The organism is Thalassospira sp. HJ, assembly GCF_000948415.1.
Classification (GTDB): Bacteria; Pseudomonadota; Alphaproteobacteria; order Rhodospirillales; family Thalassospiraceae; genus Thalassospira.
The window spans coordinates 57,672-114,921 of sequence record NZ_JYII01000015.1 but is presented as its reverse complement, the minus strand read 5'-3'; the positions used below and the strand labels follow the sequence as shown (position 1 = coordinate 114,921).

57 protein-coding genes and 1 tRNA gene (1 of these 58 running past the window's edge) are annotated in these 57,250 nt (G+C 53.8%); 22 read left to right on the top strand and 36 right to left on the bottom strand.

Annotated elements, in window-relative coordinates:
- Together ectB and ectA are read right to left on the bottom strand one after the other, a co-directional pair.
- Positions 1–1,120: the 5' portion of a diaminobutyrate--2-oxoglutarate transaminase gene (gene ectB / locus UF64_RS13575; protein WP_044829211.1), read on the bottom strand. Its footprint begins 164 nt before the window's first position; the window shows 1,120 of its 1,284 coding nt (coding positions 1–1,120); it begins with the start codon at positions 1,118–1,120; its stop codon lies beyond the left edge, outside the window.
- A 126-nt stretch (positions 1,121–1,246) separates the two neighbouring features.
- Positions 1,247–1,795: a diaminobutyrate acetyltransferase gene (gene ectA / locus UF64_RS13570; RefSeq protein ID WP_044829148.1), complete on the bottom strand. Its 549-nt coding sequence runs from the start codon at positions 1,793–1,795 to the stop codon at positions 1,247–1,249.
- 323 nt (positions 1,796–2,118) lie between these two features.
- Between ectA and UF64_RS13565 the strand changes: the two genes are divergently transcribed.
- Both UF64_RS13565 and UF64_RS13560 read left to right on the top strand, forming a co-directional pair.
- Positions 2,119–2,607: a MarR family winged helix-turn-helix transcriptional regulator gene (locus UF64_RS13565; protein ID WP_044829147.1), complete on the top strand. Its 489-nt coding sequence runs from the start codon at positions 2,119–2,121 to the stop codon at positions 2,605–2,607.
- Between the two features lie 197 nt (positions 2,608–2,804).
- Positions 2,805–3,743, top strand: a complete 939-nt coding sequence (locus tag UF64_RS13560; RefSeq protein ID WP_044829210.1) for an MBL fold metallo-hydrolase — start codon at positions 2,805–2,807, stop codon at positions 3,741–3,743.
- 22 nt (positions 3,744–3,765) lie between these two features.
- On the opposite strand, the gene UF64_RS13555 is transcribed toward UF64_RS13560, so the two are convergent.
- From UF64_RS13555 to UF64_RS13545, 3 genes are all read right to left on the bottom strand, one after another.
- Positions 3,766–4,860 carry a YeeE/YedE family protein gene (locus UF64_RS13555; RefSeq protein ID WP_044829146.1) on the bottom strand — a complete coding sequence of 365 codons (1,095 nt, stop codon included), beginning with the start codon at positions 4,858–4,860 and terminating at the stop codon, positions 3,766–3,768.
- Between the two features lie 110 nt (positions 4,861–4,970).
- A complete protein-coding gene (locus UF64_RS13550; protein WP_044829145.1) occupies positions 4,971–5,333 on the bottom strand; it encodes a helix-turn-helix transcriptional regulator in 363 nt (120 codons plus the stop codon).
- Between the two features lie 112 nt (positions 5,334–5,445).
- Positions 5,446–5,721, bottom strand: coding sequence for a transcriptional regulator (locus UF64_RS13545; protein ID WP_235285065.1), 276 nt, complete (start codon positions 5,719–5,721; stop codon positions 5,446–5,448).
- Between the two features lie 219 nt (positions 5,722–5,940).
- Between UF64_RS13545 and UF64_RS13540 the strand changes: the two genes are divergently transcribed.
- From UF64_RS13540 to UF64_RS13490, 11 genes are all read left to right on the top strand, one after another.
- Positions 5,941–6,675, top strand: coding sequence for a cytochrome c biogenesis CcdA family protein (locus UF64_RS13540; protein ID WP_044829143.1), 735 nt, complete (start codon positions 5,941–5,943; stop codon positions 6,673–6,675).
- A 10-nt stretch (positions 6,676–6,685) separates the two neighbouring features.
- Positions 6,686–7,303, top strand: coding sequence for a thioredoxin family protein (locus tag UF64_RS13535; protein WP_082049768.1), 618 nt, complete (start codon positions 6,686–6,688; stop codon positions 7,301–7,303).
- A gap of 196 nt (positions 7,304–7,499) precedes the next feature.
- Positions 7,500–7,961: a sulfur oxidation c-type cytochrome SoxX gene (gene soxX, locus UF64_RS13530; protein WP_044829142.1), complete on the top strand. Its 462-nt coding sequence runs from the start codon at positions 7,500–7,502 to the stop codon at positions 7,959–7,961.
- 19 nt (positions 7,962–7,980) lie between these two features.
- Entirely contained in the window at positions 7,981–8,436 is a 456-nt protein-coding gene (gene soxY / locus UF64_RS13525) for a thiosulfate oxidation carrier protein SoxY (protein WP_044829141.1), read from the top strand.
- A 20-nt stretch (positions 8,437–8,456) separates the two neighbouring features.
- A complete protein-coding gene (gene soxZ / locus UF64_RS13520; RefSeq protein ID WP_044829140.1) occupies positions 8,457–8,783 on the top strand; it encodes a thiosulfate oxidation carrier complex protein SoxZ in 327 nt (108 codons plus the stop codon).
- A 61-nt stretch (positions 8,784–8,844) separates the two neighbouring features.
- Entirely contained in the window at positions 8,845–9,705 is an 861-nt protein-coding gene (gene soxA / locus UF64_RS13515; RefSeq protein ID WP_152630692.1) for a sulfur oxidation c-type cytochrome SoxA, read from the top strand.
- 119 nt (positions 9,706–9,824) lie between these two features.
- On the top strand, positions 9,825–11,519 hold the full coding sequence (gene soxB, locus UF64_RS13510) for a thiosulfohydrolase SoxB (RefSeq protein WP_044829138.1): 1,695 nt from the start codon (positions 9,825–9,827) through the stop codon (positions 11,517–11,519).
- A gap of 94 nt (positions 11,520–11,613) precedes the next feature.
- Entirely contained in the window at positions 11,614–12,909 is a 1,296-nt protein-coding gene (gene soxC / locus UF64_RS13505; RefSeq protein ID WP_044829137.1) for a sulfite dehydrogenase, read from the top strand.
- Positions 12,893–13,999 (top strand): c-type cytochrome, encoded by a 1,107-nt coding sequence (locus UF64_RS13500; RefSeq protein WP_044829136.1) that lies wholly within the window; start codon positions 12,893–12,895, stop codon positions 13,997–13,999. The genes soxC and UF64_RS13500 overlap by 17 nt, the downstream gene beginning before the upstream one ends.
- A 71-nt stretch (positions 14,000–14,070) precedes the next feature.
- Positions 14,071–14,445: a hypothetical protein gene (locus UF64_RS19750; protein WP_161794621.1), complete on the top strand. Its 375-nt coding sequence runs from the start codon at positions 14,071–14,073 to the stop codon at positions 14,443–14,445.
- A 49-nt stretch (positions 14,446–14,494) separates the two neighbouring features.
- Complete coding sequence (locus tag UF64_RS13490) at positions 14,495–15,769, top strand: NAD(P)/FAD-dependent oxidoreductase (protein ID WP_044829135.1); 1,275 nt, start codon at positions 14,495–14,497, stop codon at positions 15,767–15,769.
- Positions 15,770–15,791: 22 nt separating this feature from the next.
- Here UF64_RS13490 and UF64_RS13485 read toward each other — a convergent pair whose 3' ends face one another.
- The 6 genes from UF64_RS13485 to UF64_RS13460 all read right to left on the bottom strand — a co-directional run bounded on the left by UF64_RS13485 (position 15,792) and on the right by UF64_RS13460 (position 22,696).
- Complete coding sequence (locus UF64_RS13485) at positions 15,792–16,919, bottom strand: AbrB family transcriptional regulator (RefSeq protein ID WP_044829134.1); 1,128 nt, start codon at positions 16,917–16,919, stop codon at positions 15,792–15,794.
- Positions 16,919–18,601: a methyl-accepting chemotaxis protein gene (locus UF64_RS13480; RefSeq protein ID WP_044829133.1), complete on the bottom strand. Its 1,683-nt coding sequence runs from the start codon at positions 18,599–18,601 to the stop codon at positions 16,919–16,921. Before UF64_RS13480 ends, UF64_RS13485 begins: the two co-directional genes overlap by 1 nt.
- Before the next feature lie 33 nt (positions 18,602–18,634).
- A complete protein-coding gene (locus tag UF64_RS13475) occupies positions 18,635–20,173 on the bottom strand; it encodes a tripartite tricarboxylate transporter permease (RefSeq protein ID WP_044829132.1) in 1,539 nt (512 codons plus the stop codon).
- On the bottom strand, positions 20,166–20,654 hold the full coding sequence (locus UF64_RS13470; RefSeq protein WP_044829131.1) for a tripartite tricarboxylate transporter TctB family protein: 489 nt from the start codon (positions 20,652–20,654) through the stop codon (positions 20,166–20,168). Before UF64_RS13470 ends, UF64_RS13475 begins: the two co-directional genes overlap by 8 nt.
- Before the next feature lie 44 nt (positions 20,655–20,698).
- Positions 20,699–21,697, bottom strand: a complete 999-nt coding sequence (locus UF64_RS13465; protein WP_044829130.1) for a tripartite tricarboxylate transporter substrate binding protein — start codon at positions 21,695–21,697, stop codon at positions 20,699–20,701.
- A gap of 318 nt (positions 21,698–22,015) precedes the next feature.
- On the bottom strand, positions 22,016–22,696 hold the full coding sequence (locus UF64_RS13460; protein WP_044829129.1) for an IclR family transcriptional regulator: 681 nt from the start codon (positions 22,694–22,696) through the stop codon (positions 22,016–22,018).
- Positions 22,697–22,815: 119 nt separating this feature from the next.
- On the opposite strand from UF64_RS13460, the gene UF64_RS13455 reads away from it, so the two are divergent.
- Both UF64_RS13455 and UF64_RS13450 read left to right on the top strand, forming a co-directional pair.
- Positions 22,816–24,033, top strand: coding sequence for a CaiB/BaiF CoA-transferase family protein (locus UF64_RS13455; RefSeq protein WP_044829128.1), 1,218 nt, complete (start codon positions 22,816–22,818; stop codon positions 24,031–24,033).
- Positions 24,030–24,875 carry a citryl-CoA lyase gene (locus UF64_RS13450; RefSeq protein ID WP_044829127.1) on the top strand — a complete coding sequence of 282 codons (846 nt, stop codon included), beginning with the start codon at positions 24,030–24,032 and terminating at the stop codon, positions 24,873–24,875. The genes UF64_RS13455 and UF64_RS13450 overlap by 4 nt, the downstream gene beginning before the upstream one ends.
- A 30-nt stretch (positions 24,876–24,905) precedes the next feature.
- Here the strand turns inward: UF64_RS13450 and UF64_RS13445 are convergent, their stop codons facing one another.
- Positions 24,906–26,060: an ABC transporter substrate-binding protein gene (locus tag UF64_RS13445; protein WP_235285064.1), complete on the bottom strand. Its 1,155-nt coding sequence runs from the start codon at positions 26,058–26,060 to the stop codon at positions 24,906–24,908.
- 113 nt (positions 26,061–26,173) lie between these two features.
- Here UF64_RS13445 and UF64_RS13440 point away from each other — a divergent pair, with 113 nt between their 5' ends.
- Positions 26,174–26,839: a response regulator transcription factor gene (locus UF64_RS13440; RefSeq protein WP_044829126.1), complete on the top strand. Its 666-nt coding sequence runs from the start codon at positions 26,174–26,176 to the stop codon at positions 26,837–26,839.
- On the top strand, positions 26,836–28,239 hold the full coding sequence (locus UF64_RS13435) for a sensor histidine kinase (protein ID WP_044829125.1): 1,404 nt from the start codon (positions 26,836–26,838) through the stop codon (positions 28,237–28,239). The genes UF64_RS13440 and UF64_RS13435 overlap by 4 nt, the downstream gene beginning before the upstream one ends.
- Before the next feature lie 287 nt (positions 28,240–28,526).
- Here the strand turns inward: UF64_RS13435 and UF64_RS13430 are convergent, their stop codons facing one another.
- Positions 28,527–29,345, bottom strand: a complete 819-nt coding sequence (locus tag UF64_RS13430) for an IclR family transcriptional regulator (RefSeq protein WP_044829124.1) — start codon at positions 29,343–29,345, stop codon at positions 28,527–28,529.
- Between the two features lie 168 nt (positions 29,346–29,513).
- Between UF64_RS13430 and UF64_RS13425 the strand changes: the two genes are divergently transcribed.
- Both UF64_RS13425 and UF64_RS13420 read left to right on the top strand, forming a co-directional pair.
- The gene (locus UF64_RS13425) at positions 29,514–30,656 is read left to right on the top strand and encodes an extracellular solute-binding protein (RefSeq protein ID WP_044829123.1); all 1,143 of its coding nucleotides are present in this window, start codon (positions 29,514–29,516) and stop codon (positions 30,654–30,656) included.
- The gene (locus UF64_RS13420) at positions 30,649–31,782 is read left to right on the top strand and encodes a CaiB/BaiF CoA-transferase family protein (protein ID WP_044829122.1); all 1,134 of its coding nucleotides are present in this window, start codon (positions 30,649–30,651) and stop codon (positions 31,780–31,782) included. The genes UF64_RS13425 and UF64_RS13420 overlap by 8 nt, the downstream gene beginning before the upstream one ends.
- A gap of 67 nt (positions 31,783–31,849) precedes the next feature.
- Here the strand turns inward: UF64_RS13420 and UF64_RS13415 are convergent, their stop codons facing one another.
- The 12 genes from UF64_RS13415 to UF64_RS13360 all read right to left on the bottom strand — a co-directional run bounded on the left by UF64_RS13415 (position 31,850) and on the right by UF64_RS13360 (position 42,216).
- Positions 31,850–32,695 carry a fumarylacetoacetate hydrolase family protein gene (locus UF64_RS13415; protein WP_044829121.1) on the bottom strand — a complete coding sequence of 282 codons (846 nt, stop codon included), beginning with the start codon at positions 32,693–32,695 and terminating at the stop codon, positions 31,850–31,852.
- Between the two features lie 30 nt (positions 32,696–32,725).
- Positions 32,726–33,463, bottom strand: coding sequence for an SDR family oxidoreductase (locus UF64_RS13410; RefSeq protein ID WP_044829120.1), 738 nt, complete (start codon positions 33,461–33,463; stop codon positions 32,726–32,728).
- 9 nt (positions 33,464–33,472) lie between these two features.
- The gene (locus tag UF64_RS13405; protein ID WP_044829119.1) at positions 33,473–34,675 is read right to left on the bottom strand and encodes a UxaA family hydrolase; all 1,203 of its coding nucleotides are present in this window, start codon (positions 34,673–34,675) and stop codon (positions 33,473–33,475) included.
- On the bottom strand, positions 34,672–34,986 hold the full coding sequence (locus tag UF64_RS13400) for a UxaA family hydrolase (RefSeq protein ID WP_044829118.1): 315 nt from the start codon (positions 34,984–34,986) through the stop codon (positions 34,672–34,674). Before UF64_RS13400 ends, UF64_RS13405 begins: the two co-directional genes overlap by 4 nt.
- Positions 34,983–35,429 (bottom strand): MaoC/PaaZ C-terminal domain-containing protein, encoded by a 447-nt coding sequence (locus tag UF64_RS13395; RefSeq protein WP_044829117.1) that lies wholly within the window; start codon positions 35,427–35,429, stop codon positions 34,983–34,985. Before UF64_RS13395 ends, UF64_RS13400 begins: the two co-directional genes overlap by 4 nt.
- The gene (locus UF64_RS13390; protein ID WP_044829116.1) at positions 35,422–36,477 is read right to left on the bottom strand and encodes a Gfo/Idh/MocA family protein; all 1,056 of its coding nucleotides are present in this window, start codon (positions 36,475–36,477) and stop codon (positions 35,422–35,424) included. The genes UF64_RS13395 and UF64_RS13390 overlap by 8 nt, the downstream gene beginning before the upstream one ends.
- A complete protein-coding gene (locus UF64_RS13385; RefSeq protein ID WP_044829115.1) occupies positions 36,470–36,799 on the bottom strand; it encodes an L-rhamnose mutarotase in 330 nt (109 codons plus the stop codon). The genes UF64_RS13390 and UF64_RS13385 overlap by 8 nt, the downstream gene beginning before the upstream one ends.
- The gene (locus tag UF64_RS13380; RefSeq protein WP_044829114.1) at positions 36,796–37,914 is read right to left on the bottom strand and encodes a mandelate racemase/muconate lactonizing enzyme family protein; all 1,119 of its coding nucleotides are present in this window, start codon (positions 37,912–37,914) and stop codon (positions 36,796–36,798) included. The genes UF64_RS13385 and UF64_RS13380 overlap by 4 nt, the downstream gene beginning before the upstream one ends.
- 9 nt (positions 37,915–37,923) lie before the next feature.
- Positions 37,924–39,009, bottom strand: a complete 1,086-nt coding sequence (locus UF64_RS13375; RefSeq protein WP_044829113.1) for an ABC transporter ATP-binding protein — start codon at positions 39,007–39,009, stop codon at positions 37,924–37,926.
- Between the two features lie 4 nt (positions 39,010–39,013).
- Positions 39,014–39,880, bottom strand: a complete 867-nt coding sequence (locus UF64_RS13370) for a carbohydrate ABC transporter permease (RefSeq protein WP_044829112.1) — start codon at positions 39,878–39,880, stop codon at positions 39,014–39,016.
- A 3-nt stretch (positions 39,881–39,883) separates the two neighbouring features.
- Entirely contained in the window at positions 39,884–40,780 is an 897-nt protein-coding gene (locus UF64_RS13365; protein ID WP_044829206.1) for a carbohydrate ABC transporter permease, read from the bottom strand.
- Positions 40,781–40,890: 110 nt separating this feature from the next.
- Complete coding sequence (locus UF64_RS13360) at positions 40,891–42,216, bottom strand: sugar ABC transporter substrate-binding protein (protein ID WP_082049766.1); 1,326 nt, start codon at positions 42,214–42,216, stop codon at positions 40,891–40,893.
- 235 nt (positions 42,217–42,451) lie between these two features.
- Between UF64_RS13360 and UF64_RS13355 the strand changes: the two genes are divergently transcribed.
- On the top strand, positions 42,452–43,282 hold the full coding sequence (locus tag UF64_RS13355; RefSeq protein ID WP_044829111.1) for an amidohydrolase: 831 nt from the start codon (positions 42,452–42,454) through the stop codon (positions 43,280–43,282).
- Between the two features lie 396 nt (positions 43,283–43,678).
- Here the strand turns inward: UF64_RS13355 and UF64_RS13350 are convergent, their stop codons facing one another.
- The 9 genes from UF64_RS13350 to UF64_RS19745 form a co-directional block, all read right to left on the bottom strand.
- Positions 43,679–44,452, bottom strand: a complete 774-nt coding sequence (locus UF64_RS13350) for an MBL fold metallo-hydrolase (protein ID WP_044829110.1) — start codon at positions 44,450–44,452, stop codon at positions 43,679–43,681.
- 2 nt (positions 44,453–44,454) lie between these two features.
- A complete protein-coding gene (locus tag UF64_RS13345) occupies positions 44,455–45,267 on the bottom strand; it encodes a TatD family hydrolase (protein WP_044829109.1) in 813 nt (270 codons plus the stop codon).
- Positions 45,264–46,829 (bottom strand): methionine--tRNA ligase, encoded by a 1,566-nt coding sequence (metG, locus tag UF64_RS13340; RefSeq protein WP_044829204.1) that lies wholly within the window; start codon positions 46,827–46,829, stop codon positions 45,264–45,266. Before metG ends, UF64_RS13345 begins: the two co-directional genes overlap by 4 nt.
- 86 nt (positions 46,830–46,915) lie before the next feature.
- Entirely contained in the window at positions 46,916–48,022 is a 1,107-nt protein-coding gene (locus UF64_RS13335) for a DNA polymerase III subunit delta' (RefSeq protein ID WP_044829108.1), read from the bottom strand.
- A gap of 7 nt (positions 48,023–48,029) precedes the next feature.
- The gene (tmk, locus tag UF64_RS13330; protein ID WP_044829107.1) at positions 48,030–48,686 is read right to left on the bottom strand and encodes a dTMP kinase; all 657 of its coding nucleotides are present in this window, start codon (positions 48,684–48,686) and stop codon (positions 48,030–48,032) included.
- The gene (locus UF64_RS13325; RefSeq protein WP_044829106.1) at positions 48,683–49,861 is read right to left on the bottom strand and encodes a D-alanyl-D-alanine carboxypeptidase family protein; all 1,179 of its coding nucleotides are present in this window, start codon (positions 49,859–49,861) and stop codon (positions 48,683–48,685) included. The genes tmk and UF64_RS13325 overlap by 4 nt, the downstream gene beginning before the upstream one ends.
- Before the next feature lie 142 nt (positions 49,862–50,003).
- Positions 50,004–51,047 carry a septal ring lytic transglycosylase RlpA family protein gene (locus UF64_RS21085; RefSeq protein ID WP_052657643.1) on the bottom strand — a complete coding sequence of 348 codons (1,044 nt, stop codon included), beginning with the start codon at positions 51,045–51,047 and terminating at the stop codon, positions 50,004–50,006.
- Between the two features lie 73 nt (positions 51,048–51,120).
- Entirely contained in the window at positions 51,121–52,125 is a 1,005-nt protein-coding gene (locus UF64_RS13315) for a lytic transglycosylase domain-containing protein (protein ID WP_052657642.1), read from the bottom strand.
- A gap of 23 nt (positions 52,126–52,148) precedes the next feature.
- On the bottom strand, positions 52,149–53,042 hold the full coding sequence (locus UF64_RS19745; RefSeq protein ID WP_052657641.1) for a YdcF family protein: 894 nt from the start codon (positions 53,040–53,042) through the stop codon (positions 52,149–52,151).
- A 90-nt stretch (positions 53,043–53,132) separates the two neighbouring features.
- Between UF64_RS19745 and UF64_RS13305 the strand changes: the two genes are divergently transcribed.
- Positions 53,133–53,222: transfer RNA gene (locus UF64_RS13305), tRNA-Ser, on the top strand.
- Positions 53,223–53,330: 108 nt separating this feature from the next.
- The gene (locus UF64_RS13300; protein ID WP_044829105.1) at positions 53,331–53,669 is read left to right on the top strand and encodes a zinc ribbon domain-containing protein YjdM; all 339 of its coding nucleotides are present in this window, start codon (positions 53,331–53,333) and stop codon (positions 53,667–53,669) included.
- 85 nt (positions 53,670–53,754) lie between these two features.
- Here UF64_RS13300 and UF64_RS13295 read toward each other — a convergent pair whose 3' ends face one another.
- Both UF64_RS13295 and UF64_RS13290 read right to left on the bottom strand, forming a co-directional pair.
- The gene (locus UF64_RS13295) at positions 53,755–55,995 is read right to left on the bottom strand and encodes a TRAP transporter fused permease subunit (protein WP_044829104.1); all 2,241 of its coding nucleotides are present in this window, start codon (positions 55,993–55,995) and stop codon (positions 53,755–53,757) included.
- Between the two features lie 113 nt (positions 55,996–56,108).
- A complete protein-coding gene (locus tag UF64_RS13290) occupies positions 56,109–57,083 on the bottom strand; it encodes a TAXI family TRAP transporter solute-binding subunit (protein ID WP_044829103.1) in 975 nt (324 codons plus the stop codon).
- Between the last annotated feature and the right edge of the window lie 167 nt (positions 57,084–57,250).

Sequence of the window (57,250 nt, the reverse complement as noted above, 5' to 3'; positions counted from 1 at the left end):
TATGCTTGAAGCATTCCTTGGTGACCTTGGATGCCAGTTCGCCACTTTCAAAGCAGATACCCTGCATCAGGCCGCGGCCTTTGCGATAGAGTTTGCCATCGCCATAACGATCAACGATCTCCGTCAGGCGCGTTTCAAGGAACGCAGCCTTGTCGCGAACATCGGCGGCAAACTTGTCATCGGACCAGAAGTGCTCAAGGGCCGCTGCGGCAGTGACAAAGGCGTGGTTGTTACCACGGAAGGTGCCGTTATGTTCACCCGGATGCCAGACATCAAGTTCCGGCTTCATCAGCAGAACAGCAAGCGGAAGACCGTAAGCCGAAAGCGATTTCGACAGAGTGATCATGTCAGGCTTGATGCCTGCGGGCTCGAAGCTGAAGAACGTACCGGTACGACCACAACCTGCCTGAATGTCATCAACAATCAGAAGGATGTCGTGCTTGCGGCAGACCTTCTCGAGGTTCTTGAGCCAGCCGAAATCAGCTGCATTCAGGCCACCTTCACCCTGAAGGGTTTCAACGATGACCGCGGCCGGCAGGGCAATACCACTGGAGTTGTCCGAAAGGACACGGTCCAGATATTCGGTGGTATCGGCACCATCTCCCATGTAACCGTCAAACGGGACGGCAACAGCGTTATCAAGCGATACGCCAGCAGCGCCACGGTGGTGTTCGTTGCCGGTGATGGCAAGCGAACCCAGGGTGCAACCATGGAAACCGTTGGTGAATGAAATCACGGTTTCACGGCCTTTGACGCGGCGGGCCAGCTTAAGAGCGGCTTCGACGGCGTTGGTGCCGGTCGGGCCGGTAAACTGAACCTTGTATTCCATGTCGCGCGGCTTGAAGATTTTGCTTTCAAGCGCTTCAAGGAAGGCTGCCTTGGCCTTGGTGTGCATGTCCAGGCCGTGGGTCACGCCGTTTGATTTGATGTAATCAATCAGCTTTTTCTGCAGGACAGGATGGTTGTGGCCATAGTTCAGGCTGCCGGCACCGGCAAGGAAATCAAGATAACGGTTGCCGTTATCATCAGTCAGCCAGGCGCCTTCTGCCTTTTCAAAGGTTACGGGGAAGGAGCGTGCATAGCTCTGAACTTCCGATTCAAGGCGATCAAATACAGTCATGGTTCCCTCTTTCATATTGGGAAAAATCAAGTCCACCTGTCATGCCAAACGTGCCGGCCTGCCGGATGTTCCAAAAATGGCCGTGCCATTTCGCGCATGAAAGGTGGGAAAAGTTGGTCAGCCGGCTTAGGCGGCGACGCGTTCGACGTCTTCGCGCTCGAACGGACCGATCTGCCACAGAATTTCGCTGGCAGCGGCGCCTTCAAAGTGCGTTTCGCGTTCGAACTGGACCTTGCGTTTGACGTCAGCACCCAGTTCGCGTGCAACAGAACGGAAGACACCCTGCGACGGTGCGTTCGTCGAGGTGATCGTCGTGTTCAGCTGCGAGACGTCATGGCAGGACGGACGATCCAGAATATCAAGGATCAGGCGCTTCGCCAGACGCAGGCCACGGGCCTTCGGCGAAACGGCAACCTGCCAGATGAAAAGCTGTTCAGGTTTATCAGGAACGATGTAACCCGAAACGAAGCCGACAGCTTCGTCATTCAGTTCGGCAATCGCGCATGTGTCCGCGAAGTGCGAGCACTGCAGCAGATTGCAATACATCGAGTTTTCATCCAGCGGCTTGCAGTCGGCGATAAGGTTGTTTACCGCAGCGCCGTCTGTGGCCTTGGGTTTTCGGATAATCAGGTTGGCTTTCTGGCCGGTATTGCCGTTTGTGTTGGCAATTTTCATCGGTCTGCCTGCTCTGTTATTTCGATACACGATCATTTATGTCGCGAGAGATGTATAGAACAACGATGGAAATGGATCAACCCTTTCTATGTGACTTTCCTGTGAAATAAGGTAATGTATTGAAAATAAACAAGACAATGATAGATCGTCCTTCGATGAGGATAGTATTCTTTCGATGAAATATTGTTTCCTCAATGAAGCGAATATCGATGGAATAAATAATCGGAATTCGATATAAAAGTGTCTTAAAGCGTTGCGCAGCCCGAGGTCTGCGGCTAAAACAGCGTTTGCTACAGGAAACAGAAGATGCCCGGAAAATAACAATGGATAAATTGCATGAAGCGTTGATCTCGATCCGCCGTATTTTGCGCGCGAGTGATATCCACGCCAAAAAGCTTGGCAAGATTACCGGACTGAAAACGTCCCAGCTTCTTGTTTTGCAGTCACTGGAGGAATTCGGCGAGATGACGGTTGGCCAGATCGCGGCCAAAGTCAATCTGGCCCAGGCTTCAACCACCGCCCTTGTCGACAAGTTGCAGGCTATGGAGCTTGTCACGCGTGAGCGTGGGGACAGTGACAAACGCAAAGTCTTTGTGCGATTGACTGATCAGGGCAGGGCTATTCTGGATCGTGCGCCGATGGCGCTTCATGACCGTTTCTCCGAGAATTTCAACGGTCTCGAGGAATGGGAGCAGACATTTTTGATTGCAGCCCTTCAGCGTGTTTCGGGCATGATGGATGCCAGTGACATCGATGTTGCCCCGGTTCTTGATCACGATGTGATTGTCGAACGGGTGATAGATCGCCGCTGAAGTCAGCGCTTTTGAAGTTTCGGCCAAAGCACTGCAATTAAAAAGAAATCCGAAGGCGAAACATCGTCACGACGGCCGAGTGTTGATGAAATATCCGGTCCGTTTGGCATGCGCATGTTTCCACACAGTGTGTTTTTAGGTTGACCAAATCAACCATGAGTGCATTCATTCAAAAAAACATATATGTGGAGGATGCAATGTCTGGAAACGATTTTTGGTCGCGTCGCGATGTTCTGAAATCTTCGCTGGCGCTGGCAGGCATGGGGGCGGCCGGGATGTTTCCCGGAGCTGCATGGGCGCTTGGATCCCTGAAACTTGGGGCGTCTGACATCACGGTAATCTCGGATGGTAATCTGATGTTACCGCTATCATTTGCCTTTCCCGACGTGGCCCAGGATGAACTTGTTGCCTTTCTGAAAGCTGCGGGCCAATCGACCGATGCGTTGTTGCCTGATTGCAATATCACAGTGTTGCGCCATGGCGACCGGGTGGTGATGTTTGATGTCGGTGCGGGCCCCAATTTCATGCCAACAGCAGGCAAGCTGATGGACAATATTGATGCGGCTGGCGTCAGCCCGGATGAAATCACCGATATTGTGTTTACCCACGCCCATCCCGATCATCTGTGGGGGCTTATCGATGATTTCGATGAGCTGATCTTTGCTGATGCGCGCTATCACATGAACCGGGTCGAGTGGGAATACTGGCAGGCTGAGGATACGCTTGAGAAAACGCCAGAAGCGCGCAAAAGCTTTGTTGTCGGGGCGCGCAACCGTATGGCGTTCCTCGAAGACCGTATCGAGTTGTTCGAATATGGTGCCGAAGTGGTATCAGGCGTCGAGGCCGTCGATACCGCCGGTCATACACCCGGGCACACGTCCTTCATGATCCATGACGGATCAAACAGTGCGCTAGTTGTCGGGGATGCCATTACCAATGTGGCGGTATCGCTGGCGCATCCCGAATGGCCAAGCGGGTCGGATCAGGATGCCGAGAAAGGCATCGCCACACGCAAGATGCTGCTCGATCGCCTGGCAACAGATGGATCGCGGATTATTGGTTTCCATATGCCACATCCCGGATTGGGCATGGTCGAGCGGGATGGTTCAGCGTACCGGTTCGTCGCGGCCGGATGATGGATTGGCTTTCGGGTCTTGGTTAGCCGTGTTTGCGCAGAGAGATCGCGCGCAGGAAGCCGAACGGTGATCCTTCAAGCAAGACGCCAAGACCCACACGCGCGCCGATGGCGATCGAGATCATGACAATCGGCGATGAGATCGCCAGCGTGGAAAAGGCACTAACCCCTTGGCCGATGGTGCAGCCAAGGGCAAAAACGCCACCCGTACCCATCAAGAACGCACCCAGCAGATGGCGCCCCAATTCGCGGGCATCGTCGCAGGCTTCCCAACGCAAATCGTTGCTTTTCCAGGCCGCCAGTGCCGCGCCAAGAAACACCCCGATCACCAGACCAACCCCGTAATCGGGCAGGATACCGGTGACGGTAATGATCTGCATGATGGTATCGCCGACCGGGGTGACGAAGGACCCTGCTTCGATCTGGGTTTCAACGAAACGATATTGCGCAAATGTCGTCGTCCAGACCCAGCCAAGCGAAATGCAGGCCCCGATCACAATGGCGCCAAGCGCCTTTGCCCGTTCAGCGCGGAAATCGGAACTGCGAAACACCCACCAAAGCCCGACAGCGCTGGCTAGCAAGGCAATCGGATAGTGCAAATCAACACCGCTTGCATGCGACAGGATTGCACCGATGGATTGAGACCCGGCAGAGGTGAACTCAATCGACAGCGGGTCAAGGAACCAGACGCGAAAATGGCCGGTTACCCCGCGCAATGCAGCAATGGCGGCAAGCCCGATGCCGGTCAGGACCACCAGTGCGCGCAAATTGCCACCGCCCAGACGAATGATGGCGCCAAAGCCGCAGGTACCGACAAAGGCCATGCCAAAACCAAACATCAATCCGCCCAGAATGCTGCCAGCAATTGGCAGAGTCGGGGTGATGTAAAAACTGTTGGAAAGATTGATCACGCCAAGGGCGACAAATGTTTGGGTGCAGAGCAGGGCGGTGATCGCCGCCAAAACCCAGGCACGCAGACCGATGCTGTTGGCGGCAAACCAATAGCGTTCAAGGGCTGCCATCGTGCAGAAATGTTGTCGGCGTGCGACAAATCCCACCACAATCCCGGTCAAGATACCGGCAAGCGGCAGGGCCCAGGGATTATCCAAACCCAGCATGACGTTTTTCCTCCCGCCTTGTTGATTGTAATTTTTTGCCAAGGCGCTGGCGGAATCGTGACGTTTTTTTTGTTCTAATTCAAGAGAGCTTTTCGATCAGCGGTTGCCACTTATTCGGCAGCAGCTTTTTCGTCTTCGCGGACCGGGGCACAGAACAGGTCATAAAGCGTGCCAATGATCGTCGCCATTTCGGTGTCGACAATGCGGTAATAGATCATGCGACCATCACGTCGGGCCGAGACCAGACCATCAATGCGAAGCCTTGCGAGTTGCTGGGAAACAACGGCTTGCGGCATGGACAGGATTTCTTCGAGATCGGATACCGATTTTTCGCCTTCCTGCAGGATGCACAGGATCAGCAAGCGGGTCTCATGCGACAGCGCCTTGAGCATTTCGCTGGCCTTGCGCGCCTGTTTGAGGAGAGCTTCGGCTTCGGTCGAGTCCATGTCTTGCTTGAAACGTGGTAGGGCCATCGTTTGCTGTGCTCATTGGTTGTGGGGCCAAAGCCGTTAATGTCCAAACTATACGGACATCTAGGTCAATACACGATCCGAAGCTGTGCTTCAAACCGAATATACAGTTTTCCTAATCGTTCGGCAATTGTGAGAGCATGTCATCAAGCATGGGCCAGAAAAAATGATCGCCGGGATAGCCGCGAAGCCGAGCGACTTCCTGATTGTTGCTGATCAACACGAATGTCGGTGTAACACGTTCGCGCGCGATGTGGTCAAGGTCTTCGGGCCAGTCATGGATATCAACCCGACGAAGAGGGGCCAGCTTGCCCTGATCGGTGTTGGGGTAGGCTTCGCCGATCTCCTGATGCCAGCGCACACACCATGCACATCCCTTTTGTTCAAGCATCAGTAATTCGGTCGCAAGCGCCGATCCCATCCCGATCTGGGATGCCAAAAGTATGGTTAAAGCAAGTCGGAATAGACCGGGAATGTGCGGTTTTTTCATGTGTTTAAATTCTACAGAAACTTGTGATTGAATTATATATATGAAAAAGACTATGCTTTGAAAAGGCGCTGATAAACAAATTGCAAAATCAGCTACCCACAGCGCCGGGAGGAACATGCATTGCTTGATATCGGTTTCGGCGCAGCCTTCCTTGCGGGGGTGCTGTCGTTCTTTACGCCATGTGTTTTGCCGATTGTCCCGCCATACCTTGCCTATCTGGCCGGGGTTAGTGTTGCGGATCTTGATGATCGTACGGTCGCGAGTGCGAAGTCACGTCAGGTATTCTTTACCGCACTGGCATTCGTCGCGGGCTTTAGCACGATTTTCGTCGCACTTGGCGCGACGGCAAGCGTCATTGGCCAGTCGCTGGCCAGCTATTTCGACATTTTATCGATCATTGCCGGGATCATGATTGCCATCATGGGCCTGCATTTCATGGGCGTTTTCCGGATATCGCTTTTGTATCGTGATGCGCGGATCAATGTCGCGAACAAGCCTGCGGGGCTGGTCGGGGCCTATGTGATGGGGCTTGCCTTTGCCTTTGGCTGGACGCCTTGTGTCGGGCCGGCACTGGCCGCGATCCTGTTTGTTGCCGGGGCAGAAAGCACGGCCTTGCGCGGGGCAGGGTTGCTGGCGGTCTATTCGCTTGGCATCGGCTTGCCCTTTGCGTTGGCGGGGCTGTTTGCCGGGCAATTCGTTGGCTGGTCGCGGAAATTCAAACGTCACATGCACAATGTTGAACGGGCGATGGGGCTGTTGCTTGTGCTGACAGGTGTTCTGTTCATGACCGGACAGATGTCTGCCATCGCCCAGTGGTTGCTTGATACTTTCCCTTCGCTTTCGACCCTCGGATAGGAGTTGCGTCATGAATATGCGTCATCTGTTGCGTGGAGTGCCTTTGGCGAAATACCTGGTTGCCGGATTGCTGTTGGTCGCTTGGCCGCAAGGATCGGAAGCAGCCCCGGTCGGCGAAGACGGTTTGCACAAGCAGGACTGGTTTTCGATCACCTTTCGTGACATCGCCGACGATATTGCGGCCGCGCGTGATGAAAACAAACGTCTTGTGATGATCTTTGAGCAGCGCGGCTGCATCTATTGCGCCAAGATGCATACCGATCTTCTGAGTGATCCGGAGGTATCGGACTACATCAAGGAGAACTTCAAGGTTGTTCAGTACAACATGTTTGGCGACGAAGAAGTCATTGATCTGGATGGCGACGTGCTGAGCGAAAAGACCGCCGCGCGCAAATGGGGATATGTCTTTACCCCGACCATTGTTTTCCTGCCGGAAGAAGCGCCTGAAGACGGCAAAAGTGCAGCGGAAGCAGCGGTTGCGACCATGCCCGGGGCGTTTGGCAAATGGACGTTCCTGAACATGTTTCGCTGGGTAAATGAGAAGGGCTATGAGACTGACGAGCACTTCCAGAAATACCATGCCCGCATCATCCGACAGCTTCAGGAAGAAGGCCGTTTAGGGCAGTAGAAAACGCCCGGAGCGCCTTGAAAAATCATAATTCAGCACATAACACATTAAAAATATCATATTTATGTGTTGAATTAAAAGTTGAGTTTGAATAACTTGAAATAAAGGCGCCGTTAGAGCAGCCACATGTCAGACCGGGGATGTTCATATGCCACACAGAGGGCAGGGACATCGTCACAGGAGGAAACACAACGCCATGTCTTGGAAACCAAGAGCCTTTCTTGCGTGCCTGATCGTTGGCCTTCCGGCCCTTGCCGCAGCTGATGAACTTGCACCCGCCGATGTCAAATTCGATGACATGTCTGTATCCCAGCCACTGACCAGCCAGCCGGGGGACCCGGAAAACGGGCGCAAGGTCTTTGCCAATCGCAGCCTTGGCAATTGTCTGGCGTGTCATGCCGTCAAAGAACAAATCGAACAGCTGTTCCACGGCGAAGTGGGGCCGCCCCTTGACGGTGCTGCTGATCGCTGGAGCGAAGGCGAACTTCGCGCAATTGTTGCCGACGCCAAAGAGGTCTTCTCTGAAGAGACCGTGATGCCGGGCTTCTATTCGCTGAATGTCGGTGTTGATGTCCGCGAGGATCTGGTCGGCAAAACAATCCTGACAGCCCAGGAAGTTGAAGATGTCGTGGCCTATCTGACGACGCTCAAAGAATAACAACCACCGAGGAACCAAGATGAATCTCACACGACGCCAAATGCTTTGCGCATCGGTCGGTGCAGCTGCAGCCGGAGTGTTCGGCTTCTCGCTGTCCGCCTCTGCCACGCCGGAAGCCACAGCCGAAAGCATCAAAAACTTTGCCGGTGGTAAAGAACCCGCGATGGGCGGCGACCTGACATTAAACACGCCGGAAATTGCCGAAAACGGTAACACCGTCCCGGTGGAGGTTTCTGTCGCAAGCCCGATGACCGATGACGACTATGTTGAATCGGTTGTCATCTATGCCGAAGGCAACCCCAACCCGGATGTCGCTGTCTTCCACTTCACGCCGATGAGCGGTGTAGCAGAAGCGAAAACCCGCATGCGTCTTGCGAAAACCCAGAATGTGGTTGCTGTCGCCAAGACCAACAAAGGGAAGGTTTTCATGGATAAAAAAGAAGTCAAAGTGACCATCGGTGGTTGCGGCGGCTGATCGGATCGGGAGCAAGTCAAATGGATAATATCAAGCCGCGTGTAAAAGTGCCGAAATCCGCATCGGCTGGTGAGGTCATCACCATCAAGACCCTGATCAACCATCCGATGGAATCAGGTTTGCGCAAGGGCAAGGATGGCAATCTCATCCCGCGCCAGATCATCAACAAGTTCACATGTGAATTCAACGGCAAGCCGGTGTTTTCCTGTGAACTCGAGCCGGCAATTTCCGCCAACCCCTATATCGAGTTTTCCGCCAAGGTCACCGAAGCGGGAACATTCAAGTTCAGCTGGTTGGATGATGACGGTTCTGTCTACGAGACTGAAAACAAGATCGCCATAAAATGATTCGGGACGGGTCCGTTGGTCAGGTGATCACGGGCCCGCCACTGTATCGGGAGGGAATGTCTTGAGAAACCAAATCATAGCCAAAGCTGCCGCGGTTGCCATGACCGCACTTGTGCCGGGGGTCGCCTTTGCCGGTGGGCCGGTTGACGATGAACTCGTCATTGACGGCGAAATCCAGATGATCACCCGGGCTGCACCGCCAGAGGGGCATCCACTTGACGAGGTGCTGTCAGGCTGGTTGTACCGCACCGACGAAACGCGGATGCTGGAAACCGATACCTTTGAAAACCCCGGAATGCTTGAAGTGCAGGATGGTGCCGATCTTTGGAATACGGTTGACGGAACGGCCGGGAAGTCCTGTGCGTCCTGTCACGGAGATGCCGAGGAAAGCATGGCCGGTGTCGGGGCGCGCTTCCCGAAATGGGATGAAGCATCCAACCGTCCGATCAATGTGGAACTTCAGATCAACAAGTGCCGCACCGAGGAAATGGGGGCTGAGGCCTACAAGTTTGATGCCCGTGAGCAAAAGGCGCTGACGGCCTATGTCAAACATCAGTCTTTGGGAACGCCGGTCGCGATCGATCTTGCCGAAGGCCACATGCAAAGCTGGTGGGATCGCGGGAATGAGCTTTATTACACCCGGACCGGTCAGCTCAATCTGTCTTGTGCGTCCTGTCATGAACAGAATAACGGCAACTACATTCGTGCCGACCATCTCAGTCAGGGCAATGTGAACGGGTTCCCGACCTATCGCCTGAAGCAGGCCAGCTTGGTGTCACTACATAACCGTTTCCGCGGTTGTATCCGTGATACCCGTGCGGAATTCCCTGCGGCGTTTTCTGACGAACTGATGGCGCTTGAGGTCTATGTGACCTGGCGCGGGACCGGCCTGTCTGTTGAGACACCAGCGGTTCGCCAATAAGGCCAAGCAAGTTACTAAAGGGGTGATTGGTTTATCCTCCCGGTTGCCCCGCCTTTTTTCCTTTAAATGCCTCGGCCGTGCTGCCGAACAGGTGAATATTGCCCGGAGGCCACCAATAAATGTTTTCGCGCCGTCAATTTTTGCAATGGGCTGCTGTGACCACCGCAGCGACCGGCTATATGGGCAATTTGACCCGTGTGGCTGCCCAACAGCGTCTGACCCAGGACGATCTTTTGAAATTTGATAGCAAAGGCACCATCACGCTTTTGCATTTCACAGATGTTCACGCCCAGTTAAAGCCGGTCTATTTCCGTCCACCATCGGAAAACTATGGTGTCGGCGCGTTTGAAGGCATTCCGCCGCATCTGGTTGGTGAAGAATTCCTGTCTCATTTCGGTATCAAGCGCGGTAGCCCGCTGGCCTATGCCCACACCATGGTCGATTACGTCGATATGGCGCGGACTTATGGCCGCCTTGGTGGTCTGGATCGCACGGCGACCTTGGTCAAGGCAATCCGGGCGGAACGCGGGGATGGCAATGTTCTGTTCCTTGATGGTGGCGATACCTGGCAGGGGTCTTATACGTCGCTTAAGACCAACGGGCAGGACATGGTGGATTGCATGAAGCTGCTCAAGCCCGATGCAATGGTTGGCCATTGGGAATTCACCTTTGGCGAGGACCGGGTCAAGGAGATCGTCGAGGATCTCGGCTATCCGTTCCTGGCCAGCAACGTCTTTGACACGGAATGGGATGAACCGGTTTTCGAACATACCGCGTTCTATGAAACCGGCGGACACAAGGTGGCGGTGATCGGGCAGGCGATGCCTTATACCCCGATTGCCAACCCGCGCTGGATGATCCCGAACTGGTCGTTTGGTATTCGCCCCGAAGTCATTCAGGCCAATGTCGATGCCGCACGCGAGGCGGGGGCCGCTGTTGTGGTCCTGTTGTCGCATAACGGATTTGACGTTGACCAGAAACTGGCAACCGTTGTGAACGGCATTGATGTGATCCTGACCGGCCACACCCATGACGCCGTGCCCGAAGCGATCAAGATCGGCAAGACCTTGCTTTTGTCGTCAGGATCGCATGGCAAATATCTGGGCCGTGTTGATCTTGAAGTTAAGGATGGGCGCGTAACGGATTATAATTCATCACTTATTCCGGTTTTCTCGGATGTGATTGATCCCGATCCGGAGATGGCCGCCAAGATCGACGAGGTCCGTGCACCTTACGAGGATGAATGCAATCGCGTTCTGGGCAAGACATCCGGTCTGCTGTATCGCCGCGGTAATTTCAATGGCACCTGGGATGACCTTATTTGTCAGGGGATCATGGAAGAACGCGATGCCGAACTGGCATTTAGTCCGGGCTTCCGCTGGGGCACGACGTTGCTTCCGGGTGACGATATCACGGTCGATGATCTCTATAACCAGACCAGCATGAATTACCCGTCGGTGTACCGACTGGAATTCACCGGTACGCAGATCAAGGAAATCCTCGAAGACGTTTGTGACAACCTGTTTAACAAGGATCCGTTCTTCCAGCAGGGTGGTGACATGGTCCGGGTTGGTGGCATGGCCTATAGCTGTGCGCCCAAGGAAAGCATCGGCAACCGTATTTCGAACATGACCGTGATCAAGACCGGCGAAGCAATTGAAGCCGACCGCAGCTACGTTGTCGCCGGTTGGGCATCTGTCAACGAAGGCGTTGAAGGACCCGCGGTCTACGATCTGATGGAAAACTACGTCACCCGTCACAAGGTCATTGATATTCCACGCAATGACACCGTGAAGGTGATTGGAATGAACTAGGTGAAAGTACCTGGCCGGTTCAAATGACCGGGCGGGGCATTTTTCGCCTCAATATATATAAAATTTGGAATATGTAGGGAGGACACAAAGAGCCATGTCCCAACAACCAGAAAAAGATAAGAATTTTGTGCCAAGCCGGCGCAGTTTTCTTCAGGGTGGGCTGACAGCAGCCGGTGGTGCGGCTGTTGCCGCAATCGGTGGTGGTGCTGCGTTGGCAGCCGGAACACCGGACCCAGCGATTACGGAACTCAAGGACTGGAACCAGTATTCCGGTCCGGGCGTGGATGCGGCCCCCTATGGCGTGCCGTCACCGTTTGAAGCTCATGTTGTGCGTCGTGATGTGCCTTGGCTGACGGCTGATCCGATATCCTCAATCAACTTTACGCCTCTTCATGAACTTGACGGAATCATCACGCCGAATGGCCTGTGTTTTGAACGCCATCACAGCGGGGTGGCCGAAGTCGATCCGGCGGAGCATCGCCTGATGATCAATGGTCTGGTGGACAAGCCGCTTGTCTTTACCATGCAGGATCTCATGCGGTTCCCGCGTGAAAACCGGGTTTATTTCCTTGAGTGTGCGGCGAACTCCGGCATGGAGTGGCGCGGTGCGCAGCTTAATGGCTGTCAGTTCACGCACGGGATGCTCCATAACGTGATGTATACCGGCGTTCGGTTGCGTACGCTTCTCGAAGAAGCGGGTGTCAAACCATCCGGGAAATGGATCCTGGCCGAAGGTGCAGATGCTTCGGGCATGGGTCGTTCGATCCCGATTGAAAAGGCGCTTGATGATTGCCTTGTTGCTTTCAAGATGAATGGCGAGGCGCTTCGTCCGGAACAAGGATATCCGGTGCGTTTGTGCGTCCCCGGTTGGGAAGGAAATATGTGGGTAAAATGGCTGCGCCGGATCGAGGTCGGTGACAAGCCATGGCAGCTGCGTGAAGAGACGTCGAAATATACCGATTTGATGCCGGATGGCCGTGCGCGTCGCTTTACCTGGGCGATGGATGTTAAATCCGTCATCACCAATCCAAGCCCGCAGGCGCCAATCACGCATGGCCGCGGTCATACGATCATCACCGGTGTTGCATGGTCCGGTCACGGCAAGATCAAACGCGTTGATGTGTCGATTGACGGTGGGCGTAACTGGCAGCATGCCCGGATTGATGGGCCAAGCCTGAGCCGGTCATTGCATCGGTTCTATTACGAATTCAACTGGGATGGATCGCCGCTTTATCTGCAATCGCGTGCGATTGATGAGCATGGCTATGTCCAGCCGACCAAGAACGCCCTGCGTGCGGCGCGCGGCGACAACTCGATCTATCACAATAACGGTATCCAGACCTGGTATCTGAAGTCGAACGGAGAGGCGGAAAATGTCGAAGTTTCTTAAGTTTACCGCAAGCATCGTTCTGCTTGGCGCAGCATGGGCAACCAATGCCAGCGCGCAGGATGCCGATGCTGGCGAAAAGGTTTTCCGCAAATGTGCTGCCTGTCATGCTGTGGGTGATGGTGCCAAGAACAAGGTTGGCCCGGAGCTCAACGAGATTTTTGGCCGGGTTGCCGGATCGCATGAGGATTTTAAATATTCCAACGCGATGGTTAAAGCAGGCGAAGAAGGTCTGGTTTGGGATCATGACAGTCTGACGCAATATCTAGCCAAACCACGCGACTTCGTCAAAGGCACGCGCATGGCGTTTGCCGGCCTGAAAAAGGATGATGAGATCGCTAATGTGATTGCTTATCTCGCCACTTTCTCGGCCAATGCAGAGCAGGCGGCAGCAGAACCCGCACCAGCAGCGGCCGAGGGTGGCGAAACCAAACCTACTGAAACCGCCGAGGCACCGGCGACGAACGCAGCAGATGCGGTAATCCCGGAGCATGGTGTTTATCACCTTGGCCGTGAAGCACTGCCGGAAGAGGTGGCTGCTTGGGATATCGATGTCCGTCCGGACGGTGTCGGGCTGCCGGTTGGCAGTGGCACGGTGGCCGATGGCGGTGTTCTGTATGATGAGAACTGCGCGGTGTGCCATGGCGTGTTTGGCGAGGGTGAGGGACGCTGGCCAGTGCTGGCGGGCGGTTATGATACCCTGACCGCGGATCGTCCGGTTAAAACCATTGGGTCATACTGGCCATTTGCATCGACGATTTTTGACTATGTCCATCGGGCGATGCCGTTTGGCAATGCCCGGTCGCTGGATGCGGATCAGACTTACGCAATCACCGCTTACCTGCTGTATCTGAACGATATTGTTACGGACGAGGATTTCGAGCTGTCCAACGAAACCTTTAGCGAGGTTTCCTTGCCCAACGAAGAAAACTTCTATCCCGATGATCGTCTGGAAGAGGCCAACTTCGCGACCAATGTCGAACCCTGCATGGAAAACTGTGGTGATGGTCCGGCCGAGATCGTGATGCGGGCGCGTATTCTGGACGTGACGCCCGATGGCGACGATGAAAGCGGTGCCGGGGGCATTGATTAATGCGGACTGGTCATCGGAAACCACATGAAACCGATGGTGGCGACAGTAAGACAGCGCGCGGTTTTCGGGCGTTGGGTATCCATAAAATCTGGCTGTTTGCAGCGTGCGGGATCTTTTTGATCCCGCACTTTTCGTTTGCTGACTCAGGTGCGCAACCGCCGATACCCGATATGCCGCTGGGCGAGGCCATCGGGCAGGTATTGGCAATTCCGGGTGACGCGGAATACGGCGCGTATCTGGCGAGTGAATGTGTGACATGTCATCAGCAGCATTCAGCCAACCATGCGATCCCATTGATCAATGGGCTGCCGCGCGAGTATTTTGTCGAGGCGATGCTGGAATACAAATACCGCCTGCGCGACAATTCGGTGATGCAGGCCATCATGGGGAGCCTTGGCATGGAGGAACTTTCTGCGCTGGCAACCTACTTTTCGACGAAGGACTAGAGGCTGGAGTTTGTGAAACGTCATTAATCAACGGATCAGGAACAAGAAAATGAGCAGTGTCACAAGGAGAACGTTCAACAAGTTGCTCGGCGCCGGGGCAAGTGCCATGGCAATGCCGGGGCTTTTGCGTGCGCAAGAACGCAAGAATGTCGTGATTGTCGGCGGCGGTGCAGGCGGTGCAACGGTCGCACGCCATCTGGCGGAAAAGGCCGGGGGTGCGATTAACATCACCCTGATCGAGGATTCCGAGAAATACACAACCTGCTTCTTCTCCAACCTGTATCTGGGTGGGTATCGCGATTTTGCGTCGATCACCCATGGCTATGATCGATTGGTCAATGATTATGGCATTCGCAAGATTACTGCCCGGGCCGAAGAAATCGACCGAACTGCGCAGACAGTTCGCACCTCAACCGGGGAAACCATCCCCTATGACCGATTGGTGCTGTCGCCCGGTATTGATCTGATTTTCGATAGTGTGCCTGGATATTCCAAGGAATTGGCGGAAATTGCCCCACATGCCTGGCAGGCGGGGCCACAGACGCAGTTGCTGAAATCAAAGATTGATGGCCTCAAAAACGGAGATCAGGTGGTGATGGTTGCGCCGCCCAATCCGTATCGTTGCCCACCGGGACCGTATGAGCGTGTTTCCATGATCGCCCATACCCTGAAATCGCGAGGGCTGAATGACTGCACCATCGTCGTTCTGGACCCCAAGGAGAAGTTTTCAAAACAGGGGCTGTTTACCGCAGGATGGGAAAAATACTATCCGGGCATGGTCGAATGGTATGGACCCAATATCCATGGCGGGATCAAGGGGGTGGATGTTGAAGCGGGAACTGTTGAAACCGACTTTGATACCTTTAGCGGTGCGTTGCTCAACATCATTCCAGCCCAACGGGCCGGAAGTATTGCCATCAGTGCGGGGCTTTCGGATGACAGCGGTTTCTGCCCGGTGGACGCCGAAACCATGCGGTCCAAACGGGATGAAAACATCTTTGTTATCGGGGATGCGTCGATTGCCGGTGCGATGCCGAAGTCTGGTTCTGCTGCCAACAGTCAGGCGAAAGTGGTGGTGATGCATCTGATGGGCGACCTGAGTGATGCGCGGGTCTTTCCGGCGCGCTACCTTAATACCTGCTGGAGCCTTGTTGAAACCAATGACGGCATCAAGGTGGGCGCACAATATGCCAATGTTGATGGCGCAATCGCCAGCACATCGTCCTTTATCAGTCAGCCCGATGAGAGTGCCGATATCCGCAAGCAGACCTTTGAAGAGTCTGTTGCCTGGTATGACGGAATTACCAAGGACATGTTTGGCTGATCAGCCAAAAGCCCCGGCAGGATTAGTTTAATTCCTGCCGGGCGGCTTTCTTTTGCATGTGGCGCTGAAACCACTTGGCGAGGATCGGTGCAAGCAAAACGATCTCGAAAATGCGCACGATATGATGGAATGCGACAAAGCTTGGCTCGACATTCAGGGCCAATGCAATCAGCGACATTTCGGCCACGCCACCCGGTGCGAAGGCCAGGAGCACGGCAATGAAATCAAGGTCAAGCCATTGCGACACAAACCAGGCGACACCGCCGGTAAAAGCCAGAACAACAAGTGTTGCCAGCACGGAATAACCGGCAAGACGGACAAGAACCGCCATCTTGACGCCGGAAAAACGGCTACCAATGGCAGAACCCAGGATCAGAAGACTTCCCGCCAGCAACCAGCCCGGCAGGTTTCCTTCGACGACACCCGTGACATGCAGAACCATGCTGGCCGCCATGGCGCCTGTCATATAGGACGCAGGCACGCGTAGCTTGCGAAACACCAGAACGGTGACGATGGCGCATGCCGCGGTCAAAATGCCCTCACCAAACGTCATCTGAATGGCTTCGCCATCTCCGTGCCCGTTTGCCACCACGCCGGTGATCATAAGGACAATCAACGGGGCCGACATCACGAGCAGCAGGACGCGCAAGCCCTGGGTCAGGGCAATTTCCTGCTCATTGCCACCTGCAGCCGCACCCAAAACAACCATTGGCGTCAGGCCACCCGGTGTTGCGGAGAACAGGGCGGTCGCCGGATCAAGGCGCGCGATGCGCGAATAGAACCAGGTGATGACAAAGGTGATGATCGGCACATAAAGAAGCACAGCGATCATGCTGATTGGCCAACGTGCGGCCTGATCGAGCGTATCGGGGGTAAAGGACGCGCCGAGAAAAATACCGATGATGCCCAGGATGCCGGAACGAAACTGCATCGGTACACCCATCGGAACCCGCATCAAGCTGGCGACAAAAGTTGCCAGCATCGGGCCCATCATCCATGCAAGGGGCATATTGATGAAATGGGCAATCAGGCCACCGATGAGGCCAATCCCCAAAGCAACGGACAGTTTCTTAAAAAACTGGGGTGTCAGAACACCGGAAATGCGATTGATCCAACGGGTGTTTGAAGGATCGTCCGGTGTTCTGGTCATTATGCTTGGGCCTTGTTCTTTTCAATCTGATCAAGGAAGCCATCAATTGCGTTGCGCAGTTTGGTGGCCTCGTCATTAAGGGTGCTGGTGGCACGGGTCACGTTTGCCGATCCGTTGTGAACGCGTGCTGTTTCACCATCAAGGGCACCGACGGCCTCTGCCACGGTGCGCATGCCGCCATTGGCATCCTGAATGCTATCGGAAATGCCAGCGGTCGATGCCTGCTGTTCTTCAACGGCGGCTGCAATGGCTGCAGCGGATTGATCAACCTCGCCAATCACATCGGCAACACCATGCAAGGCATTGACAACATTATCGGTAAGGCCCCGGATTTCCTCAACCTGACTTGCGATATCTTCGGTCGCACGCGCGGTCTGGGAGGCAAGGTTTTTGACCTCACCGGCAACCACGGCGAAGCCCTTGCCGGCGTCACCGGCACGGGCGGCCTCGATCGTGGCATTAAGGGCTAGAAGGTTGGTCTGGTTTGCGATGTCTTCGATCAGGCTGACAATATCGCCAATCCGCTGGGTGGCACCGGTCAGCTGCTCAAACAGGGCACGCGATTGTTCGCTTTCGGAACGGGCGCGACCGGCAACCTCGGCAGAGTTCTGTGCCTGCTGGCCGATTTCGGCGATGGCATCCGACAGGCTTGCGGTTGTTTGTGAAACGGCTTCGATATGGCGCAAAACCTGCTCGGAATGCTGGTTGGCATCGGCGGAACGCGCGCTTGCAAGGGTCGCGATCTGTTCCATGTCACTGGCGGAACCGTTAAGCGAGCCGAATTCCTGATCAAAACCGGAAAGGGCTTCCTGCACAACACGCTGGAAATGGTTGGTGGCATCAATCAGGTTTTGCTGACGCTGGCCTTCAAGGTTGCGTACACGTTCGCGTTCCTTGCGCAGCATTTCGGCTTCTTTGGACTGATCGCGCAGGACCGTGACCGAACGGGCAACCTTGCCGATTTCATCGGCACGCTGACTGCCGCGAATATCGACATCCAGATCACCATTGGAAATCTGTTCAATCAGTTCGGCCAGTTCGGTCATCGGGCGCGAAATGCGGCGCGAGACAAAGACCGAAACGATCACCGCAACAACAACCACGATCAGGGCAACGATGACAAAGACACGCTGCAATGCTTCGGCCTGTGTATAGGCATCGGCAAATGAGGTCGTGGCGATTTCGTGGGACTGGGCAAGAATGTCGTTTAGCGGGACTTGAAGGGCCTGGAAGGTTTCGTCGGCCTGGGCAATGACTTCAAGCGCGCCATAAATGTTCATTTCGCTTTCAACAAGGAACTGGCTGACCTGTTCCATGTATTTGGCGTAGTTCTGGGTGAAGGCATCACCACCAGCCGCCGCAAGACGTTCGGCAAGCGGGGCCAGTTCGCCTTCAAGCTTGGCAACCTGTTCACGCAGATCGGGGACCACAGCGGCATTAATGCCGTTTGAATCCCAGGTCAGAATACGAAACAGCGAGCCGTGCGCTTCGTTCAGTGCATTGCTGAGCGTCAGTGCATCGGATCGCCGTTCATAGGCTTCGACACGAAGGCTGGTAAGCGTGTCTTTCTCGCTTTCGAGCGTTGCAACAGTGGCAATCCCCATTGCGATAATGACGATCATCAGGAAGACCGGGACCAAAAGGGTTTTGGGCCCAATCGAGAGATTGTCAAGAAAGCGCATTCCAGTTTCCTTCGCGTCGTTTAGAGACAGATTTTAGATTTCACCATCGTTCGGAACAGTCGCCTTGCGGTTGGCCAACCAGCTGCGCAGGTTGCCAATAAGCGGGGCGGCCAGGAACAGGATGCTGATGATCAGAATGACCAGCGTGATCGGACGTTCCCACAGGAAGGAAATCGAACCGTCGCTGATGGCCAGTGCACGACGCAGGTTTTCTTCCATCATCTTGCCGAGAATGAAGCCAAGAAGCATCGGTGCCATCGGATAGTTCAGAAGACGTAGGCCGATCGCGATACCTGCGGCAATCACCATCATGTGGATGTCCATGGTGTTAAAGGTGACCAGATAAACACCAACCAGCGAGAAGAACAGAACAAACGGCACCAGCAGTTGCTGGGGCAGGGCAAGAAGACGTGAGATATACGGGATCAGCGGCAGGTTCAGAACCAGCAGCACGATGTTACCGATATACATCGAAATGATCACGGACCAGAACACGTCAGGCTGTTCAACAAACAGACGCGGGCCCGGTTGAACGCCATAGGAAATCAGCGCGCCCATCATGACGGCCGTCGTACCCGAACCCGGAATACCAAGGGTCAGAAGTGGTACGAAGGATCCGGAACATGCTGCGTTGTTTGCTGTTTCCGGGGCGGTCAGGCCACGGATAGAACCCTTGCCAAAGCCAAGCTTTTCCTTGGCGGACGCAATGTTGCGTTCCATGCCGTAGGCCAGGAAGGATGCGATGGTGGCACCAGCGCCCGGCAGAACGCCAGTAAAGAAGCCAAGAACCGAGGAACGGCCGATGACCGGAACCATGGTTTTCACTTCTTCTTTCGACAGCTTCATCGAGCCTAGGCTTTTCAGTGCCTTTTCTTCTTCGGAACGGGTGTCCTTGGTCGGACGCAGGATCGAAAGAAGGGCTTCGGACAGTGCGAAAGTCGACATGGCCAGCAAAAGGAAGCTGATGCCGTCAACAAGATCCATGCTGCCGAAAGTAAAGCGGGCAACGCCGGCCGCAGGATCGGTACCGATGGTCGACAACATGATGCCGAACAAGGTCATGGTGATGGCTTTCAGAACCTGACCCTTGCCGGCGAAAGCAGAAACAGCCGTCAGGCCGAGCACCATCAGGGCGAAATAGTCACCGGACTGGAACGACAGCGATACTGAGGCCAGTGCCGGAGCGGCAACCAGCAGGAAGATCGCAGCAATCGTACCGCCAGAGAAAGACGAGTAGGCGGCAATAGCAAGTGCCTTGCCGGCCTGACCTTTCTGCGCCATAGGGTAACCGTCAAAGGCGGTCGCAACCGTACCGGCAACACCCGGCGCATTGATCAGAATTGAAGAGGTCGAACCGCCAAAGATTGCCCCGTAATACACGCCCGCCATCAGAATAAGGCCGGTGGACGGATCAAACCCATAGGTGATCGGGATCATCAGGGCAATGGCGGTGATTGGGCCAAGACCGGGAAGCATCCCGATAAAGGTGCCTGCGAAACAGCCGACCGCAACCATCAGAAGGTTGATCGGCATAACAGCGGTCGAAAGACCGGAGAAAATTCCCTCAAGCATCGTTTGACATCCAACCGAGATAATAGAAGAAGTCGCCCGGGGTCAGGTAGATGCCCATGGCATACAGCAATCCCCAGAAAGCAAGCGTGACACCAACAGCCGTCAGGATCAGAACCAGCGGACGGCGTTCGCCAAGCGTATAGAAACCGCCCATCAAAAAGAGCGATGTCGAAATCGGGAAGCCAAGCTGGCGGATCGTCAGGCCATAGAAGACCATCAGCGCAGCAAGGATGACCACGCGTTTCCATTTAAGGCCACGGAATGCGTGTTCGAGACTGCCGGCCTCTCTGTTGGTCGGCAGTATCAGTTGAACGAAGGAAACCACACCAAGCAACCATGCAAGGGCGTTAGGGAGGGTTCTGGCATTGAACGGGGCATCCTCGTCGCCAAACAGCAGCGGAATGTCACCGACATAGAAGCCATAAATCAGCGCAAGGCAAAGAAATAGCAGTGCGCCGAATTTGTCGCGATTGATGGACATGGCGTGGTTTCCTTCGGAGGTCTTTTTACTTGTGTATTAAAGGCTTATTTCAGGAAGCCAAGGTCGCGCATCAGGTCGCCAACGACCTTTTCCTGCTCTTCCATGAAGGCAGAGAACTCAGCACGCGGCTTGTAGATTTTTTCCCAGCCATTACGGGTACGAACGGTTTCCCATTCCGGGGTTGCCTGAACGTCCTTGAGGATCGCAGCATAGGCATCAGCTTTTTCAGCCGACAGGGCCGGCGAACCAAAGTAACCGCGCCAGTTGATGAATTCAGCATCAATGCCAAGTTCGCCAAGCGACGGAACGTCCGGAGCAGCTTCAACACGTTCTTTCGAGGTTACAGCCAGAATGCGAACCTGACCTGCTTTTGCAAGTTCAAGCAGTTCGCCCAGACCGGTCGAGAGAACGTTGGTTTCACCCGACAGAAGGCCAGCGATTGCTTTGCCGCCTGCGTCATAAGGAATGTACTTTACCTGTTTGGCATCGCCGCCGCCCTGCTGAACAGCGTAGGCTGCAACGATGTGGTCCATACCACCACGGACCGAACCGCCACCAAATTTAACCGAAGACGGATCAGCTTTGACCGCTTCGACAACGTCGGTGAAGGATGCATACGGGCTGTCTGCCGGTACTGCGAAGGCAGCATATTCAGCAACAACAGCGGCAATCGGGGTCAGGTCGCGGAAGGACTGCGGGAACACACCGGTCAGCGAACGCACGATGATCGGGGTGGAGTTGACCATCAGGGTGTTGTCAAGGCGATCAGCAGCTTCGATCATGTAGGCAATGGCTTTACCGCCGCCGCCGCCAGACATGTTTTCGTAGGATGCGGTGCCAACCAGACCGGATTTGGTCAGGGCTTCACCGGTACCACGTGCCGTGCCATCCCAGCCGCCGCCTGCGCCGCCCGGAATGACGAAGTGAATTTCGTCCATTTCTGCAGCTTTGGCATCCATTGCACCAAAGGCAGCAGTCGAAACAGCAACAGCCGTGGCTGCTGCGATAAATCCGCGACGCGAGAACATCGACAGTTTGTTCATCAGGGTCTCCTCCAGACACTAAAGCAATTTCCCAGCCACCCGATTGGTGGCAGGCCGATCAATGGAACAAAGCTTTCAGCAAGGGCGTATCCGAAAACCGCTTTCAGAGGCGAATTGACCAACTGACTCCGGAATTTTCACTGTCCTCCCTTGCCGAATTTTATTCTTGTTTGTTCCGGGGCCAATTTATGACTCACGGATCGGCAGTGGCGGGACGGTAACAGGCAAACCTGTCACCAACCTGTCATTGGCACAAAATGGGTGAAAAAAGTTCACATGATTTATGCGTTCAGGGAAAAAATAAGCGATTACTTGTGATCACGATGACATGCGTTTGCCGCAATCTTCTGCACGTGATTGTAGAGATTGCAGGCATTTCAGTCGCTTTTCAGGGGTAAAACGACTGATCGGACCGGAAAGGGCAAGCGCCCCCAGAAGATGGTTCTGTCGATCAAGAACCGGAACGGCAATTGCCGAGATATCCGGGTCGCGTTCACCTTCACTAAGTGCGAATTTGTCTTCAAGCACCTGAAGCGATCTTTCATCGACACCGTCGCCCCAGGCGCGGATGACATGGCCTGCAGCCCCGAACTCGCAAGGAAGGATCGCACCTTCTTCAAGATGGTGACGCAGGCTGCTGGGTGAATTTTCGCGAAAAAGGCACAGGCGATTGGGGCCTTCGGGAACATAAAAGGACGCGGTTTCACCGCTTTCGGAAACCAGCATGGACAGATGAGGGCGGACAATATCATCCATGCGGTATGATCGCCGGTAAATAGACCCCAACCGCCAGAGCGCCGGCCCCAGACGATACCGACCACGCCCGGAGAGCATCAGGAAGCCGCAGGACTCCAGTGTTCCGGCCAGTCTGGAGATCGTGCTTTTATACATTCCGGTGCGCTCTGACAGGTCCTTGAGTGACAGGTCAGGGTCCTGATCGGTAAAGGCATCAAGAATTCCAAGTGCCCGTTCGACTGCCGTAACGTTCTGTTCTGACATGGGTAAATCCGTTTCAGTTCGGTGTGTCGGCTTTGAAAACCCTCCAACACCATTTTGCTCAAGTCCAAAATTCTATATAATAGAACCTAATTCTACTAGGCAGAATTTAGGAAATCTCCATGAGCGGACCAAACTCTCTTTCCGGAATCACGGTTCTTGATCTGACCAATGTGTTGGCTGGACCATTTTGTTGCCACCAATTGGCCCATATGGGGGCGGACGTCATCAAGGTCGAAGCGCCGGGGCGCGGTGATCTTGCCCGCCAGCTGGGTGCAGATATGGACCTGAATGAAAAGCTGATGGGTGTTTCATTTATGGCGCAAAATGCCGGGAAACGTTCGATCACGCTGAACCTCAAGGATCCGCGCGGCAAGGAGATCCTCAAGAAACTTGTGGCCAAGGCCGATGTGCTGGTCGAGAACTTCCGGCCGGGTGTGATGGATCGTCTTGAGCTTGGCTATGACGTGCTTTCAAAGGTCAATCCGGGACTTGTCTATTGTGCGATTTCCGGTTTTGGCCAAAGCGGTCCGATGAAGAAATTGCCGGCCTATGATCAGATCGTTCAGGGTCTTTCGGGCATCATGACCATCACCGGCGAGGAAGATACCGGAACCTATCGCGTCGGTTATCCGATGGCCGATACCATCGGTGGCATGACCGCGGCCTTTGCCATTAGTTCGGCCCTTGCCGGGCGTGCGTTGGGCAACAAGGATACCAAGGGCAGTTTTATCGATATTTCGATGCTGGAATCCGTAATTGCCACGATGGGCTGGGTGGTGTCGAACTATCTGATTGCCGGTAAGGAGCCGACGGCCAATGGCAATGACAATTTCACATCTTCACCATCCGGCGCATTCGCGACAGCCGATGGTCAGATCAATATCGCAGCAAACAAACAGGAACAGTTCGAGGCCCTGTGTGGTGTTCTCGGACTTGAGCCGCTTTTGGAAGATGCGCGGTTCGTGTCGCGCAAGGAACGGCTCGAACACAGATCAAACCTGACAGAGTTGCTGGAAGAAGTGCTGGTCACTCAGCCAACGGATTACTGGGTTGAAAAGCTGAATGCGGTTGGGGTTCCGGCTGGTGCGGTTCTGACCGTGCCGCAGGCGCTTGCACTTCCACAGATTGCTGATCGCGGCATGATGGCGTCGTTTGACAACGTACCGGGTGCAGATCGCGATATCCGAATTCTTCGGACAGGGATCAAGATGGATGGTAATGCGCCGTCGGTGAACGCGCCGCCGCCCGAACTTGGCCAGGACAATAATGACATTCTGTCGTCGCTGGGCTTTTCCGATGACGAGATCGATAACCTTGCCAAGGAGGGCGTGCTGTGAGTTCGAAAACTCTTGAAGACGTTGAAAACGAAGTACGCGACTGGTGGCAGACCGGCATCATCGATATGGAGCCGGGCAAAATTCATTACGGCGGGTACGCGATCGAAGAACTGATCGGCAATATCAGTTTCCCGACCATGATTTGGCTGATGACACGCGGTGAATTGCCGTCCGCACCGCAAGCCAAATTGCTTGAGGCTGCCCTTGTTTCCGCCGTTGACCACGGACCACAAGCGCCCAGTATTGCAATTGCCCGGATGGCAGCGACCTGTGGTGTGGGCCTGAACAATGCGATGGCCAGTGCGGTCAATGTGCTTGGCGATGTCCATGGCGGGGCCGGCGAACAGGCCGTTGCCCTTTATCATGACATCGCGGCACGTATGGATGCCGGTCAGGATTTGGCCGCGGCGGTTTCAGATGGCCTTGATCATCAGATTGCCGAACATGGCAAGCATGTGCCGGGCTTTGGTCACCGTTTCCATCCCATCGATCCGCGTGCGCCTAGGTTGCTCGCACTTGTAAGCGAAGCCGCAAAAGAAGGTCATGTTTCAGGCCGCTTTGGCGAGATTGCAAGCGGGGTGGAAGCCGAACTTCTAGCCCGCAAGGGCAAGCGCATCCCGATGAATATTGATGGTGCGACTGCTGTTATCTATGCCGAATTGGGGTTTGCCGCCGAATTGGCGCGTGGGCTTTTCTGTCTGTCGCGTTCGGTCGGCATTCTTGCCCATGCTTGGGAGCAAACCCAGCAAGGCGGGCGGAATAAGGGCCCGATCCCGCGCCGAATGATCTGGAACTATACCGGTCCGGATCGCCGTCCGGTGCCCAATAGCGCAAAGTCCTGACTGGATTACCAATCAGGTGGGCAGGGTGCGTTATCTGCGGTTTAGCAGCGCATCCTGCCAACGACGCAGGAAACGCTGGCGCTTCGCCTGGTCAAGGTAAACCAGCAAGCCCGGGCCAACCGGGAAGGAACGCACGCGTTCGCCATAGCGATCAAAGATCAGCGAAGAGAACGTGCTTGGCGGAACATCTGATCGGACCGGGTTGAAGTTGCCTTCATTTTGCAGAACGCTTTGCCCCTTGATCGACAGCATGAAATCAAGAAAACGTCCGCCAAGGTTCGGGTTGCGAGCACCACGCGGAATGATGGCGATGCGTGAATATACGACAATGAAATCATCCGGCAGGATGACGCCAAGGTTCTGATTTCGCTGATTGAAGGTTTCCGCATACGATCCCAGCAGATTGTAGCCAAGCACCACTTGGCCCGATGCGATCTTTTCAAGCATCGGGGACGTGTTGGAATAAAGCTTTACCTTCGCTTGCCCGAGGGTGCGGACAAAATCCCAGATACCGGGAAAGAAGCGTTCATCACGGGCCAGAAACAGGAAACCGACACCGCTGCGTTCGATGTCATATGTCGTGACTTTTTCGCTGAACAGCTCGTCATGGTTAACAAGCAGGCTGATGAAATCTTCGCGGGTTCTGGGCGGTTCCAGTTCGTTTTCGCGGAAAAACTCGCGGTTATAGGCAATGACAGCCGGCTCCTGGGTGACGGCGAAAGCCTCGTTACGCCAGCGGGCCCAATGAGGCAGGGCGTCAGTCTCGCTGCTTTGATAGGCTGTGGCATAGCCATCATTGGCGAGCTTCATCTGCAGATCCATCGAGGAGCTGATGATCAGGTCTGCATTGGCTTCGCCATTGGCACGCTGGCTTTGGGTAATGTCATACATTTCAAGCGTTTGCAGCTGATGGTACTCAACACCGATAAACGGGTTTTCCTGCTGAAACGCTTCGATCACCGGCACAAATGCACCAATATCGGCAGAGCCATAAACAATGGCCGTGGGTTGGGTATTGGTCAGCAGGGATTGTTCGGGATCAGATGCTTGGGTCGTGCGAAGGGCCGGATAGGTGAAAACTTCGGCCATGGCAGAAGAAACTTGCATCGCGAGCGCGATGAAACTTAAACCAATACAGATACGGCCCGAAATCATGCTGCAATACTCTGTGTCGCGGATGGTCATTGGCATATGGTGCGAGAACGATGATATCGCTTGTTCTCAAATGCCTTTGCCGGGAAAATGCCGGAATGTAAAACACCTCTAACGAGGTTTATCAGGGAAAAGTCACGCAAACAATGAGAGTCCTTGTCGTCGAAGATCATGCTGCATTGGCCGATGGAATTGCGCGCTCCTTGCGCCAGTCCGGCTATGCTGTGGATTTGATTGCCGATGGCGAGGAAGCCGATGATGTTTTGCGTACTCAGGAATATGACCTTGTGGTTCTTGATCTGAACCTTCCAAAGCTTGACGGGCTTGAGATCCTTAAACGTTTGCGCCATCGCGGGGCAGAAAGTGCTGTGCTTATCCTGACCGCGCGCGGCGATATTGAAGATCGGGTCAAGGGACTGGATCTTGGCGCGGATGATTACCTCGCCAAGCCGTTTGAGCTGGTTGAGCTTGAAGCACGGGTGAGGGCGCTGATGCGGCGTAATGCCGGCACGCACAATACCCAGCTTAAATGCGGTACGCTGAGTTTCGATACGGTGGCGCGCCGGGTAACGATTGACGGTGTTGATGTCGATATCCCCAAGCGGGAACTCAACATCCTTGAGATCTTGCTGATGCGGATTGGTCATGTTCTCAGCAAGGAACAGATCGTTGATCAGCTTGCCGGGTTTGAAGACGATATCAGTGCCAACGCGGTTGAGCTTTATATCAGCCGGTTGCGCAAACGTGTTGAGGCAGCGGATGTTAAAATCCAGACCGTGCGTGGTTTGGGTTATCTGTTGAAAAAGACATGAAATGGCGTAACCGGTCGCTCCGGCGCAGGCTTGTGATCTCGCTCCTGATCCCGCTTTTGGTGGTCAGCTCCCTGATGCTGCTTGAAGTCAGAAGTAACGCCGTTAATTCGACAAATCAGGCATTTGATCGTGCACTTTTAAGTTCTGCATTAGCTATTGCCGATCGGGTGGTGCTGATAGGCGGCAAGATCGAAGTCGATGTGCCGTATGTCGCGCTTGAGATGCTGACCAGTGCCGCCGAGGATCGCGTTTTCTATCAGGTCAGCACCGCGCAGGGCGAGTTCATTACCGGATATGAAGACTTGCCGCCAGTGCCGGAACGTTTCCTGCCGCTCCGTGAAGAACCGGTTTTCTATGATGCAGTCTATAACGGCGAGACTGTGCGGATTGGGGCGCTTTCGCGTTATGTGGCCAGTGTTAGAAAAGCTACGCGTTTTCAGGTGCTTGTAGCCGAAACGATGGGGACGCGCACGCGCCTGAGCGAGGATATTCTGGCCAGTGCTGCGGCCCGCCAGATTTTGCTGATTGTGATTGCTGCGATGATCGTCTGGTTCGGGATCGGGCAGGGCCTGAAACCGTTGGCACGGCTTGAAGAGGCGCTTAACCGGCGCTCCCCCAGCGATTTGCGGCCGATTTTGCACGATGTGCCGATCGAGGTGCGTCATCTGGTCGGTGCGATCAACCAGCTTTTCGGGCGACTGGAAAACAGCCTCAAAACCATGCAACGATTCACAGCCGACGCAGCACATCAGCTTAGAACGCCGCTGGCAGCGCTTAGAACCCAGGCGGAACTGGGCCAGCGCGAGGAAGATCCGGAAAAAGTCCGTCAGATCATGGAAACTATCGCTGCGTCGACACGCCAGACGTCGCATTTGGCCAATCAGCTGCTCGCCTCCGCACGCGCAGCCCCCGAAGGCCTTGCTGGCCGGCCGTTTGACAAGATTGATCTTTATGAAATTACCCGTGCGGTAACAGGCTCCAAAGTTCCGGTCGCACTCGAACGCGGCATTGATCTTGGCTATGAAGGCATCACAGAGCCGACATTGATCATGGGCGATGCGACCCTGATTGAGGAGCTTCTGAAGAACCTTGTACATAATGCGCTGACATATTGTCCGGAGGGTAGCGCTGTGACCGTCAGGCTTGAACAGGACGAAGCCGAAAAAAAGGTGACATTGACCGTTGAAGACAACGGACCTGGAATTCCCGTCGAACATCGCAAGGACGTCTTCAAGCGGTTCTACAGGATGAATGACGCAGGATATGACGAGGGATGCGGTTTGGGGCTTTCCATCGTCAAAGAGATCGCCGCACGTCACGACACCAAGGTGAGGTTGACCCAGCCAAAAGACCACAGCGGGTGCGTCTTCAGCATCAGTTTTGATTTGGCAGACGAATAGTAAAGTGTTGGTGTTTAACCGCTATGAGACGGGTGCGCGTGAGAGCAACAGATCGTAAGATATTGATTAGTTGGAAGAATGCCACGTATCCTGGTTAACAGTTATTTGTCATAATATATATTATAGAACATCAGTCTAATTTCAGGTGTGTTGCGTTGAGCGCGTCCAAATGGCGTTTTTATTGGTTGCGATAAACTTTCTGTCGTATTTACAAATCGTTATGACAGTTTAACACGATCAGGTCGTCAAAGATCAATCTTTTGTCATGCGAACGCGTTTAAATGTTCTTACGCCTGCTCGGTATTTTCTTGTGAAGACCAATGTGCTCCGGCCCCGAGACGACGTGAAATGACCGTGGTAACGTCGATCAGGCGTTCTCGGCATTTATCAACGGTTGCGACTGATGTGCCAGAAAGGCGTTGGATGAAAGGTACTGTTAATGCTGCGACGACCTTGCCCGAAACATCGAAAATCGGCGCAGAAAGGTTAAGGACACCTGCAATGGTCAGGGATCGTGATTCACAATAGCCCGCAGCCTTGACGTTCGGAAGATCATCCAGGAAAGCCTGATACTTGTCTGCCGGTTCGCGGCCGACTTCATTCATCAGGTTATCAAGGGCCTCCTGCTCCATCCAAGCTGCGAGAACACGCCCTGATGCCGTATCGAAAATATTGATCTGTGCGCCCAAGCGGACTGCAGTGATATTATTGTCCTGACAGTCGACCTGCGCGATGACCAGAACACGGCCCGAATGAATGATCGCCAGATGCATTGACTGGTTCACTTCATTTGCAAGCCGCTGCATGGCGTCGCCAGCGATTGATGTCAGTCGGCGGATGGGTGGATGACGATGGGCCACCTCGAACATCTTGGTCGTCAGTTGGTAGCGGTCATCCTCTTCGCGCTGTTCGATATAGCCACGTTGACACAGAACCATCAGCATCCGGAAGATTTCCGATGTGTTTCGATCCAGCTGTTTCGCAATGGCAATCTGCGACAGGCCATCCGCTTCAGAGGCAAGCAGTTCGAGTATATCGAGCCCTTTTGACAGGGCTGGCGCTCGGTATTTTTCCTGTTCAATCTGTTCTTCGGTTTTGCCGTTCATTGGTCCTCGCAGGCAGATAAAAACCGCTTGGTTTTGGTCGACTGAGTATATGCGGGTCAGTCATATCGTGGCAACTGACGCTGTGATATAGAAAATACCATATCACATATAAAACATTCTTTCATTTATAAACTTTCAGCATTAAGCTCATGGTGGGAGGAAAAAACAATGACCAAACAAAAGAAAATCAGGGGCATGACGTGGTCAGATCCGCGCGGCTATGACCCGTTGGTGGCCACCATTGCAGCCTTTCGTGAACGTCATCCTGATGTAGATATCGTCTGGGATAAGCGGTCGTTGCAGGGGTTCGAGAGCACCCCGGTCGAGGAACTGGCAAGCACCTATGATTTGATTATTATCGATCATCCTCATGTTGGCACGGTTGTGGAAAAGGACTGTTTGTTGCCGGTTGACCGCCTGGCAGATGCAGACACCCTCACCCGGCTTTCGGCCGAGACCGTTGGCAAAAGCTATCAGAGTTATTTTTTCAAGGGGCATCAGTGGGCCCTGCCGGTCGACGCGGCGTGTCAGGTGCAAGCAATTCGTCCGGATCTATTGAGTGCACCGGTTCGCAGTTTTTCGGACGTGATCACCAAAGCCAGAGATGGACGAGTAGTCTGGCCGCTTCGTGCACCGCATGTGCTGATGTCGTTTTTTACATTGTTGGCAAATGTCGGTGTCCCATTCCCGGTCACAAAGGGAACCGCGATAGATCAATCGTCTGCGCGTGATGTGATCGCCGCCATGACAACCTTAACCAACCTTGTGGACCCCGCCTGTTTTTACATGGACCCCATTGCTGCCCTTGATGCACTAAGCGACAGCAGAAAGCTTGCATTGTGCCCCTACGTTTATCTGTATGCGCCTTATGCGCGAGACCGTTATCGCGCCAATCGCATTGCCTTTCACGATATGCCGTCGCTTGGCAATTCTGGGCCGCTTGGCTCAGCACTTGGCGGAACTGGTATTGCGGTTTCATCGAAGACGGCAGAACCCGATCTTTGCGTGGAATATGCACTTTGGGTGGCGTCGGCCGATATTCAACGCGGTCTTTATTCAACTCATAACGGTCAGCCAGGAAATGCTGTTGCCTGGGGGGCTGCCGAAGTCAACGCGCCGGTCGGGTCCTGCTATTGCAATACCCGCATGACCCACGAAGCCGCATGGTTGCGCCCGCGTCATAACGGATATATGGCGTTTCAGGAAGACGCATCGGACATCCTTCTTGACGCCCTAACCGAAAAAACCACCCCGCAAAAAGCCCTTGCGGCTCTACAGAGACGTTTTGACGAAAGCTTCGACAATGAATGACATGTTGCCACTTAATGGACTTAAGGTTCTTGATTTCTCTCAGTTTCTTGCGGGCCCCTACTGTGCCCTCAAACTGGCAGACCTTGGGGCGGATGTCGTCAAGGTGGAGAGATCCGGTCTTGGCGACCTGTCGCGATATCTTTATCTGACTGATACCAAAATTGGCGGTGAAAGCACAATCTTTCATGCGATTAACCGCAACAAGCGTTCGGTTGCTGTCGACCTTAAATCCGATTCAGATAAAGCCCGTCTGACCCAGCTTGTGAATGATGCAGATGTTATTTTGCAGAACTTCCGTCCAGGCGTAATGGAACGTCTTGGTTTCGGTTATGAGGCTGTTAAAAAGATCAATCCTTCGGTCGTATACGGGACTGTGACCGGATACGGATCGGACGGCCCGTGGGTGGACTTGCCTGGTCAGGATTTGCTGGCACAGGCACGATCAGGTGTCATGTGGCTTTCGGGTAGTCGTGACCATGGACCGGTTGCTATGGGGCTTCCGATTGCCGATGTGCTGGCCGGTTCGGCCTTGGCGCATGGGGTTCTGGCCCTTTTGTATCGCAAGGCAATGCAAAATGTCGGCGGTTACGTTGAAACCTCGTTAATTGAGGTGTTGGCTGACCTGCAGTTTGAATTGCTGACCACCTGGTTTAACGACGGTAACCGTACTCCAGAACGTTCGAAAAACAATCCGGCACACGCCTATTTAGCGGCACCGTATGGTGTTTATGAGACCGCGGACGGTCATGTTGCCATCGCGATGGGGAAACTTGAACTGTTGGCAACCATTACGGGACTTTCACCCGAAATTGCCCGATTGGACGCCTTTAAGCAGCGTGATGAAATCAAGGCGGGCCTTGCCACACAGCTTAAAACCAGAACCAGCGCAAGCTGGATGGAAGATTTCGTTGCTAACGATATATGGGCTGCCCCGGTAATGGATTGGGATGGTGTGGTTTCAAGCGGCGTCCTCCAAACACTTGACATGGTTCAGAATATCGAACGCGGAGATGTTACGATGAAAACAACCAAGTTGCCGATGCGTATTGATGGTGTGCGCCCGTCGTCGTCACGTGCGGCGCCGGAACTTGGCGATGCGAACGAGATGCTTGAAACCGGCTGGTAACATCCAAACAGCCTGAATAAAAAAAACGCGGCATTCTGACATACCGCGCTTTTTATTTGTCATACAATTAAGATCTGTCGTCGTTGACACAAACCTGACGCTGGGTGCCCAACCCATCGATGCCCAGTTCCACGACGTCACCAGCTTTAAGGTAGCGCGGCGGATTGAAGCCAAGACCAACGCCCGGGGGCGTGCCAGTCGAAATGATATCGCCCGGATGCAGGGTGAAGAACTGCGACAGATAGGAAATCAGGTGCGGCACTCGATAAACCATGGTCGCGGTCGAGCCGTCCTGAACGCGTTCACCATTCACATCCAGCCACATGCCAAGATTGTCAAAATCGCCAACTTCATCTGGCGTGACAAGCCACGGCCCAGTTGGACCGAAATTGTCTGATGATTTGCCTTTGGACCACTGACCTGCACGTTCAATCTGATAGGCACGTTCAGAAACGTCGTTGATCAGGCAGAAACCGGCAACGTGATCAAGCGCTTCGGCTTCGGATATATATTTGGCTTTTTTGCCGATAACGAAACCAAGTTCGACCTCCCAGTCGGTTTTTTCCGAGCCACGCGGAATGATGATCGGGTCATTCGGACCGCAAATTGCCGAGGTATATTTGGCAAAGATAACCGGTTCTGGGGGCACTTCCATGCCAGACTCTGCCGCGTGATCGGCATAGTTCAGTCCGATACAAATGAACTTGCCGGTTTGCCCGACGCAGGCCCCAAGCCGCGGTTCACCTTCGACAAGCGGAAGGCTTTCCGGATCAATTGATTTAAGGTCGTCCAGACGTGTCAGAATATCGCCTGCGATATCATCAATATGTGCTGAAAGGTCGCGGAGGTTGCCATTGGCATCGACCAGTGCGGGCTTCTCTGCTCCGCGTTCTCCATAACGTGCGAATTTCATATTAAGTCCTATCCTTCATTCAAAATCTGATCAGGCGGTCCAGCCACCATCGACGACCTGCACTGTGCCAGTGGTAAAGCCACTTTCATCCGATGCAAGATACGCAACCAAAGCGGCGATTTCATCTGGTTTGCCAATTCTCCCCATCGGCTGGCGGGCGATAAATGCCTTAAGCGCACCTTCATAATCCCCGGTCGCACGCAAACGTTCATGCAAGCTAGGGCTGTCAACGGTTCCCGGAGCAATTGCGTTACACCGAATGCCCTGGGTGACGTGATCGTTTGCGATTGCACGGGTCATACCAGCGACGGCTGCCTTTGAGGCGGAATAGATCAAGCGGTTGACCGGGCCGGTGACCGGACCTGCAACCGACGACATGTTAATGATCGAGCCGGCCCCTTTCTCAAGCATCCCGGGAAGCACGGCACGGATCATCCGAAACTGCGATTTGACGTTTAAATCAAAGGCGAAATCCCATTCTTCTTCGGTCGCCTCAAGAATGGTTCCATTGTGAACGATGCCAGCGCAGTTAAACAGCACATCGACGGCCCCGATGTCATCGATCAGGCTGCTGATGGCACTTTTGTCCGTAACATCGAGTTTGCGGGCCTCGACCCCGTCAATCTCGCCAAGCTCTGCCAGGGCTGTGTCATTGATGTCGGTGGCGATCACACTTCCACCTTCCGTAGCCAGACGTTCGGCAGATGCCCGACCAATGCCCTGCCCAGCAGCCGTGACCAAGCAGAGTTTTCCTTCAAGTCTTTTCATGATTCCTCCTTAGATCGCAGGCAGGCACGACGGCCCGATTGGATCGAATGATTTATAAGTCAGAATGAACTCCCGATGGCCAAGGGCCTCGGATTTGGTTTGTGCCCCCTTGGCGACGGAAACAACCAAATCACGGATTTCCTGCCCAACCTCGGCAATCGACCGATTGCCTTCGATGATGTCGCCGGCATTCACATCCATGTCGTCTTCAAGCGCACGATAAGTATCGGGGTTTGCACAAATCTTGATAACGGGCGATATAGCTGACCCGACCACGGATCCGCGACCAGTCACAAACAGTGTCATATGCGCACCGCTTGCGATCATCTCGACAATCTCGGCATTGTCCGAAATATTGGGGAAACCAAACCGGACCTCACCGTCGGGCACAACATCCATGAGGTATAGCCCACCTTTGGGTGGTACATCGCCGGGTTTGATCAGCCCTGAAATCTGACTGTCACCGGATTTGACATAGGCGCCGAGGCTTTTTTCTTCGATCGTGGAAAGCCCACCTGCGGCATTGCCAGCGGCAAACGATCCATATCCAAGCGTTGCGTAATAACGTTCCGCCTTCTGAACAGCAGCGCGCAGTTCTTCGCCGAGTTCGGGCGTTTTTGCGCGTTCCGCCATAATATTCTCACAGCTGATCAGCTCGCCGGTTTCTTCAAAAATACAAGCAGCACCCTCGCCGATCAGAATATCAAAAGCCTTGCCTGCAGCCGGGTTACCAGAAATACCTGAAGTCCCGTCCGAGCCGCCACAGATCGTCCCAATGACCAACTCGTCTACCCCCATTGGGGCACGTTCAACATTTGCGATTTCTTCCAACGCAGAACGCACCCAGAAACGACCGGTTTCAACGGTTTTCGCGGTTCCTCCGGACCGTTGTATAACAAGTGTTTCAACAGGGCGTCCGGTCCTTGCCACGGTCCCTGATACCCTTACCTTGTCAAAGCTTTCGCAGCCAAGGGAGACAAATAGAACCGCTCCAACATTAGGATGAGTGCACAATTGCCCCATCACGCGTGCGGCATATTCATTTGGGAAACAGCCCGGGAAACCAATCAGTTGGACGTCTTCATCTTCAAAACCGGCAACTATCTTTGATGCGACAAAATGAGCGCACTCAACCAGATAGGCGACAACTACCGTATTGCGTATTCCCTTACGTCCGTCAGAGCGCAGGTATCCTTGGAATTGTTCTGTCATTTTGACGTCTCCGGGCTTTGACCGTTCGCGTCCTGAAGGGCATGCGTCGGTGTATATGCCGAGCGAATATTGTGAATATGCACATGCGTACCGGCCGCGATGTTTTCGGTTGCGATGCCAATGGGCATCCCGTATTTCAGGATGTGTTCACCGGCTTCGATGTCGCGATAGGCAATCTTGTGGGCAAGCGGGATAGACTGACCAAGCGTTGCAGTGATTTTCTGCAGACGGACTTCTGTTCCGGCTAAGGCTGTGGCTCGCGCAACAAGCACATTGTCTTCGGGATGCAGATGCAGGAACGGGTTCGTCATGGCTTCATCTCCACCATGTAAATATGGTCCGCAACAAGCGCGGTTTCCCCAGTCTGCTTGGTCACGCTAAGGCGTTCGGTCACCCGCCCGTATCCGGGGCGTTTTTCCATCACCTCCTTGGCGATAATTTCAACCTTTGAGGTGATCGTGTCGCCGATAAAGACCGGTTTCACGAACCGCATCCGGTCATAACCGTAAGAAAAAGCAACCGGGTTGATGATCGTGGCTGTGAGACCGACACCAATCGTGAAAACCATCGTGCCATGAGCAATACGTTTGCCGAACGGCAGTGTCTTGCAGAATTCTTCATCAAGATGATGTGGGAAAAAGTCACCGGAATGACCTGCGTGAACCACGAAGTCGGTCTCTGTTATGGTGCGGCCAACCGTCTTGCGCCCCTCACCAATCTCATAGTCTTCGTAATATTTGATTTGCTCAAGCATCAGGAGCCTCCTTGATCGGGTGCATTGGTATGGCCGAGCTTTCGTAAGCCGCCTCTACCAGTGCCATGGTGTGCCACGCATCTTCAGCAGATCCTTCGAGTACGTCATCAAGACCAGCAGCAAAGCGCTGTACCTGTGCGAAACGTCCGCGGAATGCTGCAATGAACCAGTTACCGACGAGGTCGATTTGTCGCCACTCTCCGTCGGTATTCAGCCAGAGCTCATCGGGTTCGCCTTTCGGGTAATCAAGATTGACACCCATCTTCATATAGGCGGCACCTTTTGTGCCGCAGATCCGGAATTCGCAAGCCTGGAACCTGCGGCCAAAGGCGTGGTTATGGTTGATTGAAAGATTACAGCGGACAGTCTCACCGTAATCGAGCATGATCGCGCTGCGGGTGTTTGAAACCGTAGATGACGGGTGCCCTATCGTGCGGGCGTGAACCCCGTTCGGATTGCCCATCAAATCGCGCACGAAGTCCAGATAATGGATGGAATGCAGAAGAATCTCGACACGCGGTAAGTTGGTAAGAAATGCCCATAGATGCCATGGCGTATGAAGTGCCAGCCACGCATCAAAATCAACGATTTCTCCTAGTTGTCTCTTGCGGATCGCATCCTTTAGCGCAAGAGACATCGGGGCAAAACGAAGCTGAAAATTAACCGCTGCCTTGATGTTTTTCCGGCGCAAAACGGAAATGATCCGCTCGGCCTCCGTCAAATCGGACCCGAGCGGTTTCTGGATGATCGCAACGGCACCGTCCGGCAGCTTTTCAAGCAGGTCGGCGATTGCCTGGGGCGGCACAGCCAGATCAAACACAACTGATCCCTGACTTGCGGCGTCGTCAAGCGTTGTAAAGTTTGCGACACCCCATTTTTTCGCAACGTCTCGCGCCTTTTCAAGATCAGGATCATAGATGCCGACGACTGGAATATTCAGATCACGGTATGCGGGCAGATGGGCATCGGTCACAATTGAACCGGCCCCAAAAATGACCACCGGTATTGCCTTTTGCGGCATCTCCACAGTTTGGCGTAACTCAGTCATGATGGAATACCTCCGGCATTTCCGACCACCACTCACCCTCTGCCCGGCTGTCCAAAGGGCGCTGCAGGGGCATGCAAACTGACCACCATTTCTGGGTTTCCGGGTCAGCTGCCATTTTCGCCATGTCAGTTTCAAAGTCTGATCCGACATATTCGAAATAGGCAAAAAGCAGGTTTTCGGGCTCTTTGAGGAAGATCGAATAGTTGCGGATATTACATTGGGAAATCTTGGCGAGCACCCCGGGCCAAACCGCCGCATGCAATGCTTTGTATTCGGCGATGGCATTGGCCCCTATGCCGATCAATTGTCCATGACGGGTCATTGGCTGGCCTCCATGATTTCAAATGCGCTTCCCTCAACCGTTAGTGAGGTGAGTTTATCGTGATCCCACTCGATCCCGAGGCCCGGTTGCGTCGGTGCGATGGCATTGCCACCGTCCTGTTCCATCGGGGCTGCGATATCTTCAAGTTGTGGGATATATTCAAGCCATGGCGCGTTGGGCACGGCACAGACAAGGCTTACATGCAGTTCCATGAGGAAGTGCGGACAGATTGCAATGTTATGCGCCTCGGCCAGGTGAGCGACTTTTAGCCAAGGCGTAATCCCGCCGATGCGAGCGACGTCAGCTTGTACAATCTCACAAGCATCTTGGGCAATATAATCGGCAAACTGACCGGGGCTATACATGCTTTCGCCAACTGCAACCGGAACACGGGACTGGCGTTGAAGCCGGGTATGTCCGGCGATGTCATCCGCCGGAAGTGGTTCCTCAAACCATGCAATATTAAGCCTTTCGAGCATCGGTAGACGACGTTTGGCCTCTCCCGATGTCATTGACTGGTTTGCATCTGTCATGATTTCGTAATCATCGCCCAGCGCGGTGCGCACGGCTTCGAGGCGCTCTGCATCTTGGGCGACCGTTGGTTTTCCAATTTTTACCTTGGATCCAAGAAAACCGGCTTTTCGTGACTCCAATGCGTCATCGACAAGGTCCTTGGGGGATAGATGCAACCATCCCCCCTCGGTCGTGTACATTGGAACTGATGATTTGGCCCCGCCGGCCAGAATGTGAAGCGGCAAACCAGTCTTGCGTCCGCGCATATCCCAAAGGGCAGTGTCAATTGCCGCCAGTGCCAGTGACATGATCGGCCCGACACCCGTTGCGTGCGAGCAGAACAGCAAATCACGCCAAACTGCTTCAATCCGATCCGCATCCTGCCCCATCAACCGTGGCAGAAGCGTTTCTTTTAAAAGCGAGAGGATTGCGGGGGCGCCATCGCCGATGGTGTAGCTGTACCCTGTTCCATTAGCCCCATCCACGTCACGCAAAACAACAAAAATCGTTTCCTGTGAATTGAATGACTGAATGGCATCAGTGCGAACGACCTTCGGTTCCAGATCGACCATAAAGGCATGTGCAGAAGTAATGCGCGCCATTGATCAAGCTCACTTCCGAAGCGTCGCGCCAGTTTCGGCGTCAAACAGGTGACATTTGTCGAGCATGACCTGGAAGATCATGCGCTCGCCACTTTGAACTGGGCGCGGATTAAGCATTTTAGCCTGGACCTCTGTACCTGCGAGTGCCGCAAACAGAAGAGTTTCCGTGCCGAGCGGCTCTGTCAGATCAACAGTCATCTCGACCTCGGCCATGTGATCACCACTTGGTAAGGCGTGGCCGACCGGCATGATGTTGTCTGCACGCACCCCAAAGGTTACTGCCTGACCTTCCTGAAGATCATATCCGGGGGGGATGGGCAGACTACTGCCGTCTTGGAATGTGATCGCATCATCTTTGATGACGCCGTCCAACAAGTTCATTGGCGGAGAGCCAATAAACGTCCCGACAAAGGTATTTACCGGGTTTTCAAAGACTTCAAGAGGTGTACCAACCTGCTCGATATGGCCGTCACGCATGATCACGATGCGGTCAGCCAAGGTCATGGCTTCAACCTGGTCATGCGTGACATAGATGATTGTCGATTTCAGTTTCTGATGAAGTTTCTTGATCTCGACACGCATCTGGGTGCGCAGTTTGGCATCAAGGTTGGAAAGCGGTTCATCAAACAGAAATACTTCGGGATGACGTACAATCGCGCGCCCCATTGCGACGCGCTGACGTTGGCCGCCAGACAATGCACCAGGCTTGCGATCCAGCAGTGGTGTCAGGGACAATATCTGGGCCGCTTCATCCACTGACTTGTCGATATCCGGTTGAGAATATTTGGCGATTTTCAGCGAGAAACCAAGATTTTCTCGGACCGTCATATGTGGATAAAGCGCGTAGTTCTGGAACACCATGGAGATGTTTCGTTCACGCGGCGGCAAATCATTTACAACCTGATCGCCAATAGCAACCTCGCCGCCTGAAATCCCTTCAAGGCCGGCAACCATGCGCAGCGTTGTGGATTTACCACATCCGGACGGACCAACAAGAACAACAAATTCGCCGTCGGCAATGTCGAGATTGATAGAGTGAACAACTTCAAGCGTGCCGTATTTTTTGACGACGTCGCGAAGATGGACCTGAGCCATTTTATTATCCTTTCACGCCGCCAAAAGTAAGGCCGGCAATGAGGTGTTTCTGCACGAGGAATGTGAGGATAAGCGCGGGAATAATCATCAAAACCGCAAGCGCACACATCCCACCCCAATTCAGGGTGAATTGAGACGTGAAATCGAGAAGCCCGACGGGCATGGTTTTAGATGTCGTTGAACGGGTTAACTGCGCCGCCAACGCATATTCATTCCATGATGTCAGGAAGGCAAAGATACCAGCCGATGCGATCCCGGAACGGGCCACGGGGAACTCAACCCGCCAAAAGGCCTGCCAACGGGTACAACCATCAATTTCAGCGGCTTCGGCCAGTTCCGGTGGAACCTGGCGGAAGAATCCGTCGATCAACCAAACCGTGAACGGTACATTCAGGGCCACGTAGGCAAGGATCATCCCGATATGGGTATCAATGATGCCGATACGGGCGAACAGGATGAACAATGGCAGAGAAAGTGCAACGCCCGGCACAGCACGGGTCACCATCAGGCCAACAAAAATGCCGCCCTTGAATTTGAACTTGTATCGCGCAAATGCATATCCGCCTGCCATACCGACCAGGATGGCAATCACTGTTGAGGTCACCGATATGATCAACGAGTTGGTGAAATAGGTCAGCACAGGCACGCTGCCCTCGCCAATCCCGCCAAACATGGCCCGGTAATGATCAAGATTAAGATTGTTGGGGATCCAGACCGGCGGTTTTGCCATGATCTCCACGGTTGGACGGAACGAGTTCAGTACGATCCAGAGCCCCGGAACACACAGCACCATCATGGCGCAGAAAAGGCCAGCAGTGTGCGACCATTTTAGGGCAACATGGCGTGCGCGATGATTGATTTTGCTAGCCATGACTTACACCCCCATTCCGAGCTCTTTGCGAGCGCTTTGCAGTTTTTTAAAGAAATAGATGGTGAAGAAGATCGCCAGAAAGATTGAGACATATCCCATCGCGTTGGCATAGCCCATGCGCGCATCGACATAACCAGTTCGACCAATCAGCGTCCAAAGCAGTTCGGTGCGCCGCGCAGGTCCACCATTGGTCATGATCTGCACAATGTCGTAGGCACGTGCGACATCCAGTGACCGGATGGCCATTGCGATGTATATGAACGGCATCAGAAATGGCAGCGTTACAAAACGGAACGACTGGAACGGCGTGCAACCATCGACTTTGGCGGCTTCCAACGGATCACGCGGAATGGCATAAAGCCCGGCCAAAATGAGAATCCCGAACACCGATGTAGAGGTCCAGACTTCGGCAAAAATGATTGAAAACATCGCAAGCTTGCCATCGACCAGCCAGGGAATGGCGGTGTCCGTAACGCCAAGCGACTGCAAGGCATTGTTTACCAAGCCGACATTGTCATTAAAGATGAACTTGAACTGAAAGCCTACCAGGATCGGCGAGAACATCATCGGGAACATCATCATGGTGCGCAGTGCGCGTTGACCACGTGTGACCTTTGAAATCATCAATGCCAGACTAAGGCCCAAAAGCATTTCCAGATTCAAGGCAACCGCCAACAGCAAAACCGTCCGGCCAAATGCTGCCCAGAATTTGGCGTCAGTTACGGCCTTTTCATAATTGAACGTCCCGATCCAGTTAAACAGGCTATCTGGTCGGGTCAGGCGATAGGATGTGAAACTTGAATACAGTGACAAAAGCAGTGGTATCAGCACAACAGCCGATAGAATAATGATGGCTGGCATCAAAAGAACCAACCATGGCGGGAGCTTTAAACGCTTCATCAGAATGTCCCGTGGATCGGCATGGAACAACTCCATGCATTTCAGTCTGATTATTGGTGAAGTGGGATGGTGCAATCCCATGGATCACACCACCCAGATTTCAGGATGTCTTAATAGACGCCCTCTTCCAGCATTAGGTCGTTAACAGCATCTGAAGCATCTTGAAGTGCTTCATCGACCGTCTTGTCAGCCAAAATAGCGGCCTGAAGTTCTGGATAAATCAGGTTGGTGGCTTCGATCCAAAACGGAGTTGGCGGGACTGCAAAGGCAGTGGCAGCAGTCTCCTTGAACGCAGCAAGAACTTCGCTACGATACGGATCATCCTTTGCCTGCTCCGAGACATAATCCCAAACGGCAGTCCGGCTTGGCAATGGGCCTGCTGCGCTTTCAACCTTCTGGCTTTCTTCGTTAGTCAGGAAGTCGACCAATGATGCTGCCGCTTCTTTGTTCTCGCAATCCTGCGTGACGGAAAAGCCATGGAAACCGGACCAACCGGTACGAACACCTGCGGAACCTTTCGGTGCCGGTGCAACACCAACGTTGCCTGCAACTATCGATGCTGCCGGATCGTTAAAGAAACCGGCCCAGCCCGGCCAGTCCAGGTTTAAGGCAATAGTGCCTGACGCGAAGCCATTTCCGAGGTCATCCCAAAGATAATTGGTCGTACCGGCGGGAACGGCTTTGGCATTATAAAGGTCAACAAACCACTGAAGAGCGCGCTTGCCTTCTTCGGAATTGAAGGCCGGCGAGAAATCGTCGTTAAACAGTTTGCCACCTTCAGCGACGACCATTTCGTAATAGCGACCGACAATCGCCTCGTCCTTCCCGGCATACTGGGTGCCATAGAAGTTTGGCGGATCTGCAAAGAATATCGCCTGATCTTTGACTTCGGTCCAGGTTTCCGGCACCGCGAACGGATATCCGAACTTGGCTTCGAAGGCTTTTGCCTTCTCTGCGTCTTCGTAAATATCTTTCTGATAGTAAAGGGCCGATACATCGAACTGCGCACGTGGCAACATCACGAGTTTGCCGTCAAAAGTTGCCGCTTTGATATTGGCCTGGACGAATTCCGCAACCACATCTTCTGCGATCAAGTCGGACAAATCCGTGTACAGGGTTGGATATTGCGACGCAAAGGATGAGTGGTTCGAACCAACACACCAACTGGTCGTTCCAGCTGCGATGTCGGATTTGAACTCCTTGTCCAGCTCGAAATGGTTCTTTATCGAGATGACATTGACTCTTGCACCGGTTGCCGCTTCCCATTCCGGAATGCGGGCATACAGTGCTTCGTATTGCTGGCCACCGATCAACTTGGCTTCGATTGTAACACCATCAAACTCAGCCGCCTGCGCCGGGCCGAATGCGCAAACCGCTGCGGCAATTGATGCCGTTGCAATCGCGGCACGGGATGCACCGCATAATAACGTTTTCATTGTATTCCTCCCTAGGAAACGGTTTTCTGGACCGAGTTTCACTTCCGAGGTCATTTTTGACGAGACTTTCATATTCGGAAGATTGTTTTATATGTAAACTTGACTTCTATGGTGAGTCAAGGTGAACTCCATAAGAAATCGCCTTAATGCTGAAAAAACCTAAGATTGCTATGACATTGCTCCGCACGTTCACCTCGGGCGTTTCGAAGAATGTTCAGCGAAATAAGGAAACGTCATGTTCATCGACACACATTTGCACCTTGTTGCCCGCGACCGGATTACCTACCCCTGGCTTAAAGACGTACCTGCACTGGATCGCGACTGGACGTTTGAGAACTATGAAACAACAGCCAAACGCATTGGCATACAAGGTGTGCTCCACATGGAAGTGGACTGTGCACCAAATGATATTGCAACTGAAAACGCGTTCATTGGTGAACTTATGGCCAAGCCGAACAGTTTGCTGCTAGGCGCGGTTTCCTCGGCTAGACCGGAATCGAAGGATTGCGAAACGTTTCTTGAACGCCTTGATCTTGCGATTGTGAAAGGCATTCGGCGCGTATTGCATGTTGTTCCGGACGAGTTGTCACAAAGCAACTTGTTCCGGGAAAATGTGCGCAAGATTGGCAACATGGGGTTGCCATTCGATATCTGCGTTCTACAACGTCAGATTCCTTTGGCATGTGAACTCGTTGATGCCTGCCCGGATACCGTTTTTGTACTGGATCATTGTGGCGTTCCAGACATCGCAGGAGATGGCTTTGATGATTGGGAGCGCTCAATTACGACACTATCGGAACGTCCAAACGTGAATGTGAAGATCTCTGGTATCTCTGCCTATGCTAAGCCAGACTGGACGATTGACACCCTACGCCCTTACTTCGAGCATATTATAGAGTGTTTCGGATGGAACCGTGTTGTGTGGGGGTCTGACAGCCCGGTATGCACGCTGAATTCATCGCTTGATCAATGGATGGCAACAACTCAAGCACTGATCGAAGGGACATCAACCTCGGAAAGGGCTGCTTTCGCGTCAGAGAACGCAAAGCGAATTTGGTCCCTATAGTTCTTTGAGACCTCCAAATATGCGCATTTAAGTGTCGTATCTATTATTATTGGGACCAAAGGCGTGCCACTTTGTCTCGGTTTACAAATCAACCCAGCAACAGGGTAAAATGCCTGCTCCATGGTCAGGTCCTCACTTAAATCGAGAGCATTTTTTGATATTTCAAAGGTTAGAGCATATAGTTCAACGCAACAATTTGGGAAAATTTAAAAGGCAACACGAATTGGATAGAATAATTGCACGTTGATAGTGAAGAAGTGAGCCTATGGCTTACACTTCTTCACTATCAACGCGCCCAAAATGAATAGCAACAGAACCCGAAATAGCACTATTTAGAACTTACTGGTGTGGTGTTGGAGGATGATATGCTGACCTCACCTCTGGCGTCTTTGACGCTTAATTCACTTCAATAACCTGGCCGTCATAAGCCGGTTCGACGTTATCTGGCGTATCGGCCATCGCCTGTGCGTAGTCGAACTGGATGCTCATGTGGGTCATGTAGACTTGCTTGGGTTTGAATTCCTCGACCCAGCCCAGAAGTTTTTCGAGATGTGCATGCGTGTTGTGTGGACGATGGCGCAAGCAATCCACCACCCAGACATCCAGATCATAGAGATGCTGTTTGGAGTCTTCGGGGAATTCCACCACATCGGTTGAATAGGCAAACTTCCCTATTTTAAAGCCCAGTGTCTCGCCATAACCGTGATCTTGGGAGAAAACCGTTATCGGGACCCCTGCTGGCGTGATCGATCCTGTGATGACATGCGGGATCAAAACCGGCTTGAAATAGAACTCAACGCCTTCCGGCAGCGGCGTGAAGACGTAATTGAAGCGATGATCAATGTCCGAGATCGTCTGCGCATTGGCATAGATATCGATCGGACGTTCCATCGCGACATTCAGCCAGCGCACATCATCAATGCCATGCACGTGATCTGCATGCGAATGGGTAAACAGGATCGCATCAACATGGTTGATATTGTGCGTTAATGCCTGCTGACGAAAATCCGGCGTTACATCGACAAGGATCTTCTTGCCGGCTTCCTCAATCAGGATCGAGCTTCGCAAACGCCGGTTTTTCGGGTTGTCCGGGTCACACTTGCCCCATCCAAGGCCAACCGATGGCACACCGTTTGAGGAGCCGCAGCCAAGGATGGTTACTTTGGTCACCGTTACTCAGCTCCCAGCGCCAGCAGATTTCTACGATCTGCCTTTGTGAACAGTGTGAAGAAGTTATCGGTCGTAATCTGTGTGATCTCTCCGACAGTAACGCCCTTGATTTCTGCCAGTTTGGCAGCTGTGTGTGCGACATAGCTGGGTTCGTTCGGTTTGCCACGTTTGGGCACTGGTGCCAGATACGGCGCATCGGTTTCCACCAACAACCGGTCCAGCGGCACATCTTCAAGTGCTGCGCGGATTTCCTTGGCTGAATTGAAGGTAATAATACCCGAACAGGAAATATAGAACCCGATCTTGAGCGCCCGCTGTGCCAGCATGGCCGAACTAGAAAAACAGTGAATGACGCCGGTAAACGCCCCCTTTTCATACTCTTCTTCAAGAATATCCATCGTGTCATCGTCTGCGTCGCGCGTATGCACGATCAAGGGCAAACCGGTTTCACGACATGCCGCGATATGTGCCCGGAAGCTTTCCTGCTGCGCATCGCGCGGGGAGTTGTCATAGAAATAATCCAGTCCGCTTTCGCCAATGCCGATGACTTTGGGATCGGATGCCTTTGCGATCAGGGCATCGGGGCTTGAAAGCCCCTCCTCGCCGGCTTCGTGTGGATGAACGCCAATCGTGCAATAGATATGATCGGATTGCTCGGCAACCGCGCGAACCTTGTCAAAGGTCGTCAGTTTGACGCCGATGCTGACCATCATGCCGACACCGGCATTTTTGGCGCGCGCAAGCGTTCCGCTCAGATCATCGGAGAATTGCGGATAGTCCAGATGGCAGTGGCTGTCGACAAGGGCGACATTCATGCCTTCTCTCCTTCGTCTTCGGTCTCGACATAGCGCGGGAAGACACCGGCCGGTTTCGGAATTTCCGAACCCGGTTTGAGGGCATTGTCCGGGCCAAGTGCTTCAAAGCCACGCTGATCATCGCCCAGCACCAGAAGATCAAGGATCTTCGCAGCCGAGTCCGGCATGATCGGCTGAACAAGAATACCGACATGGCGAATGATTTCGGCCAGAACATAGAGAACCGTCTCCATGCGTGCCGGATCGGTTTTTTTCAGGCCCCATGGCGCCATTTCATCGACATAGCGGTTGGCATCGCCAACAAGGCTCCAGATCGCTTCAAGCCCCTTGTTAAAGGCCTGTTCGTCAAACAGCGGACGCACGGTATCAAGCATGCCATGCGCCTTGCCGAGGATTTCCTTGTCTGCATCGGTAAACGCGCCTGGTGTCGGGATAGCCGCGTTGCAGTTCTTGTGGATCATCGACAACACGCGCTGGCACATATTGCCAAGGTCATTGGCCAGTTCGCTGTTCATGCGGTTGACCATGGCACGATGGGCAAAGTCGCCATCATTGCCAAACGGCACTTCGCGCATCAGGAAGTAACGCGTCTGATCCAGACCGTATTTTTCTGTCAGATCGTATGGATCAATGACGTTGCCGATCGATTTGGAGATCTTCTGACCTTCGTTGGTCCACCAGCCATGGGCAAAGACTCGCTTGGGCGGCTGAATACCAGCTGCCAGCAAGAATGCCGGCCAATAAACGGCGTGGAAGCGCAGGATATCCTTGCCGACCATATGAAGGTCTGCCGGCCAGTATTTTTCAAGCTTGGCCGGATCCGCATCGGGATAGCCAATGGCGGTCAGATAGTTGGTCAGCGCATCCAGCCAGACATACATGACATGATCTTCATCACCCGGGACCGGAACGCCCCATTTGAAACTGGTGCGTGAGACCGAAAGATCATGCATGCCGCCCTTCACAAAGCTGATCACTTCGTTACGGCGCGACTGCGGTGCGATGAAATCCGGGTTCTGCTCATAGAATTCCAGCAGACGGTCGCGCCAGGCAGAAAGCTTGAAGAAATAGCTCGGCTCTGACACCCACTCGACCGGTGCACCGGTCGGCGCGATTTTTTCGCCGTCTTTTTCGATCAGTTCCTTTTCGGCGTAAAACGCCTCATCCCGGACCGAGTACCAGCCATCATAGGAACCAAGATAAATCTCGCCCTTTTCAAGCAATGTATTCCAAAGCGCCTGGCAGGCCTTCTTGTGACGTTCTTCCGTGGTGCGAATGAAGTCATCATTCGAATAATTCATGTGAACGGCCAGATCGCGGAAGTTCTGCGACACCTGATCGGTGAAGGTTTGCGGATCAATGCCCTTGGCCGCGGCCGATTTGTCGACCTTCTGACCATGTTCATCGGTTCCGGTCAGGAACATCACGTCATAACCGTCCAGGCGCTTGAAGCGGGCCAGAACGTCACAGGCAAGCGTGGTATAGGCATGGCCGATATGGGGCTTGTCATTGACGTAATAGATCGGTGTCGTGATGTAATAGGGCTGTTTGTGCCCGGTCATGATCGCAAATCCTTCGCGCAAGTCGTGAAACAAAACGGCCCGAAATGGGCCGTGATGGTCATAATTTCGGTATGTGGGCAGTGATGTCAGGTTCGCATGGTTTCTTCAAGCATGAAGAATGCATTCAACAAGGCCTGCTTGCGATCAAGATGCAAACCGCGGGTCGCGCCCATCAGTTCGTTGATCTTTTCCCATACCTCCAGCCATTGATCAAGCGGTTGCGCGGCTGCCATACGTTGCATGGCGGGCAATTCGCCCTCAACGACCTCGCGGGGCGCCTGCCCTGTGGCGGCAAAGCGGATCATGCGGGCAAGCCACCAATGCAGAAGTTCGGTGATGGTGGCAAAGGCTGCATCCTTGTCAGCGGGTGAAAATCGTTCCGCAAACTTGTGCTGGGCTGCGACATCTGCGCTGGGCAGTGCCGCGATGATATCGACAAGCTCAGTATAAAGCTCCAACCCGCCAACATCATGAAGTTGAAGCGCGCGCCCGATGCTGCCCTCTGCCAGACCAGATAGCGCGTCCCGCGCACCAAGGTCCATCTCCGGGCAATAGCGACCCAGAAGATCGACAACCTGATAATCTTCAAGCGGACCAAGGTTAAGGCGCCGGCAGCGCGAGCGTATGGTTGGCAACAGCCGCCCCGGGTGATGCGCAATCAGGATCATCATCGCGTTTGATGGCGGTTCTTCGAGAACCTTGAGGATTGCGTTGGCCGCGTTGCGGTTCAGCTCATCAGCCGCATCGACAATAACAATTCGCCAGCCCCCCTCGGCAGAGGTCTTGGACATGAAATTTCCAACAGTACGCACATTGGCCACCGTGATTTCACCCTGCAGGCGCTTTTTCTTGTCATCGTACTGGCGTTCAACAACCTTGAGATCACCGTGCCCGCCACCGGCAATACGCCGTGCGACCGGATCTTCGGGATCAACATAAAGGCCATCACTCTGATCGCCAAACAGCCCCGCACCGCCATTTTGGCCGCCGCCAGACAGGATAAAGCGCGCCATGCGATAGGCCAGTGTCGCCTTGCCGATCCCTTTGGGGCCGCACAGCAACCAGGCATGATGCATGCGTTTGCTGTTCCAGGCATCGAGAATGACCTTTTCGGCCTCTTCATGCCCCAGAAGCGCGTCATTACGGCGGGGTTCAAACGGGTTTTCTTCTTCGGGAAGGTCGTCCTTGGCCATATCGAGTTCAGGCCCCCTGCCCGGCAATTCGGCTTTGCACAGCGGCAATCACGCGTGCACTGACGGCCTCAACGTCACCGCTGGCGTCAATGACGGTGCAGCGCTCGGCTTCATCGGATGCAATTTCGCGGAAACCATCGCGCAGGCGTTGATGAAATTCCAGGCCCATACGTTCAAAGCGATCCTCGGCAGCGCTGACATTGGCAAAACGTGCCCCGGCGCGCTCAAGGCCAAGCTCAATCGGCAGATCAAAAATCAGGGTCAGATCGGGCTTGAAGTCACCAATCGCAAGCTTCCAGAGGTTGCGTATATATTCCGCGCCAAGGCCATGCCCGTAGCCCTGATAGGCCACCGATGAATCGGCAAATCGATCACAGAGAACAACCTTGCCGTCATTAAGGGCCGGGCGAATGGTCCGCTCAACATGATCGCGGCGCGATGCGAACATCAATAGTGCTTCTGTGACGGCATCCCAACGGCCCGGATCCCCGGTCAGAAGAAGGTTGCGGATTTCCTCTGCACCTGGCGATCCGCCAGGTTCGCGTGTGACCACAACATCCTTGCCCTGATCGCGAAACCATTTTTCCAGACGGCGTATCTGGGTGGATTTGCCGCTGCCTTCACCGCCTTCAAAACTGATGAACAAACCGGGCTTCGATGTCACCCGTTTGCCCCCCAGAGAAGGTATTTGATTGCAGCACCGATGCGGCCGACAAAGCCAAGGCGTCCGACATCATGTGCGGCATAAAGCGGGAACTCAATGGTGTCCTGATCGGGAACTTCGACCTTGAGCGTTGCGATCTGATCGCCCTGTGTGATCGGGGCCGGTACCGGTCCGTCATAAACGACCGAAACCTTCATGTCGCGGCTTGCACTGCGCGGCAGGGTCAGAAGAATGTCCTTGTCGGCAACCAGATCAACCTTGGTTTCCGAGCCAAGCCAGACATTTGCGGAACTGACAGTTTCACCTTCGCCAAACAGGTCATAGTTATCAAACTCGCGGAAACCCCAATCAAGGAGCTTCTGGGATTCCGTGCGACGTTCACGCACAGAGTCCAAACCGTTGACAACGATAATCAGGCGACGGCCATCGCGCTCGGCCGAGGCCGTAAGGCCGTAACCCGCTGTTTCGGTATGACCGGTTTTAAGGCCATCAACGCCGGCACTGGTTCCTAGAAGCGGATTGCGGTTTGGCTGGCGGATGCCGTTATAGGTAAATTCCTTGACGGAATAGAGCTCGTAAAGATCCGGGAAGTTGCGGATGGTGTCGCGGGCAAGGATCGCTAGATCATGAACCGTGACAAGGTGTCCTTCTGCCGGCCAACCGGTGGCATTTTTAAAGACTGACTTGGTCATGCCGATCGCACGCGCTTCCTCGGTCATGGCTTCCGCAAAGGCTTCTTCCGAGCCGCCAAGGCCTTCGGCAACCACGATGGCCGCGTCATTGCCGGATTGGACGATAATACCGTGCAGCAGGTCAGACACCGAAACGTTGGAGTTCACCTCGACAAACATTTTCGATCCCCCCTTGCGCCAGGCTTTCTCGCTGACGTGGAAAGTGTCGTCCATGGAAACACGACCGTCCTTGATATACTTGAACAGCATATGGACGGTCATCATTTTGGTCATCGAGGCTGGCTCGGTCAGGGTATCCCCTTCCTTGTCGAGCAACACGGCCCCGGTATCAAAATCCATAATGAAAGCTTCGCGCGCATTGGTCTCGATTGCCTGTGCGCTTGCGGAAGTCATCGACATTGCCATGACGGAGCCAAGAATAACGGCCCCGGCCACTACCCGGTTCAGAGTGTTTTTGAACGGAACTGGCGGCATAAAAGTCATGGCATTCAAACCCTGTTAATTAAATTCTCTAACCACCGGGACCCGGTGTATCCGCTATTTTGCTTATGTCGCAAATTCGGCAGAATTGTGCAACACCGCATGGTCAGTGCGTTAAAGCGGTAGCATAACCAGCTTTTTTCGATCAACACCCAGATGTTGCAGAACCGCCATCCGCGCACTCGACAACAACTTTCGCACCATTCTGGCCTGTGGCAATCACCCGTTCCAGAAGAATGTCTGCTTCGGGCACGGTTTCAAGCGGACCAAGGCGCACACGGTAAAAGGTCGTGCCTTTCACGTCGATCGGTTCGATCTTGCTGGGGGCAAGATCATAAAGGCGATTGCGCAGGTTCAGCGCGTTGTCATAGATCGAAAAGGCACCGGCCTGAACATAGATCGAGGACGACGTGACCGGTGTGACTTCGACAATTGCTGCCTCTTCGACCACACCATCAAGCGGTGCAGTTTCGACACTGGCACGTGAGGATGGAGGCGTCAGTTTGATGTGGGACGTTGTGGGCTCCCCGCTGTCGGTGATGGGGCCATCATCAAGGCGCACGGTTTCAACAACGTCGCGCGGAGCGGCACTGACGGTATTCTGTTCTGCGACAGTGACTTGTGGTGCGGCTTTGCCTTGCGCGATTGCCGCGATCTGACGGCTTTCGGCCTCGATCACTTCGACCATGACCTTGGCTGTGCCTTTGCGCTCGAAGCCCAAAAGCTGGGCTGCGCGGCGGGACATATCAATGATGCGGCCATGGGCGAAGGGTCCGCGGTCATTGACCCGAACCTTGATGGACTTGCCGTTTTCAAGGTTGGTCACGCGAACGATGCTTGGAAGCGGCAGGGTACGATGGGCGGCAGAAACTTCGTATTGATCGAAAATTTCACCATTGGCAGTTTTCTTGCCATGGAATTTCGGCCCGTACCAGGATGCGATACCGGTTTCGGTATATTCATAATCCACTGCCGGATAGTACCACTGACCGGCAATCTCATAGGGATTGCCGATCTTGTAATTGCCAACCTGTGCCGGTTGCGACTGCCCGCCCAGTCTTTTGACGCCATGAACGGCAAGCTGCGTTTCAGCACAGCCCGCCAACAACACGCCGAAGGCTGCTACTGCCATGGCAATACGGCCTTTGGTCTGCAGGTGTGCCATGGCACTTTTTACTGGTTTGGGCATCAAGGTGTCCCCGCTTGTAGATGCTCTGTCCATGCTCGTTCAGACATGAAGTCCGTTGTTCGGACGGATATTGTTAACGGCCAGCAATTTTATCGGCCAGTGTACCAACCGCAATCGCGAAGTATGTCGAGCGGTTCCAATGCATGATGGTGTGGAAGTTGTTATAAACCATATATGCCGGACCTTCACCGTCATTTACGATGACAATTGATGCTTCCATGTCCGCGGCCGGCAAATCAGAACCGTTCGGCATGCGCACACCAACCTTTTGCCATTCAGCAATCGGCTTGCGGATATCGCGGCCTTCGAGCTCCATGTCGAAGTTTTCCGGCAGGGAAATCTTGCGGCCCCAGCGCTCATCTGCGTGCCAGCCAACCGTCGAGAGATAGTTCGCAGCAGAAGCAAATACATCTTCCTTTGCGCCCCACAGATCAATTTTGCCATCACCATTTCCGTCACGCGCATAGTTCAGGAAGGTGGACGGCATGAACTGCGCTTGCCCCATGGCACCAGCCCAGGAACCCGACATCTTTTCAGGTGCGATATGACCGGCATCGATGATGGTCAGTGCGTTCATCAGCTCTTTGCGGAAATATTCGGCACGGCGGCCTTCGAACGCGAGGGTCGCAAGGGAATCAACAACCGAATACCCGCCCGTGAAGCGACCAAATCCGGTTTCAATGCCCCAGAAAGCGGTCAGGTAATGGCCCGGGACGCCGTATTTTTTAGCCGCAGCGTCAATGATTTCGCGGTTTTCCGCGTATTTTTGGCGGCCTTCATTCACACGGGACTGCGGCACGACGCGATCAAGATACTGCTCAAAGGTCAGTTTGAATTCCGGCTGGCTACGATCATATTCGATCACCTTGGGGATCGGTTGGGTATTGGCAAAGGCAACTTCGAGTGTTGCATCGGAAATGCCTTTGTTTGCGGCTTCCTTCTTGAATTCAACGAGCCATTCGTCAAATCCCTCGGTGGTGAATTCTGGAAGTTTCTCATCGGTCTGTGCAAAGGCCGGTGCATGTGCCGCCATCACGGCAACGACGGAGGCGGCGGTAAGCAGTTTCCAGAATTTCATCTAAGCCTCATCCAATCATGTAATCAGTTTTCGGCCCCGGGTGCTTGCGGTCCGGGGAACCACGCATCTGTTCGACCGGTCCAGTAATAGGCGGTCAAACCAACCCATTCACGCAAAGCACGGCCTAGATTGTAGATAGCCTCTGAGACGTTAAGACTTGCTAAATGAAGCTCATCAGAGGTGAATCTGTCGACCGGATACGGGATCACATTCCAGCCAGCCTGACGAAACGCACCGGCCGCGCGTGGCATATGTTGCGCCGAAGTGATGAGAACCCATGGCTTTCGGGAAAGTTCAGGCCAGTCTCGATAAACCATTTCAAGCGATTTCGTTGCGTTTTCATGCGTGTTGCGCGAGTGCGCTTCAAAATACATGTTTGGTGTCTTAAGGCCCGAATCGTCCAACCAGTTTTCAAGAACGACCGCTTCACTAAATTCACGCTCTGTGAGGTTTCCATCCCCGCCGGTGAACAGGACGGGTTTATCTGGATAAAGGCTCGCAAACCGAAGCATTGCGAATATGCGATCAGCGGACGACAACACATTCATTTCACCGCGTTCTAGGTAACTGTCTGGATCAAGGCTCCCGGCCAAAGTGACTATTCCAGCAAACTCGATTTGTGAAAGTTCCGGTTTCTTGAAACGGATTTCGAGAGGGCGCGACAGTATATTTCCAACTGGAATAACGGTAATCAGCAACGATGCTCCGCACACAATAATTAGGCCAAGCACTGCAAATTTGCGCGTTTTCTTAATGAGCATGAATACTAACAGAACTGCGAGGAGCAATCCGTGCATGAAAACTGTGTCAATCAAAATGCTGACCGTTTTCGATAGGAAGTAGAACACGTTTGATAATTCCGATATGAATTTTGGCAATGTATTTACCATACTGAAATCCGGGTAAATCACCAGCATTCGCTGCAATATTGGATTGCACTATTGACAGGTCATCCTCCCCAATTTATTGAAAGCGCCCAGAGCACAAATTGCTCCAACCAGTTTTGCGGAGAGGTGGCAGAGCGGTTGAATGCAGCGGTCTTGAAAACCGCCGTGCCTTTACGGGTACCGTGGGTTCGAATCCCACCCTCTCCGCCATTTATTCCAGGACAGAGCAGAACCAGTTCAGCAAACGCAAGGCGATGTTCCTTGCTAGCTGCCTAGCCGTATCTGCCGTGACGTCACCATCGTCGAAAGGTCATTGATATGAGCGAACTGCCACCCTGCCCCAAATGTGAATCCCCCTACACCTACGAAGATGGCGAATTGCTGATTTGCCCGGAATGTGCCCATGAATGGTCACTGACCGCAGGCCAAACAGATGCCAACGTCGTTCGTGATTTCAACGGCACACCGCTTGCCGACGGCGATACCGTTTCGGTGATCAAGGATCTCAAGGTCAAAGGATCGTCAGCTGTTGTTAAAGTCGGCACCAAGGTCAAAGGCATCCGCCTTGTTGATGGCGACCATGATATTGACTGCAAAATCCCGGGCATCGGTCAGATGGGGTTGAAGTCCGAGTTCGTTAAAAAGGTTGCTGAATAAGCGATCGAACAACGAGAAATCTAAAAGAAAAAGCGCACCGAATGTGGTGCGCTTTTCTTGTTTTGGCTCAATGACGCGAAGCGTTTTAATCCGCCCCACCACTCCGCAGGGTCGACCCCGGTTTCGGTTTCAGGACGCGCTGGATGAAGAGCGTACCGATTGCCATGCCGACACCAATGATATCGGTGATCAGGCCGCCCGAAATCATGAACAGGGCCGCAATGATCAGAAGAATACGAAGGAACCAGACAGCCGAGCCACCAAGGAACCAGCCCTGCACGCCAGCCGACAACAGGAACACACCGACAACGGCGGTAACCAGTGCCTGACCGATCTGTAGATAGGAGCCATCCATCAGAATTGCCGAGTTATAGAAGAACATGAACGGCACGATGAAGGCTGCAATGCCAATCTTGAACGACGCAACCGAGGTTTCCATCGGGTTGGCGCCCGATATCCCAGCGGCGGCATAGGATGCCAGTGCCACCGGTGGTGTGATGGCCGAAACCACGGCAAAGTAGAACACGAAGAAATGTGCCGTAAGTGGTTCAATTCCGAGCTCAATCAGGCCCGGTGCAACCACGGAGGCCGCCACGGCATAGGCCGCCGTCGTCGGCATCCCCATGCCCAGCAAAATCGCGATCAGCATGGCAAAGACCAATGCCAAAAGCTGGGATGCCTCGGCCAAGCCAAGCAGAAGGTTTGAGAAACGTGCACCAACGCCGGTAAGTGCGATAACACCGACGATAATACCGGCGCATGCACAGACCGCGATGATCTGGATCGACATGCCCCCGGCCAACTCGAACGCCTTGGCAACAGCCCGCACACCAACACGGTTTGGCGTCAGCCAGCTGACAACCACAGCCGCAACCGTGGCAAGTGTCCCTGCCCTGATCACGGAGTAACCTAGGAACAGCGCAATGATGAGAATGATGATCGGCAGGAACAGGAAGACCTTTTTAACCATCGCATCAAAGCGCGGCAGTTCGTCGTCACTCATGCCACGCATGCCGAGTTTGGCGGCTTCGAAATCGACCATGAAATAGATCGATACGAAATAAAGGATGGCCGGAATAATCGCCGCAATGGCGATGTCGGTATAAGGAATACCGGTAATCTCGGCCATGATGAAGGCACCTGCCCCCATGATCGGCGGCATGATCTGACCACCGGTGGAAGCCGCGGCCTCAATCGCGCCGGCGGTTTTCTTGTGATAGCCAACCTTTTTCATCAGCGGAATAGTCAGCGACCCGGTGGCAACCACGTTACCGGCCGAGGTGCCGTTGATCATGCCCATCAGACCGGATGCAAAGATCGCAACCTTTGCCGGGCCACCACGGGCGCGACCAGCGACCGAGAAGGCAAAGTTGACGAAATAGTCGCCAACCTTGGACGCCTGAAGGAAGGCGGCAAAGATGATGAAGAGAATGATGTAAGTCGACGAAACAGCGGTCGTCGGGCCAAGGATACCGGCATCAGTGTAAACCTGGCTAAAGAAGCGCTGCCAGGTAATGGACGGCGACTGCAGGAAGCCCGGCAGGAATTCACCAACAAAGACATAGACTAGGAAGATCGTGGCAATGATGACCAGCGCCAGACCGGCAACGCGGCGCGTCAGCTCCATAATCAGCAAGGTACCGCCAACGGCTGCAATCGAAATACCGATCGGCGCAAACGGGGTACCGGTCGAGTTACGCATAAGCGTGCCGTAAATCGTGATCAGATAGACGGCAACGGCGAGCCCGCAGACACACAAGACGAAATCAGGTGCCGAATATTTGTCACGCGATGTCTTGTGGAACCAAGAAAGCACAATACCACCAATTGTCGCGACCATAAGCGGTGCGCCAAACAGCCATGTTTCATTGAACTTGATGGTGGCATCAATGCCGTTCCACATCACGCCATTCTGGATATCCATGGCGAAACTGAATGCCATGCCTGTTGCCATGAAGGCCGGGACCAGAAGGATATAGGATAAATAGCCCAGAAGCGGTGTGCTTGTGCCCGGGCTGTCATTAAAGCTGTTGGCGGAATACCACAGGAAGCCAAGCGCCAACGCACCGGCGACGTGAACAATGCGGAAGTTCCAGGTTTCAAGCGGGAAATCGGGAAGGAATGGCAGATTAACAAAACCGCCGGTCATGCCAGACAGCGAGACACCGTTGAGTGCGAGCATATGGAATGCCGCATAGATCGCAGCGGAGATCGTGATGAAGGTCAGGCCCCTACCCTCAAACAGGCGTCGGTTATGTTCAACCGGCTCTTCGTCAACACCATCGGCAATAAGGTGTTCGTCTTCGACCTGGCTTTTATCTGTCATCTGTTCCCCCGCACTCACGCAAGATTGTTTTTGGCCACAGGCAAACTGGAATTGAAATATGGCGGACCGTCCATCAGGACAGTCCGCCTTTTAAGATGTCTAACAGACAGGGATCAGTTGATCATGTCTGCCGGAATGGACGCGCCATTTTCATTGAACCACTTGGCCGCACCCGGGTGCCACTTCATGACCTTGTTCTTGTCCCAGTTTGCCGGAACAGTCGAACGGGCCGCACGGTGGATCGAAACCATCCGCTCGTTGTCAGACATCACAACATCGGTGACGGCATAGACAAAGCTTTCCGGAAGGTCACAGTTGGCAATGGCAAAGTTCCACATCGAAACCGAACGTGCCGGCTCTGTCAGCGTGGTGTAGGTATCCGCTGCGATGTCGAACTCGGATACCGGGAAGGCATCCATGATCTGTTTCTGTTCGTCTTCGGTGAACTCGATGATGTTCACGTCAGTCTGAACTTCAAGCTGGCTGACGGCCGGAACCGGAACACCAGCAGCGAATGCGATCACGTCAAGCAGGCCATCCTGCAGCTGACCACCAAGGTCTGCCCAACCGCCGTTACGACGTTCGAAGTCAACGCCGAGTTCTTCAAGCATGCGCGGGAAATAGGTGTCCGAGGTCGAACCTGCCGGACCGAAGCCGATTTTCGCACCTGCCGGAATGTCGGCAACCGAAGCAATCCCGGAAGAAGACAAGGCGGTGATCGAGAACGGCGTCTGATACATCGGGAACATTGCACAGGCATTGGTCATCTGAAGACCCGGTGCAATCGGGTTGGTACCAGCAAGCGATTCAGCAGCCGGACCCATGGTGGTCATGCCAAAGGCAGCTTCGCCGGTATGCACAAGGGCCATGTTCTGCATCGGGCCGCCGGTGACTTCACCACCGCCGGAAATGCCAAGCTCTTCAGCCACAAGGTTCGCCCAGCCAGAGCCATACGCGAAATAGGTCCCGCCCTGGGATGCCGTGCCAACGGTGAAGCTTTCCGGCCAGCCGGAACGATCCTGAGCTACGGCAGCGGTGCTCCCGAACGCGAACGCGACCGCCATCCCTGCAAATAATGCGCGTTTCATTAATTTCCTCCGTTTATCGGTATTTTGTGAGAGTTCGCCACAAGTCATTTCCTCATATGGGCAAACTCGAGGTTGATGGCAATGTGGTTCTTAATCAATACCGAAAACAGTGAGATTTCATAGTGATGTCGATCTCTCGTGTTGTGATACTTTAGTATTATACGGTC

Excerpts from the sequence above, each read along its gene's own strand:
- ectA (WP_044829148.1), bottom strand. The coding sequence starts at position 1,795 with ATGAAAATTGCCAACACAAACGGCAATACCGGCCAGAAAGCCAACCTG.
- UF64_RS13565 (WP_044829147.1), top strand. The coding sequence starts at position 2,119 with ATGGATAAATTGCATGAAGCGTTGATCTCGATCCGCCGTATTTTGCGC.
- UF64_RS13560 (WP_044829210.1), top strand. The coding sequence starts at position 2,805 with ATGTCTGGAAACGATTTTTGGTCGCGTCGCGATGTTCTGAAATCTTCG.
- UF64_RS13555 (WP_044829146.1), bottom strand. The coding sequence starts at position 4,860 with ATGCTGGGTTTGGATAATCCCTGGGCCCTGCCGCTTGCCGGTATCTTG.
- UF64_RS13550 (WP_044829145.1), bottom strand. The coding sequence starts at position 5,333 with ATGGCCCTACCACGTTTCAAGCAAGACATGGACTCGACCGAAGCCGAA.
- UF64_RS13545 (WP_235285065.1), bottom strand. The coding sequence starts at position 5,721 with ATGCTTGAACAAAAGGGATGTGCATGGTGTGTGCGCTGGCATCAGGAG.
- UF64_RS13535 (WP_082049768.1), top strand. The coding sequence starts at position 6,686 with ATGAATATGCGTCATCTGTTGCGTGGAGTGCCTTTGGCGAAATACCTG.
- soxX (WP_044829142.1), top strand. The coding sequence starts at position 7,500 with ATGTCTTGGAAACCAAGAGCCTTTCTTGCGTGCCTGATCGTTGGCCTT.
- soxY (WP_044829141.1), top strand. The coding sequence starts at position 7,981 with ATGAATCTCACACGACGCCAAATGCTTTGCGCATCGGTCGGTGCAGCT.
- soxZ (WP_044829140.1), top strand. The coding sequence starts at position 8,457 with ATGGATAATATCAAGCCGCGTGTAAAAGTGCCGAAATCCGCATCGGCT.
- soxB (WP_044829138.1), top strand. The coding sequence starts at position 9,825 with ATGTTTTCGCGCCGTCAATTTTTGCAATGGGCTGCTGTGACCACCGCA.
- soxC (WP_044829137.1), top strand. The coding sequence starts at position 11,614 with ATGTCCCAACAACCAGAAAAAGATAAGAATTTTGTGCCAAGCCGGCGC.
- UF64_RS13500 (WP_044829136.1), top strand. The coding sequence starts at position 12,893 with ATGTCGAAGTTTCTTAAGTTTACCGCAAGCATCGTTCTGCTTGGCGCA.
- UF64_RS13490 (WP_044829135.1), top strand. The coding sequence starts at position 14,495 with ATGAGCAGTGTCACAAGGAGAACGTTCAACAAGTTGCTCGGCGCCGGG.
- UF64_RS13485 (WP_044829134.1), bottom strand. The coding sequence starts at position 16,919 with ATGACCAGAACACCGGACGATCCTTCAAACACCCGTTGGATCAATCGC.
- UF64_RS13480 (WP_044829133.1), bottom strand. The coding sequence starts at position 18,601 with ATGCGCTTTCTTGACAATCTCTCGATTGGGCCCAAAACCCTTTTGGTC.
- UF64_RS13475 (WP_044829132.1), bottom strand. The coding sequence starts at position 20,173 with ATGCTTGAGGGAATTTTCTCCGGTCTTTCGACCGCTGTTATGCCGATC.
- UF64_RS13470 (WP_044829131.1), bottom strand. The coding sequence starts at position 20,654 with ATGTCCATCAATCGCGACAAATTCGGCGCACTGCTATTTCTTTGCCTT.
- UF64_RS13465 (WP_044829130.1), bottom strand. The coding sequence starts at position 21,697 with ATGAACAAACTGTCGATGTTCTCGCGTCGCGGATTTATCGCAGCAGCC.
- UF64_RS13460 (WP_044829129.1), bottom strand. The coding sequence starts at position 22,696 with ATGTCAGAACAGAACGTTACGGCAGTCGAACGGGCACTTGGAATTCTT.
- UF64_RS13455 (WP_044829128.1), top strand. The coding sequence starts at position 22,816 with ATGAGCGGACCAAACTCTCTTTCCGGAATCACGGTTCTTGATCTGACC.
- UF64_RS13445 (WP_235285064.1), bottom strand. The coding sequence starts at position 26,060 with ATGACCATCCGCGACACAGAGTATTGCAGCATGATTTCGGGCCGTATC.
- UF64_RS13440 (WP_044829126.1), top strand. The coding sequence starts at position 26,174 with ATGAGAGTCCTTGTCGTCGAAGATCATGCTGCATTGGCCGATGGAATT.
- UF64_RS13435 (WP_044829125.1), top strand. The coding sequence starts at position 26,836 with ATGAAATGGCGTAACCGGTCGCTCCGGCGCAGGCTTGTGATCTCGCTC.
- UF64_RS13430 (WP_044829124.1), bottom strand. The coding sequence starts at position 29,345 with ATGAACGGCAAAACCGAAGAACAGATTGAACAGGAAAAATACCGAGCG.
- UF64_RS13425 (WP_044829123.1), top strand. The coding sequence starts at position 29,514 with ATGACCAAACAAAAGAAAATCAGGGGCATGACGTGGTCAGATCCGCGC.
- UF64_RS13420 (WP_044829122.1), top strand. The coding sequence starts at position 30,649 with ATGAATGACATGTTGCCACTTAATGGACTTAAGGTTCTTGATTTCTCT.
- UF64_RS13415 (WP_044829121.1), bottom strand. The coding sequence starts at position 32,695 with ATGAAATTCGCACGTTATGGAGAACGCGGAGCAGAGAAGCCCGCACTG.
- UF64_RS13410 (WP_044829120.1), bottom strand. The coding sequence starts at position 33,463 with ATGAAAAGACTTGAAGGAAAACTCTGCTTGGTCACGGCTGCTGGGCAG.
- UF64_RS13405 (WP_044829119.1), bottom strand. The coding sequence starts at position 34,675 with ATGACAGAACAATTCCAAGGATACCTGCGCTCTGACGGACGTAAGGGA.
- UF64_RS13400 (WP_044829118.1), bottom strand. The coding sequence starts at position 34,986 with ATGACGAACCCGTTCCTGCATCTGCATCCCGAAGACAATGTGCTTGTT.
- UF64_RS13395 (WP_044829117.1), bottom strand. The coding sequence starts at position 35,429 with ATGCTTGAGCAAATCAAATATTACGAAGACTATGAGATTGGTGAGGGG.
- UF64_RS13390 (WP_044829116.1), bottom strand. The coding sequence starts at position 36,477 with ATGACTGAGTTACGCCAAACTGTGGAGATGCCGCAAAAGGCAATACCG.
- UF64_RS13385 (WP_044829115.1), bottom strand. The coding sequence starts at position 36,799 with ATGACCCGTCATGGACAATTGATCGGCATAGGGGCCAATGCCATCGCC.
- UF64_RS13380 (WP_044829114.1), bottom strand. The coding sequence starts at position 37,914 with ATGGCGCGCATTACTTCTGCACATGCCTTTATGGTCGATCTGGAACCG.
- UF64_RS13375 (WP_044829113.1), bottom strand. The coding sequence starts at position 39,009 with ATGGCTCAGGTCCATCTTCGCGACGTCGTCAAAAAATACGGCACGCTT.
- UF64_RS13370 (WP_044829112.1), bottom strand. The coding sequence starts at position 39,880 with ATGGCTAGCAAAATCAATCATCGCGCACGCCATGTTGCCCTAAAATGG.
- UF64_RS13365 (WP_044829206.1), bottom strand. The coding sequence starts at position 40,780 with ATGAAGCGTTTAAAGCTCCCGCCATGGTTGGTTCTTTTGATGCCAGCC.
- UF64_RS13360 (WP_082049766.1), bottom strand. The coding sequence starts at position 42,216 with ATGAAAACGTTATTATGCGGTGCATCCCGTGCCGCGATTGCAACGGCA.
- UF64_RS13355 (WP_044829111.1), top strand. The coding sequence starts at position 42,452 with ATGTTCATCGACACACATTTGCACCTTGTTGCCCGCGACCGGATTACC.
- UF64_RS13345 (WP_044829109.1), bottom strand. The coding sequence starts at position 45,267 with ATGAATGTCGCCCTTGTCGACAGCCACTGCCATCTGGACTATCCGCAA.
- metG (WP_044829204.1), bottom strand. The coding sequence starts at position 46,829 with ATGACCGGGCACAAACAGCCCTATTACATCACGACACCGATCTATTAC.
- UF64_RS13335 (WP_044829108.1), bottom strand. The coding sequence starts at position 48,022 with ATGGCCAAGGACGACCTTCCCGAAGAAGAAAACCCGTTTGAACCCCGC.
- UF64_RS13325 (WP_044829106.1), bottom strand. The coding sequence starts at position 49,861 with ATGACTTTTATGCCGCCAGTTCCGTTCAAAAACACTCTGAACCGGGTA.
- UF64_RS21085 (WP_052657643.1), bottom strand. The coding sequence starts at position 51,047 with ATGCCCAAACCAGTAAAAAGTGCCATGGCACACCTGCAGACCAAAGGC.
- UF64_RS13315 (WP_052657642.1), bottom strand. The coding sequence starts at position 52,125 with ATGAAATTCTGGAAACTGCTTACCGCCGCCTCCGTCGTTGCCGTGATG.
- UF64_RS19745 (WP_052657641.1), bottom strand. The coding sequence starts at position 53,042 with ATGCTGGTGATTTACCCGGATTTCAGTATGGTAAATACATTGCCAAAA.
- UF64_RS13300 (WP_044829105.1), top strand. The coding sequence starts at position 53,331 with ATGAGCGAACTGCCACCCTGCCCCAAATGTGAATCCCCCTACACCTAC.
- UF64_RS13295 (WP_044829104.1), bottom strand. The coding sequence starts at position 55,995 with ATGACAGATAAAAGCCAGGTCGAAGACGAACACCTTATTGCCGATGGT.
- UF64_RS13290 (WP_044829103.1), bottom strand. The coding sequence starts at position 57,083 with ATGAAACGCGCATTATTTGCAGGGATGGCGGTCGCGTTCGCGTTCGGG.